Annotated in this window: 53 protein-coding genes, 1 pseudogene and 1 other annotated feature (2 of these 55 only partly in view); of the genes and pseudogenes, 38 read left to right on the top strand and 16 right to left on the bottom strand. The window is 54.4% G+C overall.

All coding sequences use genetic code 11. The features are described 5' to 3' along the window. Nucleotides 1-873 carry the 5' portion of a lipoate--protein ligase gene (gene lplA, locus MUU46_RS08735; RefSeq protein ID WP_258965317.1) on the bottom strand. 144 nt of this gene lie to the left of the window's left edge, so the window shows 873 of its 1,017 coding nt (coding positions 1-873); the start codon lies at nt 871-873; the stop codon falls past the left edge of the window. Nucleotides 874-909: 36 nt separating this feature from the next. After that, entirely contained in the window at nt 910-1,557 is a 648-nt protein-coding gene (locus MUU46_RS08730; protein ID WP_159761778.1) for a YtjB family periplasmic protein, read from the bottom strand. 103 nt (nt 1,558-1,660) lie between these two features. Here MUU46_RS08730 and serB point away from each other — a divergent pair, with 103 nt between their 5' ends. The 3 genes from serB to nadR all read left to right on the top strand — a co-directional run bounded on the left by serB (nt 1,661) and on the right by nadR (nt 5,435). Continuing rightward, the gene (gene serB, locus MUU46_RS08725) at nt 1,661-2,632 is read left to right on the top strand and encodes a phosphoserine phosphatase (RefSeq protein ID WP_159760868.1); all 972 of its coding nucleotides are present in this window, start codon (nt 1,661-1,663) and stop codon (nt 2,630-2,632) included. 9 nt (nt 2,633-2,641) lie between these two features. After that, complete coding sequence (gene radA / locus MUU46_RS08720; RefSeq protein ID WP_110510686.1) at nt 2,642-4,024, top strand: DNA repair protein RadA; 1,383 nt, start codon at nt 2,642-2,644, stop codon at nt 4,022-4,024. Between the two features lie 178 nt (nt 4,025-4,202). After that, on the top strand, nt 4,203-5,435 hold the full coding sequence (gene nadR / locus MUU46_RS08715; RefSeq protein WP_159760870.1) for a multifunctional transcriptional regulator/nicotinamide-nucleotide adenylyltransferase/ribosylnicotinamide kinase NadR: 1,233 nt from the start codon (nt 4,203-4,205) through the stop codon (nt 5,433-5,435). An 81-nt stretch (nt 5,436-5,516) separates the two neighbouring features. On the opposite strand, the gene ettA is transcribed toward nadR, so the two are convergent. Beyond that, nucleotides 5,517-7,184 carry an energy-dependent translational throttle protein EttA gene (gene ettA, locus MUU46_RS08710; protein WP_159760872.1) on the bottom strand — a complete coding sequence of 556 codons (1,668 nt, stop codon included), beginning with the start codon at nt 7,182-7,184 and terminating at the stop codon, nt 5,517-5,519. 241 nt (nt 7,185-7,425) lie between these two features. On the opposite strand from ettA, the gene sltY reads away from it, so the two are divergent. Both sltY and trpR read left to right on the top strand, forming a co-directional pair. Beyond that, nucleotides 7,426-9,363: a murein transglycosylase gene (sltY, locus tag MUU46_RS08705; protein ID WP_258965316.1), complete on the top strand. Its 1,938-nt coding sequence runs from the start codon at nt 7,426-7,428 to the stop codon at nt 9,361-9,363. Between the two features lie 88 nt (nt 9,364-9,451). Next, nucleotides 9,452-9,781 carry a trp operon repressor gene (trpR, locus tag MUU46_RS08700; protein ID WP_125354026.1) on the top strand — a complete coding sequence of 110 codons (330 nt, stop codon included), beginning with the start codon at nt 9,452-9,454 and terminating at the stop codon, nt 9,779-9,781. Here the strand turns inward: trpR and yjjX are convergent. Continuing rightward, complete coding sequence (gene yjjX, locus MUU46_RS08695; RefSeq protein ID WP_258965315.1) at nt 9,772-10,287, bottom strand: inosine/xanthosine triphosphatase; 516 nt, start codon at nt 10,285-10,287, stop codon at nt 9,772-9,774. The genes trpR and yjjX overlap by 10 nt on opposite strands. A 51-nt stretch (nt 10,288-10,338) precedes the next feature. Between yjjX and gpmB the strand changes: the two genes are divergently transcribed. Beyond that, the gene (gpmB, locus tag MUU46_RS08690) at nt 10,339-10,986 is read left to right on the top strand and encodes a 2,3-diphosphoglycerate-dependent phosphoglycerate mutase GpmB (RefSeq protein WP_159760878.1); all 648 of its coding nucleotides are present in this window, start codon (nt 10,339-10,341) and stop codon (nt 10,984-10,986) included. Here gpmB and robA read toward each other — a convergent pair. After that, a complete protein-coding gene (robA, locus tag MUU46_RS08685; protein WP_159760880.1) occupies nt 10,983-11,852 on the bottom strand; it encodes an MDR efflux pump AcrAB transcriptional activator RobA in 870 nt (289 codons plus the stop codon). The genes gpmB and robA overlap by 4 nt on opposite strands. Before the next feature lie 206 nt (nt 11,853-12,058). Between robA and creA the strand changes: the two genes are divergently transcribed. After that, nucleotides 12,059-12,532, top strand: a complete 474-nt coding sequence (creA, locus tag MUU46_RS08680; RefSeq protein WP_258965314.1) for a protein CreA — start codon at nt 12,059-12,061, stop codon at nt 12,530-12,532. A 52-nt stretch (nt 12,533-12,584) separates the two neighbouring features. Here the strand turns inward: creA and arcA are convergent, their stop codons facing one another. Further along, nucleotides 12,585-13,301, bottom strand: coding sequence for a two-component system response regulator ArcA (arcA, locus tag MUU46_RS08675; protein WP_015966004.1), 717 nt, complete (start codon nt 13,299-13,301; stop codon nt 12,585-12,587). A gap of 96 nt (nt 13,302-13,397) precedes the next feature. On the opposite strand from arcA, the gene yjjY reads away from it, so the two are divergent. The 6 genes from yjjY (at nt 13,398) to MUU46_RS08645 (ending at nt 20,196) form a co-directional block, all read left to right on the top strand. Then, nucleotides 13,398-13,538, top strand: a complete 141-nt coding sequence (gene yjjY, locus MUU46_RS08670; protein ID WP_159760884.1) for a YjjY family protein — start codon at nt 13,398-13,400, stop codon at nt 13,536-13,538. Nucleotides 13,539-13,937: 399 nt separating this feature from the next. Next, entirely contained in the window at nt 13,938-14,624 is a 687-nt protein-coding gene (locus MUU46_RS08665; protein WP_159760886.1) for a tRNA/rRNA methyltransferase, read from the top strand. A gap of 216 nt (nt 14,625-14,840) precedes the next feature. Beyond that, nucleotides 14,841-14,958, top strand: a sequence feature (Thr leader region). 25 nt (nt 14,959-14,983) lie between these two features. Continuing rightward, a complete protein-coding gene (gene thrA / locus MUU46_RS08660) occupies nt 14,984-17,446 on the top strand; it encodes a bifunctional aspartate kinase/homoserine dehydrogenase I (protein ID WP_159760888.1) in 2,463 nt (820 codons plus the stop codon). Between the two features lies 1 nt (nt 17,447). Continuing rightward, complete coding sequence (gene thrB, locus MUU46_RS08655) at nt 17,448-18,377, top strand: homoserine kinase (protein WP_159760890.1); 930 nt, start codon at nt 17,448-17,450, stop codon at nt 18,375-18,377. A gap of 3 nt (nt 18,378-18,380) precedes the next feature. Beyond that, nucleotides 18,381-19,667 (top strand): threonine synthase, encoded by a 1,287-nt coding sequence (gene thrC, locus MUU46_RS08650; RefSeq protein WP_258965313.1) that lies wholly within the window; start codon nt 18,381-18,383, stop codon nt 19,665-19,667. A gap of 223 nt (nt 19,668-19,890) precedes the next feature. Further along, nucleotides 19,891-20,196 carry a DUF2502 domain-containing protein gene (locus tag MUU46_RS08645; protein WP_159760894.1) on the top strand — a complete coding sequence of 102 codons (306 nt, stop codon included), beginning with the start codon at nt 19,891-19,893 and terminating at the stop codon, nt 20,194-20,196. Between the two features lie 39 nt (nt 20,197-20,235). On the opposite strand, the gene yaaA is transcribed toward MUU46_RS08645, so the two are convergent. Next, on the bottom strand, nt 20,236-21,012 hold the full coding sequence (yaaA, locus tag MUU46_RS08640) for a peroxide stress protein YaaA (RefSeq protein ID WP_258965312.1): 777 nt from the start codon (nt 21,010-21,012) through the stop codon (nt 20,236-20,238). A 66-nt stretch (nt 21,013-21,078) separates the two neighbouring features. After that, complete coding sequence (locus tag MUU46_RS08635) at nt 21,079-22,509, bottom strand: alanine/glycine:cation symporter family protein (RefSeq protein ID WP_159760898.1); 1,431 nt, start codon at nt 22,507-22,509, stop codon at nt 21,079-21,081. Nucleotides 22,510-22,712: 203 nt separating this feature from the next. On the opposite strand from MUU46_RS08635, the gene tal reads away from it, so the two are divergent. The 3 genes from tal (at nt 22,713) to MUU46_RS08620 (ending at nt 25,890) form a co-directional block, all read left to right on the top strand. After that, nucleotides 22,713-23,666: a transaldolase gene (gene tal / locus MUU46_RS08630; RefSeq protein WP_125354015.1), complete on the top strand. Its 954-nt coding sequence runs from the start codon at nt 22,713-22,715 to the stop codon at nt 23,664-23,666. 109 nt (nt 23,667-23,775) lie between these two features. Next, complete coding sequence (gene mog, locus MUU46_RS08625; protein WP_258965311.1) at nt 23,776-24,363, top strand: molybdopterin adenylyltransferase; 588 nt, start codon at nt 23,776-23,778, stop codon at nt 24,361-24,363. 228 nt (nt 24,364-24,591) lie between these two features. Further along, nucleotides 24,592-25,890 carry an MFS transporter gene (locus tag MUU46_RS08620; protein ID WP_258965310.1) on the top strand — a complete coding sequence of 433 codons (1,299 nt, stop codon included), beginning with the start codon at nt 24,592-24,594 and terminating at the stop codon, nt 25,888-25,890. Nucleotides 25,891-25,944: 54 nt separating this feature from the next. Here MUU46_RS08620 and satP read toward each other — a convergent pair whose 3' ends face one another. Further along, nucleotides 25,945-26,511, bottom strand: coding sequence for an acetate uptake transporter (satP, locus tag MUU46_RS08615; RefSeq protein WP_159760904.1), 567 nt, complete (start codon nt 26,509-26,511; stop codon nt 25,945-25,947). 295 nt (nt 26,512-26,806) lie between these two features. Here satP and dnaK point away from each other — a divergent pair, with 295 nt between their 5' ends. From dnaK to nhaR, 4 genes are all read left to right on the top strand, one after another. Then, nucleotides 26,807-28,723, top strand: a complete 1,917-nt coding sequence (dnaK, locus tag MUU46_RS08610; protein WP_159760906.1) for a molecular chaperone DnaK — start codon at nt 26,807-26,809, stop codon at nt 28,721-28,723. Between the two features lie 86 nt (nt 28,724-28,809). Continuing rightward, nucleotides 28,810-29,961, top strand: a complete 1,152-nt coding sequence (gene dnaJ / locus MUU46_RS08605) for a molecular chaperone DnaJ (RefSeq protein WP_159760908.1) — start codon at nt 28,810-28,812, stop codon at nt 29,959-29,961. A 301-nt stretch (nt 29,962-30,262) separates the two neighbouring features. After that, on the top strand, nt 30,263-31,441 hold the full coding sequence (gene nhaA, locus MUU46_RS08600) for a Na+/H+ antiporter NhaA (RefSeq protein WP_159761254.1): 1,179 nt from the start codon (nt 30,263-30,265) through the stop codon (nt 31,439-31,441). Nucleotides 31,442-31,502: 61 nt separating this feature from the next. Continuing rightward, entirely contained in the window at nt 31,503-32,399 is an 897-nt protein-coding gene (gene nhaR, locus MUU46_RS08595; RefSeq protein ID WP_258965309.1) for a transcriptional activator NhaR, read from the top strand. A gap of 69 nt (nt 32,400-32,468) precedes the next feature. On the opposite strand, the gene rpsT is transcribed toward nhaR, so the two are convergent. Beyond that, nucleotides 32,469-32,732, bottom strand: a complete 264-nt coding sequence (gene rpsT, locus MUU46_RS08590; RefSeq protein WP_110510708.1) for a 30S ribosomal protein S20 — start codon at nt 32,730-32,732, stop codon at nt 32,469-32,471. A gap of 118 nt (nt 32,733-32,850) precedes the next feature. Here rpsT and MUU46_RS08585 point away from each other — a divergent pair. The 7 genes and pseudogenes from MUU46_RS08585 to rihC form a co-directional block, all read left to right on the top strand. Then, nucleotides 32,851-33,053 (top strand): annotated as a pseudogene (locus tag MUU46_RS08585) (DUF2575 domain-containing protein); the annotation flags it as partial. A 7-nt stretch (nt 33,054-33,060) separates the two neighbouring features. Continuing rightward, nucleotides 33,061-33,999 (top strand): bifunctional riboflavin kinase/FAD synthetase, encoded by a 939-nt coding sequence (gene ribF, locus MUU46_RS08580; RefSeq protein ID WP_159760912.1) that lies wholly within the window; start codon nt 33,061-33,063, stop codon nt 33,997-33,999. 32 nt (nt 34,000-34,031) lie between these two features. Beyond that, entirely contained in the window at nt 34,032-36,848 is a 2,817-nt protein-coding gene (ileS, locus tag MUU46_RS08575; protein ID WP_258965308.1) for an isoleucine--tRNA ligase, read from the top strand. Then, nucleotides 36,848-37,348, top strand: coding sequence for a signal peptidase II (gene lspA / locus MUU46_RS08570; RefSeq protein WP_159760916.1), 501 nt, complete (start codon nt 36,848-36,850; stop codon nt 37,346-37,348). The genes ileS and lspA overlap by 1 nt, the downstream gene beginning before the upstream one ends. Before the next feature lie 105 nt (nt 37,349-37,453). Continuing rightward, the gene (fkpB, locus tag MUU46_RS08565) at nt 37,454-37,903 is read left to right on the top strand and encodes an FKBP-type peptidyl-prolyl cis-trans isomerase (protein WP_110510874.1); all 450 of its coding nucleotides are present in this window, start codon (nt 37,454-37,456) and stop codon (nt 37,901-37,903) included. A gap of 1 nt (nt 37,904) precedes the next feature. Next, nucleotides 37,905-38,855 carry a 4-hydroxy-3-methylbut-2-enyl diphosphate reductase gene (gene ispH, locus MUU46_RS08560; protein WP_258965307.1) on the top strand — a complete coding sequence of 317 codons (951 nt, stop codon included), beginning with the start codon at nt 37,905-37,907 and terminating at the stop codon, nt 38,853-38,855. A 64-nt stretch (nt 38,856-38,919) separates the two neighbouring features. Further along, the gene (gene rihC / locus MUU46_RS08555) at nt 38,920-39,834 is read left to right on the top strand and encodes a ribonucleoside hydrolase RihC (protein ID WP_258965306.1); all 915 of its coding nucleotides are present in this window, start codon (nt 38,920-38,922) and stop codon (nt 39,832-39,834) included. A 6-nt stretch (nt 39,835-39,840) separates the two neighbouring features. Here rihC and MUU46_RS08550 read toward each other — a convergent pair whose 3' ends face one another. Beyond that, nucleotides 39,841-40,734, bottom strand: coding sequence for a LysR family transcriptional regulator (locus tag MUU46_RS08550; RefSeq protein WP_258965305.1), 894 nt, complete (start codon nt 40,732-40,734; stop codon nt 39,841-39,843). Nucleotides 40,735-40,826: 92 nt separating this feature from the next. On the opposite strand from MUU46_RS08550, the gene MUU46_RS08545 reads away from it, so the two are divergent. The 3 genes from MUU46_RS08545 to MUU46_RS08535 all read left to right on the top strand — a co-directional run bounded on the left by MUU46_RS08545 (nt 40,827) and on the right by MUU46_RS08535 (nt 42,883). Then, nucleotides 40,827-41,456, top strand: coding sequence for an alanyl-tRNA editing protein (locus MUU46_RS08545; protein WP_258965304.1), 630 nt, complete (start codon nt 40,827-40,829; stop codon nt 41,454-41,456). An 88-nt stretch (nt 41,457-41,544) separates the two neighbouring features. Next, nucleotides 41,545-42,108: a glucose-6-phosphate isomerase family protein gene (locus tag MUU46_RS08540; protein ID WP_258965303.1), complete on the top strand. Its 564-nt coding sequence runs from the start codon at nt 41,545-41,547 to the stop codon at nt 42,106-42,108. Then, a complete protein-coding gene (locus tag MUU46_RS08535; protein ID WP_159760928.1) occupies nt 42,101-42,883 on the top strand; it encodes a glucose-6-phosphate isomerase family protein in 783 nt (260 codons plus the stop codon). Before MUU46_RS08540 ends, MUU46_RS08535 begins: the two co-directional genes overlap by 8 nt. Nucleotides 42,884-42,947: 64 nt before the next feature. Here the strand turns inward: MUU46_RS08535 and MUU46_RS08530 are convergent, their stop codons facing one another. The 5 genes from MUU46_RS08530 to MUU46_RS08510 are packed head-to-tail and all read right to left on the bottom strand — an operon-like array spanning nt 42,948 to nt 47,254. Further along, nucleotides 42,948-43,763 (bottom strand): PTS system mannose/fructose/sorbose family transporter subunit IID, encoded by an 816-nt coding sequence (locus tag MUU46_RS08530; protein WP_258965302.1) that lies wholly within the window; start codon nt 43,761-43,763, stop codon nt 42,948-42,950. Further along, nucleotides 43,763-44,560, bottom strand: coding sequence for a PTS mannose/fructose/sorbose/N-acetylgalactosamine transporter subunit IIC (locus tag MUU46_RS08525; RefSeq protein ID WP_159760932.1), 798 nt, complete (start codon nt 44,558-44,560; stop codon nt 43,763-43,765). The genes MUU46_RS08530 and MUU46_RS08525 overlap by 1 nt, the downstream gene beginning before the upstream one ends. 11 nt (nt 44,561-44,571) lie before the next feature. After that, nucleotides 44,572-45,066, bottom strand: coding sequence for a PTS sugar transporter subunit IIB (locus MUU46_RS08520; RefSeq protein ID WP_258965301.1), 495 nt, complete (start codon nt 45,064-45,066; stop codon nt 44,572-44,574). 11 nt (nt 45,067-45,077) lie between these two features. Then, nucleotides 45,078-45,506: a PTS sugar transporter subunit IIA gene (locus tag MUU46_RS08515; RefSeq protein ID WP_258965300.1), complete on the bottom strand. Its 429-nt coding sequence runs from the start codon at nt 45,504-45,506 to the stop codon at nt 45,078-45,080. A gap of 2 nt (nt 45,507-45,508) precedes the next feature. Further along, on the bottom strand, nt 45,509-47,254 hold the full coding sequence (locus tag MUU46_RS08510; protein ID WP_258965299.1) for a class I mannose-6-phosphate isomerase: 1,746 nt from the start codon (nt 47,252-47,254) through the stop codon (nt 45,509-45,511). Nucleotides 47,255-47,442: 188 nt separating this feature from the next. On the opposite strand from MUU46_RS08510, the gene MUU46_RS08505 reads away from it, so the two are divergent. From MUU46_RS08505 to kefC, 8 genes are all read left to right on the top strand, one after another. Beyond that, nucleotides 47,443-48,450 (top strand): LacI family DNA-binding transcriptional regulator, encoded by a 1,008-nt coding sequence (locus MUU46_RS08505; RefSeq protein WP_159760940.1) that lies wholly within the window; start codon nt 47,443-47,445, stop codon nt 48,448-48,450. Between the two features lie 128 nt (nt 48,451-48,578). Continuing rightward, nucleotides 48,579-49,400, top strand: a complete 822-nt coding sequence (dapB, locus tag MUU46_RS08500; protein ID WP_258965298.1) for a 4-hydroxy-tetrahydrodipicolinate reductase — start codon at nt 48,579-48,581, stop codon at nt 49,398-49,400. 280 nt (nt 49,401-49,680) lie between these two features. Next, entirely contained in the window at nt 49,681-50,088 is a 408-nt protein-coding gene (locus MUU46_RS08495; RefSeq protein WP_159760944.1) for a hypothetical protein, read from the top strand. 484 nt (nt 50,089-50,572) lie between these two features. Next, on the top strand, nt 50,573-51,721 hold the full coding sequence (carA, locus tag MUU46_RS08490) for a glutamine-hydrolyzing carbamoyl-phosphate synthase small subunit (protein ID WP_258965297.1): 1,149 nt from the start codon (nt 50,573-50,575) through the stop codon (nt 51,719-51,721). An 18-nt stretch (nt 51,722-51,739) separates the two neighbouring features. Continuing rightward, a complete protein-coding gene (carB, locus tag MUU46_RS08485) occupies nt 51,740-54,964 on the top strand; it encodes a carbamoyl-phosphate synthase large subunit (RefSeq protein WP_159760967.1) in 3,225 nt (1,074 codons plus the stop codon). A 227-nt stretch (nt 54,965-55,191) separates the two neighbouring features. Beyond that, nucleotides 55,192-55,425, top strand: a complete 234-nt coding sequence (locus MUU46_RS08480) for a YgdI/YgdR family lipoprotein (RefSeq protein ID WP_159760969.1) — start codon at nt 55,192-55,194, stop codon at nt 55,423-55,425. Nucleotides 55,426-55,507: 82 nt separating this feature from the next. Further along, the gene (kefF, locus tag MUU46_RS08475) at nt 55,508-56,038 is read left to right on the top strand and encodes a glutathione-regulated potassium-efflux system oxidoreductase KefF (protein ID WP_159760971.1); all 531 of its coding nucleotides are present in this window, start codon (nt 55,508-55,510) and stop codon (nt 56,036-56,038) included. Further along, nucleotides 56,031-57,671 carry the 5' portion of a glutathione-regulated potassium-efflux system protein KefC gene (gene kefC / locus MUU46_RS08470; RefSeq protein ID WP_258965296.1) on the top strand. The gene runs 225 nt beyond the window's last position, so 1,641 of the gene's 1,866 nt are visible here — the first part of the coding sequence; it begins with the start codon at nt 56,031-56,033; its stop codon lies off the right edge, out of view. Before kefF ends, kefC begins: the two co-directional genes overlap by 8 nt.

Raw genomic sequence — 57,671 nt, 5'->3', positions numbered from 1 at the left:
GAGCGGGGCCGGATTCAGGCTGTCGGTAAAGACCTGTGCACGCGTGATGTGGCCTTTCGTTACGTCAAAATGCAGCTCGACTCCACCCCAGGTAAAGCGTTCATCCAGCAGATGCGAGAACGCCGGTGCCTGACCGAAATTCCATTCCCAACTGCTTTGACGGGCAAAGGTTTCCGCGAAATTAGGCAAGTCCGGCGTTTTGTCCGGGGAAATTACTTCGGCTTCAACGCGCTCGCCGTAGTGGTCGAAGAATGCCTCCTGCACCGCATCGCAAATCTGCTGATGAGTGATGCCTGGCAGCAGTTCGGTCAGGTTAGCCACCCGACCGCGCACGGAAGTGATGCCTTTTGCCTGCAGCTTTTTCTTATCCGGGTTCAGGTAATTGGCCAGACGGCTGAGGTCGGCATTCAGCAGCAGAGTACCGTGATGAAAACCGCGATCCATCGTTTCGCGATAGGCAGAGCCAGAGACTTTGCGATCGCCATCCTCGGTTTTGACGACGAGATCGTTACGTCCGGAAGCTTCAGCTTCCACGTCCAATGAATTCAGCGCGTTAAGGACGATGTTGGTCGAGATGGTTTTATCGTATTCCGGCTTGCCGGCCATAAAGGTAAAGCAGGTATTACCGAGGTCGTGAAACACCGCGCCACCGCCGCTACTGCGACGCGCAAGGCGCACGTTGTCCTCCTCCATGCGCCGTGTATTGCACTCTTTCCATGGGTTTTGCGCCCGACCAATCACCACGGTATCCGCGTTGCGCCACAGGAACAGGACGCGTTGGGTGGCTGGCATCTGGCGGAAAATACACTCTTCCACCGCCAGATTGAACCAGGGATCGTATGAATCAGAGATGAGCAAACGTAGCGTCGACATAGCAGATTTCCTTTCTTTAATGATTCATATAATTTATCACTTATCCTTCGCCTCGCCCTCATCCTCTTCCGGCACGGACTTGCTGGCCGTCAGCAGGAATGGGGATTGCTGCCAGCGGGTGCGTTTGCCTTGCAGCAACGTACGGGTCAATACCACGCCGATCGCCAGCGAAAGCAGCAACATCAGGCGTAAAATGTTGGTGGTGTTATCCACCTGCTTGGCTTCCGTCGCCAGCGTATGGGTGTCGAGCGTCAGCCGCAGGTAGCCGAGTGGTTCATTCTTCCCTTGAATGGGTTCGACGATCTGCTGATTGAAATATCCCCCGGCTTTTTTTCCGTCGAGCGCCAGTCTGTCGCGAACGTTCACGCTTTCTCCGGCGTGAGTGACCAAATCGCCTTGTTCGTCATAGACGCTGGCATCTAACAGGCGGCTGCTCGTGGTCAGCTGCGTCAGCAACTGATTGATTTTCTTCTCATCAGGCGTTTCTGAACGCATTAGCGGCGTCAGGTTCAGCGTGACCTGATGGGCGAGTGTGCGGGCCAGTTCTTCCATCTGCGGATTACGCTGCCGCTGGTGGCTTTGACTGAACCACGACGCCCCTTGCATCAGGGCAACCAGCAGGGCGAGACAGATAAGGACGATCACGGCGCGATGCAGCCGAAATTTCAGTTTTGCGCGAACCATATTCCACCTTTGAAAATTTACAGCTTAATGTTGCCAGAAGCGCTGGATACAAGGTAGCCTCATGCGTTATTTTCCTGCTCAAATCTCGATTACTGGAGCTGTAATGCCGAACAGTCTGACCTGGTGCGACCTGCCCGAGGATGTCTCCTTCTGGCCTGGGCTGCCGCTGTCTTTAAGCGGTGATGAAGTCATGCCGCTGGATTACCATGCCGGACGCAGCGGCTGGCTGCTGTATGGCCGTCGTCTCGATAAGCAGCGCCTGACCGATTATCAGCACAAATTGGGTGCGGCGATGGTGATTGTTGCCGCATGGTGTGTTGAAGATTATCAGGTCATTCGCCTGGCGGGTTCACTGACGCCGCGCGCAACGCGCCTGGCGCATGATGCCGGGCTGGACGTGGCACCGCTGGGGAAAATCCCGCATCTGCGCACGCCGGGTCTGCTGGTTATGGATATGGATTCCACAGCAATCCAGATCGAATGTATTGATGAAATTGCTAAACTGGCGGGCACCGGTGAGCTGGTGTCCGAAGTGACCGAGCGCGCCATGCGCGGTGAGCTGGATTTCACCGCCAGTCTTCGCCAGCGCGTCGCCACGCTGAAAGGTGCAGATGCGAACATTCTGCGTCAGGTTCGCGATACGCTTCCGCTGATGCCGGGTCTGACCCAGCTGGTGTTGAAGCTGGAAACGCTGGGCTGGAAAGTGGCTATTGCCTCCGGCGGTTTTACGTTCTTTGCAGATTATCTGAAGGACAAACTGCGTCTGACGGCGGCGGTGGCCAATGAACTGGAGATTCGTGACGGTGTGCTGACCGGTAATGTTACCGGCGACATCGTGGATGCGAAGTATAAAGCCACCACCCTCATAAGCCTGGCCGAAACGTACGAAATCCCGACCGCGCAGACCGTAGCGATTGGCGACGGTGCCAATGATCTGCCGATGATCAAAGCGGCGGGGCTGGGCATCGCCTATCATGCCAAACCGAAAGTTAACGAGCAGACGGAAATTACCATCCGTCACGCTGACCTGATGGGCGTGTTCTGCATTCTCTCCGGCAGCATGAATCAAAAGTAAGAGGTTATTGTGGCGAAAGCACCCAAACGCGCGTTTGTCTGTAACGAGTGTGGCGCGGATTATCCGCGCTGGCAGGGACAATGCAGCGCCTGTCATGCCTGGAACACCATTACCGAGATGCGCATTGCCGCTTCGCCAACCGTGGCACGCAATGAGCGTCTGAGTGGATACGCGGGGGCTTCTGGCGTATCGAAAGTACAGAAGCTGTCAGAAATCAGTCTTGAAGAGCTACCGCGTTTTTCTACCGGTTTTAAAGAATTCGACCGCGTTCTTGGCGGCGGCGTGGTGCCTGGCAGTGCGATCCTGATTGGCGGTAATCCTGGTGCGGGTAAATCCACGCTGTTGCTGCAAACGCTATGTCTGCTCAGTGAAAACATGAAAACCCTGTACGTGACCGGTGAAGAGTCCTTACAGCAGGTTGCAATGCGCGCGCACCGCCTCGGTTTACCGGCGTCGAATCTCAATATGCTGTCTGAAACCAGCATTGAGCAGATTTGCCAGATTGCTGAGGAAGAAAAGCCGAAACTGATGGTTATCGACTCCATCCAGGTGATGCACATGGCGGACGTTCAGTCGTCGCCGGGCAGCGTGGCGCAGGTGCGTGAGAGCGCGGCCTATTTAACGCGCTTTGCCAAAACCCGCGGCGTGGCGATCATCATGGTCGGTCACGTCACTAAAGATGGCTCGCTGGCCGGTCCAAAAGTGCTGGAGCACTGTATTGACTGTTCTGTGCTGCTGGATGGCGATGCGGATTCCCGTTTTCGCACTCTGCGCAGCCATAAAAACCGCTTCGGGGCAGTGAACGAACTCGGCGTGTTCGCCATGACCGAACAAGGCTTGCGCGAAGTCAGCAATCCGTCGGCCATTTTCTTAAGTCGCGGCGATGAAGTGACGTCCGGAAGCTCGGTGATGGTGGTCTGGGAAGGCACGCGCCCGCTGCTGGTAGAAATTCAGGCGCTGGTCGATCAGTCTATGATGGGCAATCCGCGCCGTGTTGCAGTAGGTCTGGAGCAGAACCGCCTCTCTATTCTGCTGGCAGTGCTGCATCGCCACGGCGGTCTGCAGATGTTCGATCAGGACGTGTTCGTCAACGTGGTGGGGGGCGTAAAGGTCACTGAAACCAGTGCCGATCTGGCGTTGCTGATGGCGATGGTTTCCAGCCTTCGCGATCGCCCGCTGCCGCAGGATCTGGTGGTGTTTGGCGAAGTCGGGCTTTCAGGTGAGATTCGCCCGGTGCCGAGCGGCCAGGAGCGTATTTCCGAAGCGGCTAAACACGGCTTCCGTCGTGCTATTGTCCCAGCCGCCAACGTGCCGAAAAAAGTACCAGAAGGGATGAAGGTTTTTGGCGTGAAAAAGCTTTCCGATGCATTGAACGTCTTTGACGACTTATAATTAAATACCCGTCGTTTTCCGGCGGCAGGTGTGTTGGCTACGTTCTCTCACCCGAATCACTTAGTTTTCTAAGTTCATCGGGCCTCGTTCACTTGCCGCCTTCCTGCCACCAGAAATCGATAGGGGATTTCTACATGTGCCCGGCTAATCCGGGAGAGATCATCAGCAGGAGGCTCCTTTGTCATCGTTCGATTACATTAAAACCGCGATTCGCCAGAAAGGCTGCACGCTACAGCAGGTGGCGGACGCCAGCGGGATGACCAAGGGCTACCTTAGCCAGTTGCTGAACGCCAAAATCAAAAGCCCGAGCGCGCAGAAACTTGAAGCGCTACACCGCTTTTTGGCGCTTGAGTTTCCACGCCAGCAGAAAAATGTCGGCGTCGTGTTCGGCAAATTCTATCCGCTGCATACCGGTCATATTTATCTGCTCCAGCGAGCTGGAAGCCAGGTCGATGAACTACACGTCATCATGGGCTACGACGAAAAGCGCGACCGGGCGCTGTTCGAAGACAGCGCGATGTCGCAGCAGCCGACGGTATCTGACCGTCTGCGCTGGCTGCTACAAACCTTCAAATACCAAAAAAATATCCGCATTCACGCCTTTAATGAAGAAGGCATGGAGCCGTATCCGCACGGCTGGGACGTCTGGAGTAATGGTATCAAGGCCTTCATGGAAGAGAAGGGGATTGAGCCGAACTGGATTTACACTTCCGAAGAAGCCGATGCCCCGCAGTTCCGCGAGCACCTTGGAATCGAAACCGTGCTTATCGATCCGCAGCGCACGTTCATGAACATCAGCGGGGCGCAAATTCGTGAGAACCCGTCGCGCTATTGGGAATACATTCCAACCGAAGTAAAACCGTTCTTTGTGCGTACAGTGGCGATTTTGGGCGGCGAATCAAGCGGTAAGTCGATGATGGTGAATAAGCTCGCCAACATCTTCAACACCACCAGTGCCTGGGAATATGGCCGTGATTACGTCTTTTCTCATCTGGGCGGTGACGAGATGGCGTTGCAGTATTCCGATTACGATAAAATCGCGCTGGGTCATGCGCAGTACATTGATTTCGCGGTAAAATATGCCAATAAAGTGGCGTTTATTGATACCGACTTTGTAACCACTCAGGCTTTCTGTAAGAAATACGAAGGCCGCGAGCATCCGTTCGTGCAGGCACTGATCGACGAATACCGTTTCGACCTGGTTATCGTGCTGGAAAATAATACCCCGTGGGTCGCCGATGGTCTGCGAAGCCTGGGCAGTTCGGTGGACAGAAAAGAGTTTCAGACCATGCTGGTCGATATGCTCAAAGAGAACAACATTGAGTACGTTCACGTTGAAGAGTCAGATTACGACGCCCGCTTCCTGCGGTGTGTTGAGCTGGTGAAGCAGATGATGGGTGAGCAGGGCTAAACAAAAAACCGGGCGCTGTGAAAGCTGCCCGGTTTTGTCATTTCAGCCTTTCCCACCAGGAAAAGGCATCAGACCGCAAAATTACTTCGAAATACGCTTGTACTTAATACGCTTCGGCTCCAGCGCATCTGCGCCGAGGGTGCGTTTCTTGTACTCTTCGTACTCGGTAAAGTTACCTTCGAAGAATTCCACTTTACCTTCATCCTGGTAATCCAGAATGTGGGTGGCGATACGGTCAAGGAACCAACGGTCGTGGGAAATAACCATTGCGCAGCCCGGGAACTCCAGCAGGGCGTTTTCCAGCGCGCGCAGGGTTTCGATATCCAGGTCGTTGGTTGGTTCATCGAGCAGCAGCACGTTCCCGCCTACCTGCAGCAGTTTTGCCAGATGCAGACGACCACGCTCACCACCGGACAGTTCGCCAACGCGTTTGCCCTGGTCGGTGCCCTTGAAGTTAAAGCGTCCCACGTATGCTCGGCTTGGCATTTCGGTGTTACCGACCTTCATGATATCCAGGCCGCCAGACACTTCTTCCCACACGGTTTTGCTGTTATCCATGGCGTCACGGAACTGATCAACGGAAGCCAGTTTGACCGTTTCACCCAGGGTGATGCTGCCGCTGTCTGGCTGTTCCTGGCCTGACATCATACGGAACAGGGTAGATTTACCCGCGCCGTTCGGACCGATGATGCCGACAATCGCGCCTTTCGGCACGGAGAAGGTCAGATCATCAATCAGCAGACGCTCGCCGTAGGATTTGCGCAGATTGCTGACTTCAACCACTTTATCCCCCAGACGTGCACCTGGTGGAATAAACAGTTCGTTGGTTTCGTTGCGTTTCTGGTATTCGGTATTGTTGAGCTCTTCAAAGCGTGCCAGACGGGCTTTGCCCTTAGACTGACGGCCTTTCGCGCCCTGACGTACCCACTCCAGCTCTTTTTCGATAGATTTACGACGAGCGGCTTCTGAAGAGGCCTCCTGCGCCAGACGCTGATCTTTCTGCTCAAGCCAGGAAGAGTAGTTGCCTTCCCACGGAATGCCTTCGCCGCGGTCCAGTTCGAGGATCCAGCCCGCCACGTTATCGAGGAAGTAACGGTCGTGGGTGATAGCCACCACGGTGCCTTCGAAGTCGTGCAGGAAGCGTTCCAGCCAGGCCACAGACTCAGCATCCAGGTGGTTGGTTGGTTCGTCGAGCAGCAGCATGTCTGGTTTTTCCAGCAGCAGGCGACACAGTGCCACACGGCGACGCTCACCACCGGACAGATTTTCGATTTTCGCATCCCACTCCGGCAGACGCAGCGCATCTGCGGCGCGCTCAAGCTGCACGTTCAGGTTGTGACCGTCGTGCGCCTGAATGATTTCTTCGAACTTGCCCTGCTGAGCTGCCAGTTTGTCGAAATCGGCATCCGGTTCGGCATACTTCGCATAGACTTCGTCGAGGCCTTTCAGGGCGTTAACCACTTCAGCAACGGCTTCTTCAACGGATTCGCGAACCGTTTGTTCCGGGTTGAGTTTCGGCTCCTGCGGCAGGTAACCAATTTTGGTACCTGGCTGCGGACGCGCTTCACCTTCAATGTCGGTATCGATACCGGCCATGATGCGCAGCAGGGTGGATTTACCAGCACCGTTCAGGCCCAGTACACCGATTTTTGCGCCAGGGAAGAAACTCAGTGAGATGTTTTTCAGAATATGACGCTTCGGCGGGACCACTTTACCGACGCGATGCATGGTATAAACGAATTGAGCCACGTTGGACTTCGCCTCTTTTATTTTGATGATAAGGAGTCAAAGGCGAAGTGTAGCCTTTTTCCCACGCTAATCCCAGCCAGGCGATCGTGATAACAGTAAAGGTAAAAAAGTGTTCATAACGTGGCGCAATCCCCGTTGTCTGGTTAGCATAAAGAGAGGATCCGAAACACAAGGATAATGACCGGACACGGCTTTTTTACGCGGCATGATGCTGCATTGACACAATTTTTAAGGAGCGCATGTGGAAAAAGCTACACCCATGACGTGGCGTCTTCTGGCTGCTGGCGTCTGTCTGCTTACGGTCAGCAATGCGGTTCACGCTGATTCACTGGATGAACAACGCAGTCGCTATTCCCAGATTAGGCAGGCGTGGGATAACCGTCAGATGGATGTTGTTGATCAACTGATGCCGACCCTGAAAGACTATCCACTCTATCCCTATCTCGAATATCGTCAGCTGACTGACGATCTAATGAATGAACCGGCGCTCAGTGTGACCCAGTTCGTGCAGGCCAATCCGACGCTGCCGTCCGCGCGGACCCTGAAAAACCGCTTTGTGAATGAACTGGCGCGCCGTGAAGACTGGCGTGGCTTGCTGGCGTTCAGCCCTGATAAACCCAGTACCACCGAAGCGCAATGTAACTACTACTATGCAAAATATAACGTGGGCCAGACTCAGGATGCCTGGGACGGTGCAAAAACACTGTGGCTGACGGGTAAGAGCCAACCTAACGCCTGCGATCCTTTATTCAGCGCCTGGCGTGCGTCCGGGACTCAAGATCCGCTGGCGTATCTGGAACGTATTCGTCTGGCGATGCAGGCCGGGAATACCCGTCTGGTTATCTCGCTTGCCAATCAAATGCCGACAGATTACCAGACTATTTCTGCCGCGGTGATAAGCCTGGCGAACGACCCAAACAGCGTGCTGAGCTTCGCGCAAAGCACCGGTGCGACTGATTTCACCCGTAAGATGGCGGCGGTAGCGTTCACCAGTGTCGCGCGTCAGGACGTGGAAAATGCGCGCCTGTTGATCCCATCCCTGGTGCAGGCGCAGCAGCTGAATGAAGATCAAACACAGGATCTGCGCGATACCGTCGCCTGGCGTTTGATGGGTACTGATGTGACCGATGAGCAGGCGCGCTGGCGCGATGATGCAATCATGCGTTCGCAGTCGACGTCGCTGGTGGAACGTCGCGTGCGGATGGCCATCGGCAACGGCGATCGCTCTAGGTTGAACACCTGGCTGGCGCGTTTGCCAATGGAAGCCAAAGATAAAGACGAATGGCGCTACTGGCAGGCCGATCTGCTGATGGATCGCGGTCGTGATCAGGAAGCGAAAGATATTCTGCATTCCCTGATGCAACAGCGCGGCTTCTATCCGATGGTGGCCGCGCAGCGTTTGGGTGAGGACTATTCGATTCGCGTCGAAAAACCAGAAGGCACGGTGGCTCCAGTATTGGTCAATGGCCCTGAAATGGCCCGCGTACGGGAGTTGATGTACTGGAATCTGGATAATACCGCGCGCAGCGAGTGGGCGAATCTGGTGAGCAGTCGCACACGCAACGAACAGGGACAATTGGCGAAATACGCCTTCGACCAGGACTGGTGGGATCTCAGCGTGCAGGCGACGATTGCCGGGAAGCTGTGGGATAACCTCGAAGAACGTTTCCCGCTGGCGTACAAAGATTTGTTCGTGCGCTATACCGGCGATAAAGGCATCTCCCAAAGTTATGCGATGGCGATTGCTCGTCAGGAAAGTGCCTGGAACCCGAAAGTCCGTTCACCGGTTGGCGCTACTGGGCTGATGCAAATCATGCCGGGTACCGCAACGCATACGGTGAAGATGTTCTCGATTCCGGGCTACAACAGCGCCAGTCAGCTGTTAGACCCGGAGACTAACATCAACATCGGTACTCACTATCTGCAATACGTTTATCAGCAGTTTGGCAACAACCGGATCTATGCGTCGGCGGCGTATAATGCGGGCCCTGGCCGGGTCAGAACCTGGCAGGGCAACAGCGCAGGGCGCATCAACGCGGCGGCGTTTGTCGAGAGCATTCCGTTCTCTGAAACGCGCGGCTATGTGAAGAACGTGCTGGCGTATGATGCCTACTACCGCTATTTCATGGGCGATAAACCACAGATCCTCACCGATGACGAATGGAAGCAGCGCTACTGATTCGCTGAGAGTATGTTATGCTTGTACTCGCTAAAGAGTACATTCGGCGGGTGGCCTTATGCCATCCGCCCCAACATGGTGGCGTAACATGACCCAACAATCCCCTTACTCAGCCGCAAACGCGGAACAGCGCCACCAGGAGTGGCTGCGCTTTGTGGAACTGATGCGTCAGGCTTTTGCCGCTGACCTGGATCTGCCGCTTTTGAATTTGATGATGACGCCGGACGAGCGCGAAGCGCTGGGTACGCGGGTGCGAATTATCGAAGAATTACTGCGCGGTGAGATGAGTCAACGTGAGCTGAAAAGCGAGCTGGGTGCGGGCATCGCAACCATTACCCGTGGCTCAAACAGCCTGAAATCAGCGCCTGCTGAACTGCGCCAGTGGCTGGAACAGACGCTGCCGGAAACTCACCGATAAACGGCGTTGTGAAAAGGACTGAGTGCCAGGATCACTGCCTGATGATAGACACAGCTGCGGGTCAGTTTGCCCGCAGTGAACACGCCAATCGCCCCTTCTTTACGGCCAATCTCATCGATACCGGTATAGTGTGACATCACCGGTCCGAGGGCATCGCCTGCACGAATGCGTTCGAGGATAACTGCTGGCAGTGGCAGTGTGGCCGAACGTGCTTCACCGTGCTGCTCACGCGTTTCAATTACGACCCAACTGAAGGTGCTATCTTCGTCGATGCCCGCTTCAATCGCCACCCAAAAGTCAGCATCTGGTCGGACAAGTCGGGCATTTTCCACGCGATTTCGTGCGCCAGCACGCGTTTCCTCATTTCCGAGGGGTTGTTCTGGCACGCCGCTCTCGACGGAAACGGCGTCAATATGGCAGGATCCTTCGCCGAAGATCTCGTTAAAAGCCTGCAGAATAGCCTTAATTTTGGCGGGATTGGTGGTAGCAGAGACAACCTTGTGCATAATCAGTACACTTACGAAAAAAACATCATCGCAGTATAACGGAAAATTAGCATGTTACAGGTATACCTTGTTCGCCACGGTGAAACGCAGTGGAACGCCGAGCGACGTATTCAGGGTCAGTCCGACAGCCCGCTCACCGAAAAAGGTGAACAGCAGGCCCGACAGGTAGGTGAGCGCGTCAAAATGCTCGGCATCACGCATATCATCTCCAGCGATTTGGGCCGCACGCGCCGTACCGCTGAGTTAATCGCGGAAGCCTGCGGTTGCAGCGTCACCTACGATCCACGGTTACGTGAACTCGATATGGGCGTGCTCGAACGCCGTCTGATCGACTCGCTGACTGAGGATGAAGAAGGCTGGCGTCGGACGCTGGTTAATGGCACTGCCAACGGACGTATCCCGGAAGGGGAGTCAATGCAGGAGCTGGGCGATCGTATGAATGCGGCGCTGCAGGATTGCCTTGAACTACCCAATGGCAGTCGCCCGCTATTGGTGAGTCATGGCATGGCGCTTGGGTGTCTGGTGAGTACGATTCTCGGATTGCCGGCCTACGCCGAACGCCGTCTGCGTTTGCGGAACTGCTCAATCTCACGTGTGGATTACCAGCAAAGCCCTTGGCTGGCACCTGGCTGGATTGTTGAAACAGCAGGCGACGTCACACATCTGGACGCCCCTGCGTTGGATGAACTGCAGCGCTAGCGGCGGATCGGAATCAGGTACTCGCAGCGTAGCTGAATAGGCGGTTCCTGATTCCTCGCATCTTTCTGCGGGAAGAATCGTTCGATGTCCTGGCCCTTACGACGGGTCAGGCCGAGCATCGGCATGCAGGTGCCATAAACGGTCAGCACAAATTCCTGCAATCCGGTTCCCAGCCCTTCGTAGGTGAACATCACGTATTCACCTCTTTCCAGTTTCACCGGGTGCGCATCCTGCAGATGGCCGTTGGCCATTTCAGGCGTCAGTGCCGTGGTGTATAGCACTTCCTGCTCATCGTCTCGTTCAAGGCTCGGACGCGGTTCATGCAGACCGTAAAGCATCGGCGGGATCGACGGCGAATTGCCGAGGAAATCGCGCCAGAACTGGCCACGCATCTGCTGGCGGAATTCAGAAATCTCTTCCAGCTTACAGGTATAGCTCTGGGTGATACCGACCAGTTGCGTGTCCGGCATAGTGATGAATTCATACTTCGGCATCGTGAATTCACCCAGGCGCAGCGGCGGACGCATACCGAACGAATTCCAGTCCGGCGAGCGGCGATAAAGCGCTGGCGTCAGGCTAAACTGTTTCTTGAATGCGCGGGTAAAGGTCTGCTGAGAATCGAAACGGTACTGCAGGGCAATATCCAGAATCGGGCGCGCGGTCAGGCGCAAAGCCACAGCAGATTTTGACAGGCGACGAGCACGTATATAGGCGCCGATAGCATGGCCGGTGACATCCTTGAACATCCTTTGTAGATGCCATTTGGAGTAGCCCGCTTTGGCTGCAACGTTATCCAGCGACAAAGGTTGGTCGAGATGCCCTTCAAGCCAGCTAAGAAGATCGCGTATTATCCCAGCTTGATCCATATAATGTCCTCATCCTTTCGCAGGTGCCTGTAACTAGGGTAGCGGATAATAGCATTTTTTGATGTTTTAGCATTCAGTGTTTTTTTTGCTCTAAAGTGCGATAAAAGGTACTAAATAGGCATGATTTTTGTAAGGCTGTGATCTATAAATATTTTCTTCTGCACAATGGCATAAAAACGAATGACTTTTTCAGAAATGGTAACAATATGAAATACAAGCAGTTAATTACAGGCTGTCTGCTGGCGTTGACCTGCAGCACAGTGCACGCGGAACAAGTGGGCTCCGTTGATACCGTCTTCAAGATGTTTGGCCCGGACCATAAGATTGTCGTTGAGGCCTTTGATGACCCAGATGTGAAGAACGTGACCTGCTATATCAGCCGCGCCAAAACCGGTGGTATCAAAGGCGGGCTGGGGCTTGCGGAAGATACCTCCGACGCGGCGATCTCCTGCCAGCAGGTTGGGCCAATTGAAGTCAGCGACAAGATTAAAAAGGGCAAAACGGAAGGAGAGGTCGTGTTCCAGAAGCGGACTTCTCTGGTCTTCAAGAAACTACAGGTCGTGCGTTTCTACGATGCTAAACGTAATACGCTGGTGTATCTGACCTATTCCGACAAAGTGGTCGATGGCTCACCGAAAAACGCGATAAGCGCGGTGCCGATCATGCCCTGGAAGGAATAACTGGCGAAAAAAAACGGCGCTAAGGCGCCGTTTTTATGCACTGAAAAACCGATTATTCCTGCAGTTCGCCGCAGAAACGGTAACCTTCGCCGTGGATAGTTGCGATGATTTCCGGGGTATCAGGCGTAGATTCAAAGTGTTTACGGATGCGACGGATTGTCACGTCAACCGTACGGTCGTGTGGCTTCAGCTCACGGCCGGTCATCTTTTTCAGCAGTTCTGCACGGGATTGGATCTTGCCCGGGTTTTCGCAGAAGTGCAGCATCGCGCGGAATTCACTGCGCGGCAGCTTATACTGTTCACCGTTCGGGCTGACCAGTGAGCGGCTGTTGATGTCCAGTTCCCATCCGTTGAACTTGTAGCTTTCCACGCTGCGGCGTTCTTCGCTCACGGTACCCAGATTCATGGTACGGGAGAGCAGGTTGCGCGCACGGATAGTCAGTTCACGAGGGTTGAACGGTTTAGTGATGTAATCATCAGCGCCGATTTCCAGGCCGAGGATTTTATCCACTTCGTTGTCACGTCCGGTCAGGAACATCAGAGCGACGTTAGCTTGCTCGCGCAGCTCACGTGCCAACAGCAGGCCATTTTTGCCTGGCAGGTTGATATCCATGATGACAAGGTTGATATCATTTTCAGATAGGATCTGATGCATTTCCGCGCCATCGGTGGCTTCGAACACATCGTAACCTTCTGCTTCGAAAATACTTTTTAACGTGTTGCGTGTTACCAACTCGTCTTCAACGATAAGAATGTGCGGGGTCTGCATGTTTGCTACCTAAATTGCCAACTAAAATCGAAACAGGAAGTACAAAAGTCCCTGGCCCGCCTGATGCATGTCGAAAATTAACATGACCGGCATAACATGACTCAAGTACGTAATTGCGTTCTTGATGCACTTTCCATCAACGTCAACAACATCATTAGCTTGGTCGTGGGTACTTTCCCTCTGGACCCGACAGTGTCAAAAACGGCTGTCATCCTAACCATTTTAACAGCAACATAACAGGCTCAGAGATGGCTGACACCCAATAAAACTACGCTTCGTTGACATATATCAAGTTCAATTGTAGCACGTTAACAGTCTTGTGAAATCCTTGCATCTAAATGCTAGCTTTTGTCACAATTTATCAACAATTAATGTAATTGCAAGAATGAACTGATTAGCAAAATGAATCCAAAAGATGAGCCTTAATCCTGTTTGGAATACCTTAGTATAACATAAGGATATAGCGGTTCTGTTAACATATATTATGCGGTGATTCTTGGGTAATAGTTTAGCCTTATTGATGTGTTAAGAAACACCCTTTCAGCGTTTTTTGTTGCAATTAAGTAAATTCGCGACGCGCAATATGATGATGCGCATCACATTGTGGTTGTGAAAAAGCAAAAAAGAGAAGATGACATGCGCTTATCAATAGTGCTGGTTGCACCAGCAAGAGCCGAAAATATCGGCGCTGCGGCCCGGGCGATGAAGACCATGGGATTCACAGGAATGCGAATTGTCGACAGTCAGGCGCACCTGGAGCCTGCGGCAAAGTGGGTCGCACACGGGTCAGGTGAAATACTTGAAAATATTCAAACCTTTCCGACACTTGCTGACGCACTCCACGATGTTGATTTTACCATTGCGACCACCGCCCGCAGTCGCGCTCGCTTCCACTATTACGCCACGCCTCAAGAACTGGTGCCTATCCTCCAGGAAAAATCACAGTGGATGGGCCATGCGGCGCTGGTGTTTGGTCGCGAAGATTCCGGGCTGACCAACGATGAACTGGCGCTGGCTGATATCCTCACTGGCGTGCCGATGGTTGCAGATTATCCGTCGTTGAATCTCGGCCAGGCGGTTATGGTGTTCTGCTATCAGCTTTCAGCGTTAACACAAATGCCGACACCTCCTGTTGCTGAAGATAACGAAAACCAACTTCAGGCATTACGCGCACGTGCAATGTCATTATTGACTAAATTACAGGTCGCGGATGACGTCAAACTGGCCGACTGGCTTCAGCAGCGAATTGGCCTTCTTGGGCAGCGAGACACCGCAATGTTGCATCGATTACTGCATGATATCGAAAAAAATATTGCCGATTAAACTGCTGCTGTAAGTTTTTGTTATGGGTTAATGCTCTGTCATAGGCTTTTTTACCAGGGGATGCGTGACGAAGATCAATATTTTTCTGGCGCAGGCTATTGGTATGACAAATAGAGGCAAATGTGAAAATTTGTTGACATAACAGGGCCAATCCTTTAACCAATAGAGGCAGACGACAGACAATTAATATGACAGAGCACACAACATCCATGATTCGCATCAGCCGCATGACAACAATTATTACCACCACCATTACCACAGGTATCGGTGCGGGCTGACGCGTACAGGAAAAACAGAAAAAAGCCCGCACCTGAACAGTGCGGGCTTTTTTTTCGACCAAAGATCAAGAGGTAAAAACCATGCGAGTCTTGAAGTTCGGCGGTACATCAGTGGCAAATGCAGAACGTTTTCTGCGTGTTGCCGATATTCTGGAAAGCAATGCCAGGCAGGGGCAGGTAGCAACCGTGCTCTCTGCCCCGGCCAAAATCACTAACCATCTGGTTGCGATGATTGAGAAAACCATCGGCGGTCAGGATGCACTTCCAAATATTGCCGATGCCGAACGTATTTTTGGCGAACTGCTTCAGGGCCTTGCCGATATCCAGCCTGGTTTTCCCTTCTCTCAGCTTAACGCGTTTATTGAACAAGAATTCGCCAATATTAAGCATGTCCTGCATGGCGTCAGCCTGCTTGGTCAATGCCCGGACGGCGTCAACGCGTCCCTGATTTGCCGTGGCGAAAAACTGTCGATTGCGATCATGGCGGGCCTGCTCGAAGCGCGAGGTCACAAGGTCAGCGTCATCGATCCGGTCGAAAAATTACTGGCCGTTGGTCACTATCTTGAGTCCACCGTCGATATCGCCGAATCCACCCGCCGCATTGCCGCAAGTCAAATTCCGGCAGATCATATGGTGCTGATGGCGGGCTTTACCGCGGGCAATGACAAAGGCGAATTGGTGGTGCTGGGCCGTAACGGCTCCGATTACTCCGCCGCAGTACTGGCCGCATGCCTGCGCGCCGACTGCTGTGAAATCTGGACCGACGTCGACGGGGTTTACACCTGCGATCCGCGTCAGGTACCGGACGCTCGTCTGCTGAAATCGATGTCGTATCAGGAAGCGATGGAGCTTTCCTATTTCGGTGCCAAAGTGCTGCACCCGCGTACCATAGCGCCGATCGCACAGTTTCAAATCCCTTGCCTGATTAAAAATACCGGTAACCCACAGGCGCCGGGTACGTTAATCGGTGCCTGTCATAACGAAGATGGCATGGCAGTGAAGGGGATTTCCAACCTCAACAACATGGCGATGTTTAACGTCTCCGGCCCCGGCATGAAAGGCATGGTCGGCATGGCGGCGCGCGTGTTCGCCACCATGTCCCGCGCCGGTATTTCCGTCGTACTGATAACCCAGTCGTCTTCTGAATACAGCATCAGCTTCTGCGTACCACAAATTGACTGCGGCCGCGCGAAGCGGGCGATGGAAGATGAGTTCTATCTGGAGCTGAAAGAGGGCTTACTGGAGCCGCTGTCGATCATGGAGCGTTTGGCGATCATCTCCGTCGTCGGCGACGGGATGCGTACTCTGCGCGGTATCTCGGCCAAATTCTTTGCGGCTCTGGCCCGCGCCAATATCAACATCGTGGCGATTGCCCAGGGCTCGTCCGAACGTTCAATTTCCGTCGTGGTGAATAACGACGATGCCACCACAGGTGTGCGCGTCACGCATCAGATGCTGTTCAATACCGATCAGGTCATTGAAGTGTTTGTGATTGGCGTGGGCGGCGTGGGCGGTGCCTTGCTGGAGCAGCTCAAACGTCAGCAGACCTGGCTCAAGAACAAGCACATTGACCTGCGCGTGTGCGGCGTGGCGAACTCCCGCGCACTGTTGACCAACGTGCATGGCCTGAGTCTGGAAGACTGGAAAGGTGAACTGGCTGAGGCTAAAGAACCCTTCAATCTTGCTCGCTTGATCCGTCTGGCGAAAGAGTATCACCTATTGAACCCGGTGATTGTGGACTGTACTTCCAACCAGGCGGTTGCAGATCAGTACGCCGACTTCCTGCGCGAAGGCTTCCACGTCGTAACGCCGAATAAGAAGGCGAACACCTCGTCGATGAACTACTATCACGAGCTGCGTCAGGCGGCCGCGGGTTCTCGTCGAAAATTCCTTTACGACACCAACGTTGGCGCGGGTTTACCGGTCATCGAGAACCTGCAAAATCTGTTGAATGCTGGCGATGAGCTGCAAAAATTCTCGGGTATTCTGTCGGGTTCACTGTCGTTCATTTTCGGGAAGCTTGACGAAGGTATGAGCCTGTCACAGGCGACCACCATCGCCCGCGAAATGGGCTACACCGAACCTGATCCGCGTGACGACCTCTCCGGAATGGACGTGGCGCGTAAGCTGCTGATCCTCGCTCGTGAAACCGGACGCCATCTGGAACTGAGTGATATTGTGGTTGAATCCGTATTGCCGGATCACTTCGATGACAGTGGCGACACCGAGAGCTTTATGGCGCGACTGCCGCAGCTCGATGACGAGTTCGCGGCGCGTATCGCACAAGCCCGGGATGAAGGCAAAGTGCTGCGCTACGTCGGTAACATTGAAGACGACGGTGTGTGTCGCGTGAAAATTGCTGAAGTGGACGGAAACGATCCGTTGTATAAAGTGAAAAACGGCGAGAATGCGCTGGCTTTCTACAGCCACTATTATCAGCCGCTGCCGCTGGTCCTGCGTGGTTATGGCGCGGGCAACGACGTTACTGCGGCCGGGGTGTTTGCTGACTTACTGCGCACCTTGTCCTGGAAGTTAGGAGTTTAAGATGGTTAAGGTCTATGCCCCGGCGTCCAGCGCCAATATGAGCGTCGGATTTGATGTGCTTGGCGCGGCGGTCGCGCCGGTTGATGGCACGCTGTTGGGCGATAACGTGGAAGTCGTCGCGGCTGAGACTTTCAGCCTGAAAAATGTCGGCCACTTCGCCAGCAAGCTGCCGCCGGAACCGCGGGAAAATATCGTTTATCAGTGCTGGGAGCGCTTCTGCCAGGAAATTGGCAAAACCGTTCCCGTCGCGATGACCCTTGAAAAGAATATGCCGATTGGTTCTGGCCTTGGCTCCAGTGCCTGCTCTGTGGTTGCCGCCCTGGTGGCGATGAATGAATTCTGCGGCAAGCCACTCAACGACGGCAAAATGCTGGCGTTGATGGGCGAGCTGGAAGGACGCATCTCCGGCAGCGTGCATTACGATAACGTCGCACCGTGTTTTCTTGGCGGCATCCAGCTGATGCTCGAAGAAAACGGCATCATCAGCCAGCAAATCCCGGCCTTCGACGAATGGCTGTGGGTGCTGGCGTATCCGGGCATTAAGGTGTCAACCGCCGAAGCGCGAGCGATTTTACCGGCGCAGTATCGCCGTCAGGATTGTATCGCGCACGGCCGCCATTTGGCGGGCTTTATTCACGCCTGTTACAGTCGTCAGCCCGAGCTTGCGGCGAAACTGATGAAAGACGTCATTGCGGAACCGTATCGCACCAGGCTGCTGCCAGGCTTTGGCGAAGCGCGTCAGGCGGTGGCGGAGATTGGCGCCCTGGCCAGCGGAATTTCAGGTTCCGGACCGACGATGTTCGCCCTGTGCGATAACCCGGAAACCGCACAACGAGTCGCAGACTGGCTCAGTAAACACTATCTGCAAAATCAGGAAGGCTTCGTTCATATTTGCCGGCTGGACACGGCGGGCGCTCGCGTAGTGGGATAACCGATGAAACTGTATAACTTAAAAGATCATAATGAGCAGGTCAGCTTCGCGCAGGCCGTGACGCAAGGGTTGGGCAAAAATCAGGGGCTGTTTTTTCCGCACGACCTGCCGGAATTCAGTCTGACCGAAATTGACGAAATGCTGACGATGGATTTCGTTACCCGTAGCGCCAAAATTCTGTCGGCGTTTATCGGCGATGAAATTGCGCCTCAGGAGCTGGAATCTCGCATTCGCGCGGCGTTTGCCTTCCCGGCACCGGTGAAACAGGTGCAGGAAGATGTTGGCTGTCTGGAGTTGTTCCACGGACCGACCCTGGCGTTTAAAGATTTTGGCGGCCGCTTTATGGCGCAAATGCTGACGCACATCAGCGGCGATAAGCCCGTCACCATTCTGACCGCGACTTCCGGTGATACCGGCGCGGCGGTTGCGCATGCGTTTTACGGTCTGAAAAATGTGCGCGTGGTCATCCTCTATCCGAATGGAAAAATCAGTCCGCTGCAGGAAAAACTGTTCTGTACGCTCGGCGGTAACATTGAAACTGTGGCTATCGACGGTGACTTCGACGCCTGCCAGGCGCTGGTGAAACAGGCCTTCGATGACGAAGAACTGAAGGTGGCGATCGGTCTGAACTCGGCGAACTCGATTAACATCAGCCGCCTGTTGGCGCAGATTTGCTACTACTTCGAAGCGGTAGCGCAGCTGCCGCAGGAAGCCCGCAATCAGCTGGTGATTTCCGTTCCAAGCGGTAACTTTGGCGATTTGACTGCGGGTCTGCTGGCGAGATCGCTGGGCCTGCCGGTGAAACGCTTTATCGCCGCGACCAACGCTAACGACACCGTGCCGCGCTTCCTGCAGGATGGCAGCTGGGCACCTAAGCCAACACAGGCGACGCTGTCTAACGCGATGGATGTCAGCCAGCCGAATAACTGGCCGCGCGTGGAAGAGCTGTTCCGTCGCAAAGAGTGGCGTCTGAACGAGCTGGGTTATGCGGCTATCGACGATGAGACCACCAAAGGGACCATGCGTGAGCTGCAGACTTTGGGTTACACCTCTGAGCCGCACGCGGCGGTGGCCTACCGTGCGCTGCGCGATCGTCTCAATCCAGGTGAGTATGGCCTGTTCCTTGGCACCGCACATCCGGCGAAATTCAAGGAAAGCGTAGAAGCGATCCTTGAAACTGAGCTGCCGTTGCCCAAAGAGTTGGCGGATCGCGCTGACCTGCCTCTGCTGTCGCATCATCTGCCTGCTGACTTCGCAGAATTACGTAAGTTGATGATGGCAAAGGCATAACTTCAGTCTGAACTTACATACAGCCGGGTCGGCGTTTCGAGACCCGGTTTTTTTATGGGCAAATGTGGAGAAAATAGGGAGACAATAAGTAGGGATTAAGGATGAATTCCCAATAAATGCGGGTACTTAGAGATTAGGATTGCGGAGAATAACAAGTCCGCTTCTGGAGAGGTAATCTCATTCCATCGACCCGAAACGGGCAATGATATGAATGGAGTAACCTATGTCTAAGATAAAACCTATAATCCTGGCACTTTCTATGATGCTGGTGGCTCCGGCGGTAGTACATGCTTCTGAAATCACGCTGGTTCCTGCGGTGAAACTGCAGATTGGCGATCAGGATAATCATGGTAACTACTGGGATGGCGGCGGCTGGCGCGACCATGACTGGTGGAACCATCATTACGAGCGTCACGACAATCACTGGCGCGCACGTTATGAGCCGCATCATGATGATCACCGCGACGATCATCACGACCACCATGACAATCACCATGACAATCATGATAACCATGGTCATCACCATTGATGTGATTTCCCTCGCCCCAAAAGGGGTGAGGGGAGAGCCTTACTTCTGTTCGTGCCGTTTAAACACCAGTTCGCCGTCACCCGACGCGGCTTCGTCAAAGAAATACCCTTCGCTATCAAATTCTTTAAGCTGTGCTGGCTTCGTCAGGCGGTTTTCAATGATGTAACGGCTCATCAATCCGCGCGCTTTTTTGGCGTAGAAGCTGATGACTTTAAATTTGCCGTTTTTCTCATCAAGGAACACCGGCTTGATAATCTTGCCCTGCAACACCTTCGGCTTCACCGCTCTGAAGTATTCGTCTGAGGCCAGATTGATAACGGTGTCGTCACCCTGAGCCTTCAGCGCTTCATTGAGTTTGTGGGTGATTATCTCACCCCAGAAATGGTACAGGTCTTTGCCTTTGGCGTTTTCGAGGCGAATGCCCATTTCCAGACGATATGGCTGCATCAAATCCAGTGGACGCAGCACGCCGTACAGACCGGAAAGCATCCGCAGATGCTGCTGGGCGAAATCAAAATCGGCTTCGCTGAACTCTTCCGCCTGCAGGCCGGTGTATACGTCGCCTTTAAACGCGAGGATAGCCGGGCGCGCATTTTGCGGGGTGAAATCCGGGTGCCAGTCGTGAAAACGTGTGGCGTTGAGATCGGCGAGCTTGTCGCTGATGCTCATCAGTTTTCCAATCTGCGGTGCAGACAGCTTGCGTGCCACGCTAATCAGCTGCTGGGAATAGTCCAGCAGTTCCGGATGGGTGTAGCGCGCTGTTGGCAGGTCGCTCTGGTAATCGAGCGTTTTAGCAGGTGAAATCAGAATCAGCATAATAAGTCCTTGCGGGCATTTTTCCGTGACTTTAGCAAAAAACGCCCGGGAAAGGATCGATAGCTGCTATTGGCGAGGCACATCATCCCAGCTTCCGGGCGAAAGCTGTTGTTCAATATCCGGATAACGCGCCGGGTCGAACACCGGTTTCACACCCATTTTACGCTGGCGCAGATAATCGCTGGCGATAATCTTCACTACCGGGGAGAGCAGCATAATAGCGGTCAGGTTGGTGATAGCCATCAATGCCATGATGATATCGGCGAGCTGCCAGACAACGGGCAGGCTCAGTATCGTACCCAGCATTACCATTATTAGGGTGATTCCGCGTAGCAGCCAGACGTTCAGCGGACTGTTCATCTTCAGGTAAATCAGATTATTTTCAGCGTAGATATAGTTGGCCACAATCGAGCTGAAGGAGAACAGCAGCACGATCCCCGCCACAAACCCAGTGCCCCAGCTACCGGCGAAAGAGGCCACCGCGTTTTGCACCAGCTGGATACCATCGAGTGAGTTTTGGTGGGTGGTATTCCCGGCAAGTAGCACAATCATTGCCGTGGCGGTACAAATCACCAGCGTATCAACCAGTACGCCAATCATTTGAACGATGCCTTGCGCCGCAGGGTGCGGAGGCCATGAAGCGGCTGCCGCAGCGGCATTGGGCGTGGAGCCCATTCCGGCTTCGTTAGAGAACATCCCGCGCTGGAAGCCGCTGGTTATTGCCTGGCTGATGGTATAACCCACCGCACCGGCGGCAGCTTCCTGCCAGCCGAATGCGCTGCGGATGATGGTTTCAAAGACTTTTGGAATTTCAGTGAAGTGCCAGAGGCTGATGAGTATGCTGGTAGCGACCCATATCAACGCCATCACCGGCACCAGCCACTGCATCAATTTCGCTACGCCGCGCAGGCCGCGCATCACCGTCACCAGGGTGCAAACCATCAGTATCAGACCGGTCATAAATTCCGGCAAATGAAACGCATAATGCATGGCATTAGCGACGGAGTTCGCCTGGACGGTATTGAAAATCAGGCCATATGCCAGCAGCAGAAACACCGAGAACATGACGCCCATCCAGCGCATACCAAGCCCGCGAGACATATACCATGCCGGGCCGCCGCGAAATTGTCCTTCGGCATCACGCTCTTTGTAAAGCTGCGCAAGAGAACATTCAGCGAAGCTGCTCGCCATGCCGATGATGGCCGAAACCCACATCCAGAACACTGCACCGGGGCCGCCTGCGGTCAGCGCAATGGCGACCCCAGCGAGGTTGCCGCTGCCGACGCGAGCCGCAAGGCTGGTGCACAGTGCCTGGAATGGCGTCAGGCCACCCGACTGAGGGGTGATGCTGCTTTTAAGACTTTTGCCAAACTGGCGAAGATAGCGAAACTGGATATAACCCGTCCGCCATGTGAACCACACTCCGGCGCCGAGCAGCAGGTAAATCATTACCGAGCCCCAGAGTATTTCGTTGATAAATGAAAGGAATTCAGGCATTTAACATCCCTTGGTCGATGCCGAAGACAACTGTAAGCGCTACCATTTTCAGATAATCCATTATCGGATAGGCCATGAATATAGTGAGTTTATCATACTCTGCGCTCATGGACCGTCTGCGGTTGCGCTGAAAATGGGGCGTGATATTATCGAGTCAGAACGGTTACATCCCCCTAACAGTTGTTTAATAGAGAAACACTATCATGACGGATAAATTGACCTCCCTGCGTCAGTACACAACCGTAGTGGCTGACACTGGAGACATCGCGGCAATGAAGCTGTATCAGCCTCAGGATGCGACAACCAACCCTTCTCTGATCCTCGGCGCTGCCCAAATCCCGGAATACCGCAAGCTGATTGACGAAGCGATTGCCTGGGCGAAAAGCCAGAGCAGCAACCGCGAGCAGCAGGTTGTTGACGCGACCGATAAACTGGCAGTGAACATCGGTCTGGAGATCCTGAAACTGATCCCTGGCCGTATCTCTACCGAAGTGGATGCGCGTCTGTCCTACGACACCGAAGGCTCCATCGCCAAAGCGAAACACCTGATCAAGCTGTACAACGATGCTGGCATCAGCAACGACCGTATCCTTATCAAACTCGCGTCCACCTGGCAGGGCATCCGTGCCGCTGAGCAGCTGGAAAAAGAAGGCATCAACTGTAACCTGACCCTGCTGTTCTCCTTTGCTCAGGCGCGTGCTTGTGCAGAAGCGGGCGTGTTCCTGATTTCTCCGTTTGTTGGCCGTATCCTCGACTGGTACAAATCCAACACCGATAAGAAAGAGTACGCACCGGCAGAAGATCCAGGCGTAGTTTCTGTGTCTGAAATCTACAGCTACTACAAACAACACGGCTACGAGACTGTCGTGATGGGTGCAAGCTTCCGTAACGTGGGCGAAATCCTGGAACTGGCTGGCTGCGACCGCCTGACCATCGCTCCGCCACTGCTGAAAGAGCTGGCTGAAGCGGAAGGCGCAATCGAACGTAAACTGGTTTACACCGGTGAAGTGAAAGCGCGTCCAGAACGTATTACTGAATCCCAGTTCCTGTGGCAGCACAACCAGGATCCAATGGCAGTAGACAAACTGGCGGACGGTATCCGTAAGTTTGCTATCGACCAGGAAAAACTGGAAAAAATGATCGGCGACCTGCTGTAATCATTTCAGATGTGACCGGGCTTCCGGTCACATCTTCCTCGCGTTATTTGTCTCAGTTTCCCTTCCGCGTGTATCATTCCGCTTAACCGCATTTTTTAACGGAATTGATATGAACACTCTTCGCATTGGCCTTGTCTCCATCTCCGATCGCGCTTCAAGCGGCGTTTATCAGGATAAAGGCATTCCGGCATTGGAAGTCTGGCTGGCTCGCGCCCTGACAACCCCTTTCGAACTGCAAACCCGTCTGATCCCAGACGAACAGGTCATCATCGAGCAGACGCTGTGCGAGCTGGTGGATGAAATGAGCTGCCATCTGGTGTTGACCACCGGTGGAACCGGCCCTGCGCGCCGCGACGTCACGCCGGACGCGACGCTGGCGATTGCTGACCGTGAAATGCCGGGTTTTGGCGAACAGATGCGCCAGATAAGCTTGCATTTTGTGCCGACGGCTATCCTGTCGCGTCAGGTCGGTGTTATCCGCAAACAGGCGTTAATCCTTAATCTGCCCGGCCAGCCGAAATCCATCCAGGAAACGCTGGAAGGCGTGAAAGATGACGCAGGAAAGGTGCTGGTACACGGTATTTTTGCAAGTGTACCGTATTGTGTACAGTTACTGGAGGGGCCGTATGTGGAAACGGATCCACAGGTCGTCGCCGCATTTCGTCCTAAAAGTGCGCGGCGCGATACAACTTCCTGAAGATAAATCGTTCCCAGTATAACTTTTGTGGGCCATCGATTGACCGCGGGTTTACGGTGTAGTAATTTTTTCTTTACAACATCTGTATGCCCTAAATAGTTCGAGTTGCAGGAAGGCGATAAGTCTGGGAATCCCCAGGAGCTTACTTCAGTAAGTGACTGGGGTGAGCAGACGCAACCAACGCACCTGCAGCTTGAAGTATGACGGGTATAAAACAAATGGCCCGCTATGTCACAACATGCAAGACCTCTGAACCGACAGGATTATAAAACGCTATCGCTGGCTGCTCTCGGTGGCGCGCTGGAGTTTTACGATTTCATCATTTTCGTCTTCTTTGCCGCCGTGGTCGGCGAACTCTTCTTCCCTGCAGATATTCCTGAATGGCTGCGCCAGGTGCAGACCTTCGGCATTTTTGCCGCGGGCTATCTGGCACGTCCGCTGGGCGGCATTGTCATGGCGCACTTTGGCGATCTGGTCGGGCGTAAGAAAATGTTCACCCTCAGTATTCTTCTGATGGCGGTGCCGACGCTGCTTATCGGCCTGCTGCCGACTTACGCCTCGGTAGGCATTGCCGCGCCGCTGTTACTGTTGCTGATGCGTGTGCTTCAGGGCGCAGCCATTGGCGGTGAGGTGCCGGGCGCCTGGGTTTTCGTTGCTGAACACGTTCCTTCGCAGCGAATCGGCATTGCCTGCGGCACGCTGACCGCCGGGCTGACGGTGGGCATTCTTTTGGGCTCGGTGGTGGCGACGCTGATAAACACCAGCATGACGGCGCAGGTGATTCATGATGGCGGTTGGCGTATTCCGTTCCTGCTCGGCGGAGCGTTTGGCCTGGTGGCGATGTACTTGCGCCGCTGGTTACAGGAGACGCCAATTTTTCTCGAAATGCAGCAGCATAAGCAGCTGGCGCAAGAGCTGCCGGTGAAATCGGTGGTGATGAAACATCAGAAAGCGGTGGTCATTTCGATGCTGCTGACCTGGCTGTTGTCGGCGGGAATTGTGGTGGTGATTCTGATGTCACCTGTGTGGCTGCAAAAGCATTACGGTTTCGCCCCCGCGTTGACCCTACAAGCCAACAGTATTGCCACCATTATGCTGTGCGTGGGCTGCCTGCTGGCGGGTTTATCCGCCGATAAGTTTGGTGCCAGTCGGACCTTTATCGTCGGCAGCCTGCTGCTGGCGGCGTCGAGCTGGGCGTTCTATCACTTAGCGGGCACATCGGTGGAGCATCTGTTTACGCTGTATGGACTGGTGGGGTTGTGCGTAGGTGTGGTCGGTGCGGTACCGTATGTGATGGTCCGGGCATTTCCGCCTGAAGTGCGCTTCACCGGGATTTCTTTCTCATACAACGTGTCCTACGCGGTCTTTGGCGGACTGACACCGATTGCGGTCACGCTGCTGATGAGCGTTTCGCCGCTGGCTCCGGCCTGGTATGTGCTGGCACTTTCGCTGGTTGGGTTAGGATTAGGGCTCTGGCTGCGGCAGACGTACAGCGCACCTGAAAAGGCGTCGTTGGCGCCTCATTAAAAAAGAAGCCGGGCGATGCCCGGCTTCTTAACGATAAACCTTTAGCACAACAACTTAGTGTTTTTCACCGATTGGCAGCACGGTGCGACCGAATTGTTCATTCAGTACTTCACCCATTGCCAGCCAGATAGCGCTTGCGCCGCAAACCAGACCGACGTAACCCGCGATTTTCACGATGCCTTCGTTGTCCGCCAGGTGACCGATAGCCAGCAGAGCAAACAGCACGGTCAGGCTCAGGAACACGAACTGCTGCATGCGTGGACCGTTCAGGGTGCCGAAGAACATGAACAGGGTGAACACACCCCACAGACCCAGGTACATCCCCAGGAAGTGCGCATTAGCGGGTTCAGCCAGACCCATTTTCGGCATGATCAGAATGGCGACCAGGGTCAGCCAGAAAGAACCGTAAGAGGTGAATGCAGTCAGACCGAAGGTATTGCCTTTCTTAAACTCCAGCAGGCCTGCGAAAATCTGCGCCAGTCCGCCGTAAAAAATGCCCATCGCCAAAATGGCAGTATCAAACTGGAAAAGACCGCTGTTTGCCAGGTTCAGCAGAATGGTGGTCATGCCGAAGCCCATCAGGCCCAGCGGTGCTGGGTTAGCCAACTTAGTGTTAACCATATTTCCTCAAAAACTCATCAATAAAGGGGGAATCGTCGTAATCCCACGCCGATCCTCTGGCTGCGGGGCGCGGCATAATAATCAGAGCCGTGTCCTGCGTCTATGATCTGAGCAGGGTGAATTTAAATTTTTTTTTGCATCTCCCCCTTGATGCCCGATGTTACGACCCCATCTTGTATGCAACCGCAGTGGTGAGCCTGGAAAAAAAAGCATGAAGGCGCTTGAAACGACACGTTTCGCCCTTATTACAGGTTCATAATCACATGTTGATCGAATTTTTAGTGGAGATGTTTAGATGGGTAAAATTATTGGTATCGACCTGGGTACTACCAACTCTTGTGTAGCAATTATGGATGGCAACACCCCGCGTGTGCTGGAAAACGCTGAAGGCGATCGCACCACGCCTTCGATCATTGCTTATACCCAGGATGGTGAAACTCTGGTTGGACAGCCGGCTAAACGTCAGGCAGTGACTAACCCGCAGAACACTCTGTTCGCGATCAAACGCCTGATTGGTCGTCGTTTCCAGGACGAAGAAGTACAACGTGATGAAGCCATCATGCCGTACAAAATCGTTGCTGCTGATAACGGCGATGCGTGGTTGGACGTGAAAGGCACCAAAACTGCACCGCCGCAGATTTCTGCTGAAGTGCTGAAAAAAATGAAGAAAACCGCTGAAGATTACCTGGGTGAGCCGGTAACTGAAGCTGTTATCACCGTACCTGCATACTTCAACGATGCTCAGCGTCAGGCAACCAAAGACGCTGGCCGTATCGCGGGTCTGGAAGTAAAACGTATCATCAACGAACCAACCGCAGCTGCACTGGCTTACGGTCTGGATAAAGAAATCGGTAACCGCACCATCGCTGTATACGACCTGGGCGGCGGTACTTTCGATATCTCTATCATCGAAATCGACGAAGTTGATGGCGAAAAAACCTTCGAAGTATTGGCAACCAACGGTGATACCCACCTCGGTGGTGAAGACTTCGATAGCCGTTTGATCAACTACCTCGTTGAAGAGTTCAAGAAAGATCAGGGCATTGACCTGCGTAACGACCCGCTGGCAATGCAGCGTCTGAAAGAAGCGGCAGAAAAAGCGAAAATCGAACTTTCTTCTGCTCAGCAGACCGACGTAAACCTGCCGTACATCACTGCAGATGCGACCGGTCCGAAACACATGAACATCAAAGTGACTCGCGCGAAACTGGAAAGCCTGGTAGAAGACCTGGTTAACCGTTCAATCGAGCCGCTGAAAGTTGCACTGCAGGACGCTGGCCTGTCCGTTTCCGACATCCAGGACGTTCTTCTGGTCGGCGGTCAGACCCGTATGCCAATGGTGCAGAAAAAAGTTGCTGAGTTCTTCGGTAAAGAACCGCGTAAAGACGTTAACCCGGACGAAGCAGTTGCCGTTGGTGCTGCGGTTCAGGGCGGCGTGTTGACCGGTGAGGTGAAAGACGTTCTGCTGCTGGACGTTACCCCGCTGTCGCTGGGTATCGAAACCATGGGCGGTGTGATGACTGCGCTCATCAACAAAAACACCACTATCCCAACCAAGCACAGCCAGGTGTTCTCTACCGCTGAAGACAACCAGTCTGCGGTAACCATCCATGTGCTGCAGGGTGAACGTAAACGTGCAGGCGATAACAAATCTTTGGGTCAGTTCAACCTGGATGGTATCAGCCCGGCACAGCGCGGAATGCCGCAGATCGAAGTGACCTTCGATATCGATGCCGATGGTATCCTGCACGTTTCCGCGAAAGATAAAAACAGCGGTAAAGAGCAGAAGATCACCATCAAAGCGTCTTCCGGTCTGAACGAAGAAGAAATCCAGAAAATGGTGCGTGAAGCAGAAGCTAACGCCGAGTCTGACCGTAAGTTCGAAGAGCTGGTTCAGACCCGTAACCAGGGCGACCATCTGCTGCACAGCACGCGTAAGCAGGTTGAAGAAGCCGGCGAACAGCTGCCAGCTGACGACAAAACCGCTATCGAGTCAGCACTGACTGCGCTGGAAGGATCTCTGAAAGGCGAAGACAAAGCTGACATTGAAGCGAAAATGCAGGCGGTTGCCGAAGCTTCTCAGAAGCTGATGGAAATTGCGCAGCAGCAGCACGCACAGCAGCAGGCTGGTGGCGCTGACGCTTCCGCGAACAACGCGAAAGATGACGATGTTGTCGACGCAGAGTTCGAAGAAGTTAAAGATAAAAAATAATCGCCCTGATGCAGGGTAATTAACTGGCACGGGCGTCGGAGTTTACTCCACGCCCGTGCTCGCATGTTAAGGGCAGAAAAACAGAAATGGCGAAGAGAGACTATTACGAGGTTTTAGGCGTTTCCAAAACAGCGGAAGAGCGTGAAATCAAAAAGGCTTACAAACGCCTGGCGATGAAGTTTCACCCGGACCGTAATCAGGGTGACAAAGAAGCCGAAGCCAAATTCAAAGAAATCAAAGAAGCCTATGAGATCCTGACCGACGCGCAGAAGCGTTCGGCGTACGATCAGTACGGTCATGCAGCCTTTGAACAGGGCGGCATGGGCGGCGGTGGATTCGGGGGCGGCGGCTTTGGCGGCGGCGGCGGGGCTGACTTCGGCGACATCTTCGGCGATGTGTTTGGTGATATCTTCGGCGGCAGCCGTGGTCGCCAACGTGCATCCCGTGGCTCAGACCTGCGATACAACATGGATCTGACGCTGGAAGAAGCCGTTCGCGGCGTGACCAAAGAGATCCGCATTCCGACGCTGGAAGAGTGTGAAGTTTGCCACGGCAGCGGCGCGAAATCGGGTTCCAAACCGCAGACCTGTCCGACTTGTCATGGGCAGGGCCAGGTGCAAATGCGTCAGGGCTTCTTTGCCGTTCAGCAGACCTGTCCGCACTGTCAGGGCCGCGGCACGCTGATTAAAGATCCGTGCAACAGCTGCCATGGTCACGGTCGCGTTGAGAAGACCAAAACCCTGTCAGTTAAAATCCCGGCGGGTGTCGATACCGGTGACCGTATTCGTCTGACAGGCGAAGGCGAAGCGGGGGAGCATGGCGCACCAGCAGGTGATCTGTACGTTCAGGTTCAGGTGAAACAGCACCCAATCTTCGAACGCGAAGGTAATAACCTGTACTGCGAAGTGCCGATCAACTTTGCTATGGCGGCGCTCGGCGGTGAAATCGAAGTTCCGACACTCGACGGTCGTGTGAACCTGAAAGTGCCTGGCGAAACCCAGACCGGTAAGCTGTTCCGCATGCGCGGTAAAGGTGTGAAATCCGTTCGCGGTGGCGCTCAGGGCGACTTGCTGTGCCGCGTGGTGGTAGAAACTCCGGTCAGCTTGAACGAAAAACAGAAGCAGTTGCTAAAAGATCTGCAGGACAGTTTTGGTGGCCCAACGGGTGAGCAAAACAGCCCGCGCTCCAAAAGCTTCTTTGACGGCGTGAAAAAATTCTTTGATGATTTGACTCGCTAATCCTTAGCGTGACGTCGTAAAAACCGGTGCAGGTAGGTAACTGCGCCGGTTTTTTTATGCCTGCAAGTCAGCGCATTGGCGTATATCCCTTGGCGGCCGGGGGAAGTTTACCGAAATATCCTATCATTGACCTGCTACGGTAAATCTAAGAGGCCCGGACGTACCGGTAGTCTGCTTAATCGTGCTATCTGGTATTGCTCGGAAAAAGCGATAATTTTCTCACATATAATCTACTTTTAACGAGCTATTGGATCACCTACTATAGTCACTATTAATGGATAAAAACGGTCAGAGTGGAATGATGAAACAGCTAAAAAGATTCTTTAACAATGAGGCGTCCGGGGGCGTGATCCTGATTATCGCCGCCGCGCTGGCGATGATCCTCGCCAACTCTGGAGCGACCAGCCACCTCTACGAGGCATTTCTTGCCACGCCGGTGCAGCTCAAAGTCGGCGCGCTGGAAATCAACAAGAATATGCTGCTGTGGATTAACGACGCGCTGATGGCGGTGTTCTTCCTGCTCATTGGCCTTGAGGTCAAACGTGAGCTGATTGTCGGCTCGCTGGCCAGTCGTCGACAGGCTATTTTCCCAGTCATTGCGGCTCTGGGCGGCATGGTGGTCCCGGCGCTGGTGTACCTTGCCTTTAACTTCCAGGACCCGATTACGCGTGAAGGCTGGGCTATCCCGGCTGCGACCGATATCGCCTTTGCGCTCGGTGTGCTGGCGCTGCTCGGCAGCCGTGTTCCGGCGTCGCTGAAAATTTTCCTGATGGCGCTGGCGATCATTGATGACCTGGGCGCTATCGTCATTATCGCGCTGTTTTATACCAGCGACCTTTCGCTCCTGTCGCTTGGCGTGGCTGCGGCGGCCATTGCGGCGCTGGCAATTCTGAATTTGACGGGCGTACGCCGTACCGGGATATATATTCTGGTCGGGGTCATCTTGTGGACGGCGGTACTGAAATCAGGCGTGCATGCCACTCTGGCGGGCGTGATTGTCGGTTTCTTCATTCCGCTGAAAGAGCAGAATGGTAAATCGCCGGCAGTGCAGCTTGAACACGTGCTGCATCCGTGGGTCGCGTACCTGATCCTGCCGTTGTTTGCGTTTGCCAACGCCGGTGTGTCGCTGCAGGGCGTGACGATTGAAGGGCTGACCTCGCTGCTGCCGTTGGGCATCATTGCCGGTCTGTTTATTGGTAAGCCGCTGGGTATTAGCCTGTTCTGCTGGCTGGCGCTGAAAATGAAATGGGCGACGCTGCCTGCGGGCACCACCTGCAAGCAAATTATGGCGGTCGGCGTGCTGTGCGGTATCGGCTTCACCATGTCGATATTCATTGCGTCGCTGGCTTTCGGGGACGTTGACCCGGCGCTGATTAACTGGGCGAAGCTCGGTATTCTGATTGGTTCGGTGCTGTCGGCCGTGGTCGGTTATACCTTACTCAGAATGCGCACATCCTCAGATCAGGGACAGACGGCCTGACATCACATCACAAGAGAGCCCTGAGCGGCTCTCTTTTTGACATTCATCAGGGAGTGAAAACATGTCGCACATTAACTACAACCACCTGTACTACTTCTGGCACGTCTATAAAGAAGGCTCAGTGGTGGGCGCAGCGGAAGCGCTGTACCTGACGCCGCAGACCATCACCGGACAGATTAAAGCGCTGGAAGAGCGTCTGCAGGGCAAACTGTTTAAACGTAAGGGCAGGGGACTCGAGCCGAGTGAGCTGGGCGAGCTGGTTTTTCGCTACGCCGATAAAATGTTTACTCTGAGCCAGGAGATGCTCGACATCATCAACTACCGCAAAGAGTCGAACCTGTTGTTCGATGTCGGTGTGGCGGATGCGCTGTCGAAACGGCTGGTCAGCGGTGTGCTGGATGCCGCTGTGGTTGAGGATGAGCAAATTCATCTGCGCTGCTATGAATCGACGCACGAGATGCTGCTGGAGCAGCTCAGTCAGCACAAGCTGGACATGATTATTTCCGATTGCCCAATTGATTCGACGCAGCAGGAAGGGTTGTTCTCGGTGAAAATCGGCGAATGCAGCGTCAGCTTTTGGTGTATGCACCCGCTGCCGGTAAAACCCTTCCCGGCCTGCCTGGAAGAGCGTCGTTTGCTGATCCCAGGGCGTCGTTCGATGCTCGGACGCAAGCTGCTTAACTGGATTAACACTCAGGGGCTGAAAGTGGAAGTGCTGGGGGAGTTTGACGATGCCGCTCTGATGAAAGCCTTTGGGGCTGCACATAATGCGATTTTCGTCGCCCCGACGCTCTACGCACATGATCTGTATGCGGATGAAAACATTGTTGAAATCGGGCGAGTGGAAAACGTCATGGAGGAGTATCACGCGATATTTGCCGAACGCATGATTCAACACCCGGCGGTACAGCGTATCTGTAATCGTGACTACTCGGCGCTGTTTGCATTGCCGCGCTAGGCAAAACGCAGATATAAAAAAACCCGCCGAGGCGGGCTTTTCTTCAACAAAGACTCAGCGAGTTGGCAATTAAGCCAGTTTGCTGATCTGCGCAGCCAGGTTGGCTTTATGACGCGCAGCTTTGTTTTTGTGGATCAGACCTTTAGCAGCCTGGCGGTCCACGATTGGTTGCATTTCGTTAAATGCTTTCTGTGCAGCAGCTTTATCGCCTGCTTCTACAGCTGCGTATACTTTCTTGATGAAAGTACGCATCATAGAACGACGGCTAGCGTTGTGCTTGCGGGCCTTTTCAGACTGAACGGCGCGCTTCTTAGCTGATTTGATATTAGCCAAGGTCCAACTCCCAAATATGATCTATATAGACAATTCAAAGGCCGAGGAATATGCCCTCTTAGCCTTCTTTTGTCAATGGATTTGTGCAAATAAGCGCCGTTAGTAATACAACGCTTGGTTACGTAGTGATGGCGCAGGATTCTACCAGCTTGCGCCCACCGAATACAGCCTTTCTGCGATAAAAATCGCCAGTGACGCCAGATTTGAGTGGTGTTTACATCAAGGTAGATGAAATCGTTGCATCTTTCGTAAACGAGGTGCAATCGGCGGTTAACGTCGCCTGCTCTACAAGGTATACTTTCACGATTTTCACTGTATTGAGCCAGACATGAAGCTGATACGCGGCATACATAATCAAGGCCAGGCACCGCATGGGTGCGTGTTAACCATTGGCAATTTCGACGGCGTGCACCGTGGGCATCAGGCGCTATTAGAGCGTTTGCGTGCAGAAGGACGTGAGCGCGGCCTGCCAGTTGTGGTGGTGATTTTTGAGCCGCAGCCGCTGGAGCTTTTCGCGACGGATAAAGCCCCGGCGCGTCTGACGCGTTTGCGCGATAAGGTCCGTTATCTGGACGAAAGCGGCGTGGACTACGTTCTTTGCATCCGCTTTGACCGCCGTTTCGCGGCCCTGACGGCGCAGGAGTTTATCAGTGAGCTGCTGGTGAAACGCCTTGGCGTACGGTATCTGGCGGTTGGTGATGATTTCCGCTTCGGCGCTGGTCGCGAAGGGGATTTCTTGTTATTACAGAAGGCAGGCGCGGAATTCGGTTTCGACGTCACCAGTACCCAAACGTTTTGTGAAGGTGGTTTGCGCATCAGTAGCACTGCGGTGCGTCAGGCACTGGCTGAGGATGACCTCGAGCTTGCGCAAACGCTGCTGGGTCATCCTTTCAGCATTTCTGGGCGCGTGGTTCACGGTGATGAACTCGGGCGCACCATTGGTTTCCCGACGGCGAATATACCGCTACGCCGTCAGGTTTCCCCGGTTAAAGGGGTTTATGCGGTGGAAGTGGCGGGGCTTGGCGACAGATTGCTGCCAGGCGTGGCCAATATCGGCACCCGCCCAACAGTCGCTGGCGTGCGCCAGCAACTGGAAGTACATCTGTTAGACGTTGTAATGGACCTCTATGGTCGCCATATAGACGTCATACTGCGTAAAAAAATACGCAACGAGCAGCGATTTTCATCGCTGGACGAATTAAAAGCGCAAATTGCGCGTGATGAATTAACGGCTCGCGAGTTGTTCGGGCTATCAAACCCGGCGTAATGCCAACGTAAATATACGGAAACGAGAATCTGATGAGTGACTATAAATCAACCCTGAATTTGCCGGAAACAGGGTTCCCGATGCGTGGCGACCTCGCCAAACGCGAACCGGGAATGCTGGCCCGTTGGACCGATGATGACCTTTACGGCGTCATCCGTGCAGCGAAAAAAGGCAAAAAGACGTTCATTCTGCATGATGGCCCTCCATATGCGAATGGCAGCATTCATATTGGTCACTCCGTCAACAAGATTCTGAAAGACATTATCGTTAAGTCCAAAGGCCTGACGGGCTTTGACTCGCCGTACGTGCCGGGTTGGGACTGCCACGGTTTGCCAATCGAACTGAAAGTTGAGCAGGAATTCGGTAAGCCTGGTGAGAAATTCACCGCGGCAGAATTCCGCGCGAAATGCCGTGAATATGCGGCCACTCAGGTTAACGGCCAGCGTGAAGACTTCATCCGTCTGGGCGTGCTGGGCGACTGGTCCCGTCCGTACCTGACCATGGACTTCAACACCGAAGCCAACATCATTCGTGCGCTGGGTAAAATCATCGGCAACGGCCACCTGCATAAAGGCGCGAAGCCTGTGCACTGGTGTGTAGACTGCCGTTCTGCGCTGGCTGAAGCGGAAGTTGAATACTATGACAAAACCTCTCCGTCCATTGACGTGGCGTTCAACGCTGTCGATCAGGATGCGGTGAAGGCGAAATTTGGTGTGGCTTCCGTCAATGGCCCAATTTCTCTGGTTATCTGGACCACCACTCCGTGGACGCTGCCCGCTAACCGCGCAATCTCTCTGTCAGCAGAGTTTGAATATGCGCTGGTGCAGGTAGAAGGTCAGGCAATCATCCTGGCGAAAGACCTGGTTGAGAGCGTGCTGAAACGCACGAACATTACCGATTACACCGTGCTCGGTGTCGTGAAAGGTGATGAGCTGGAACTGATGCGCTTCAAGCATCCATTCCTCGATTTCGACGTTCCGGCGATCCTTGGCGATCACGTTACCCTGGACGCGGGTACCGGTGCGGTACACACCGCCGGTGGCCACGGCCCTGACGACTACACCATCAGCCAGAAATACGGTCTGGAAATCGCGAACCCGGTTGGACCGGACGGCGCGTATATGGCGGGCACTTATCCTCTGCTTGACGGTGTGAACGTCTTTAAAGCTAACGACGTTATCGTCAACATGCTGCGTGAAAGCGGCGCGCTGCTGCACGTTGAGAAGCTGGTTCACAGCTATCCGTGCTGCTGGCGTCACAAAACGCCGATCATCTTCCGTGCGACCCCACAGTGGTTCATCAGCATGGATCAGAAAGGCCTGCGTGAGCAGTCGCTGAAAGAGATCAAAGACGTGCAGTGGATCCCGGACTGGGGCCAGGCGCGCATCGAATCAATGGTCGCGAACCGTCCTGACTGGTGCATCTCCCGTCAGCGTACGTGGGGTGTGCCAATGTCACTGTTCGTTCACAAAGAGACGCAGGAACTGCACCCGCGCACGCTTGAGCTGATGGAAGAAGTGGCTAAGCGTGTTGAACAGGACGGCATTCAGGCGTGGTGGGATCTTGACCCGCGCGACATCATGGGTGACGACGCTGACACCTACGAGAAAGTGCCAGATACCCTCGACGTGTGGTTCGATTCCGGTTCTACCCACTCGTCTGTGGTTGACGTGCGTCCGGAGTTCTCCGGTCACGCGGCGGATATGTATCTGGAAGGTTCTGACCAGCATCGCGGTTGGTTCATGTCTTCCCTGATGATTTCTACGGCGATGAAAGGCAAAGCGCCTTACCGTCAGGTACTGACCCACGGTTTCACCGTTGATGGTCAGGGCCGAAAAATGTCCAAGTCGATCGGAAATACCGTATCGCCGCAGGACGTCATGAACAAACTGGGCGCGGATATCCTGCGTCTGTGGGTGGCTTCCACCGACTACACCGGTGAAATGGCGGTCTCAGATGAGATCCTCAAACGTGCTGCCGACAGCTATCGTCGTATCCGTAACACCGCGCGCTTCTTGCTGGCGAACCTCAACGGTTTCGATCCGCTAAAAGACATGGTGAAACCGGAAGAGATGGTAGTACTGGATCGCTGGGCAGTGGGCTGTGCGCAGGCCGCACAGGAAGACATCCTGAAAGCGTATGAGACTTACGATTTCCACGAAGTGGTGCAGCGCCTGATGCGCTTCTGCTCCATCGAAATGGGCTCGTTCTATCTCGACATCATCAAAGACCGTCAGTACACCGCGAAACCCGACAGCGTTGCACGTCGTAGCTGCCAGACCGCGCTGTATCATATCGCGGAAGCACTGGTTCGTTGGATGGCACCCATCATGTCCTTCACCGCCGATGAAATCTGGGGCTACCTGCCAGGCTCGCGCGAGAAGTACGTCTTCACCGGCGAGTGGTATACCGGCCTGTTTGGCCTGGCAGACACCGAAGCGATGAACGATGGTTTCTGGGACGAACTGCTGAAAGTGCGCAGCGAAGTGAACAAAGTCATCGAGCAGGCGCGTGCCGATAAGAAAGTTGGCGGTTCTCTGGAAGCGGCGGTCACGCTGTATGCCGAGCCAGAACTGGCGGCAAAACTGACAGCGCTGGGTGATGAATTGCGATTTGTCCTGTTGACCTCCGGGGCCTCCGTTGCGGATTATGCTGCGGCAACTGCCGAAGCGCAGCAGAGCGAATTGCTGAAAGGTTTGAAGGTGGCGTTGCAAAAAGCCGAAGGTGATAAGTGCCCGCGCTGCTGGCATTACACCACCGATATCGGTCAGGTGGCGGAACACGCAGACATCTGCGGCCGCTGTGTCAGCAATATCGCCGGTGCCGGCGAAAAACGTAAGTTTGCCTGATGAGTCAATCACTCTGTAAAAGCGGACTGCGCTGGCTGTGGCTGGTCGTGGTTGTGCTGATTATCGATCTTGGCAGCAAGTTCCTGATCCTCCAGCATTTCATGCTGGGGGAAACGGTCTCTCTGTTCCCATCGTTGAACCTGCACTACGCCCGCAATTATGGCGCGGCGTTTAGCTTCCTCGCCGACAGCGGTGGCTGGCAGCGTTGGTTCTTTGCTGGCATCGCCATCGGCATCTGTGTGATTTTGGCGGTACTGATGTACCGCTCGAAAGCCACCCAGAAGCTGAACAACATCGCTTATGCGCTGATTATTGGCGGCGCGTTGGGTAACCTGTTTGACCGGTTGTGGCACGGTTTCGTGGTCGACATGATCGACTTCTACGTCGGCAACTGGCACTTCGCGACCTTCAACCTTGCCGATTCTGCAATTTGTATCGGCGCGGCATTGGTCGTGCTAGAAGGCTTCTTGCCTAACGCGGCGAAGAGCAAACAGGCATAACAAAACTGCCGGGCGGCGCTGTGCTTGCTCCGGCAGTCGAACTCTGCAGGCCCGGTAAGCGTTATCGCTGCCGGGCAAATAGCCTAAACTTTAGAGCAAATTTGCATGTCTAAATCTGTACAGAGCAATAGCGCGGTGCTGGTGCACTTCACGCTGAAACTCGAAGATGGCTCCACGGCTGAATCCACCCGTAACAACGGCAAACCCGCGCTGTTTCGTTTGGGTGATGCCTCGCTGTCAGAAGGGCTGGAGCAACATCTGCTGGGCTTGAAAGAGGGTGATAAGACCACCTTTTCCCTGGAGCCTGATGCGGCCTTTGGCGTACCGAGTCCGGATCTGGTTCAGTACTTCTCGCGTCGCGAGTTTTTAGATGCAGGTGAGCCAGATATTGGCGCGATCATGCTCTTTACCGCAATGGATGGCAGCGAAATGCCAGGGGTTATTCGTGAAGTTAACGGCGACTCGATCACCGTCGATTTCAACCACCCGCTGGCGGGGCGTACCGTTCATTTTGATATTGAAGTGCTGGAGATAGACCCGGCACTGGAGGCATAAAATGCAGATCCTGTTGGCCAACCCGCGCGGTTTCTGCGCCGGTGTAGACCGCGCTATCAGCATTGTTGAAAACGCGTTGGAGATCTTCGGCGCGCCGATTTACGTCCGTCATGAAGTGGTGCACAACCGCTACGTGGTCGACAGCCTGCGTCAGCGCGGCGCTATCTTTATCGAACAAATCAGCGAAGTGCCGGACGGCACTATCCTGATTTTCTCCGCGCACGGCGTTTCTCAGGCGGTACGCAACGAAGCCAAAAGCCGCGACCTGACGGTCTTCGACGCCACGTGTCCACTGGTGACCAAAGTACACATGGAAGTCGCCCGCGCCAGCCGTCGTGGTGAAGAGTCGATTCTGATTGGCCACGCTGGTCACCCGGAAGTTGAAGGCACTATGGGCCAGTACAGCAACCCGGCCGGAGGCATGTATCTGGTCGAGTCGCCGGAAGACGTCTGGAAGCTGAATGTTAAGAACGAAGTCCGTCTGTCATTCATGACTCAAACGACGCTTTCCGTCGACGATACGTCAGATGTGATTGATGCCCTGCGCCAACGTTTCCCGAAAATCGTTGGGCCGCGTAAGGACGACATTTGTTACGCGACGACCAACCGTCAGGAAGCCGTGCGCGACCTCGCACAGCGCGCAGATGTAGTGCTGGTCGTGGGGTCGAAAAACTCTTCTAACTCCAACCGTCTGGCCGAGCTTGCTCAACGTATGGGCAAAGCGGCATTCCTGATTGATGATTCCACCGATATCCAGGAAGCGTGGGTGAAAACCGCTGGCTGCGTCGGCGTCACCGCCGGAGCCTCCGCGCCGGACGTTCTGGTGCAGAACGTGATTTCACGCCTGCAGGAACTCGGCGGCGGTGATGCCATCCCGCTTGAAGGCCGCGAAGAAAACATCGTGTTTGAAGTGCCGAAAGAACTTCGACTCGACATTCGCGAAGTGGAATAAGTTTTTTATCCGCGCTATATGAAAAAATGCCAGGCTAACACCTGGCTTTTTTTATGGAGGAATCATGCCCTTATCATTTATTCTCGACACCGACCCTGGCATCGACGACGCCGCCGCCATTGCCGCGGCGCTGTTTTCCCCTGAACTCAAACTCCAGCTGATTACTACCGTCGCCGGGAACGTCTCCGTAGAGAAAACAACGCGTAACGCCCTGCAATTGCTGCATTTCTGGCAGGCAGATGTGCCGGTCGCCCAGGGGGCAGCCACGCCGTTGTTGCGACCGCTGCGCGATGCCGCCTATGTGCATGGCGAATCAGGAATGGAAGGCTACGACTTTGTCGATCACCAGCGTCAACCGCTGGCAAAACCCGCTTTCATTGCTATTCGTGATGCGCTGATGAGCGCCCCGGAGCCGTTGACGCTGGTGGCGATTGGCCCGCTGACCAACATTGCTCTGCTGCTGACACAGTATCCGGAGTGCAAATTCAATATCCGCCGCTTGGTGATTATGGGCGGTTCGGCTGGACGCGGTAACTTTACGCCGAATGCAGAATTCAATATTGCCATCGACCCGGAAGCCGCTGAGCGCGTGTTCCAGAGCGGAATTGAGATTGTGATGTGCGGCCTCGATGTCACCAATCAGGCGTTGTTAACCCCGGAATATCTGGCGACGCTGCCTGAAGTGAACCAGACCGGGAAAATGCTACATTCGCTATTTAGTCACTATCGCAGCGGCAGCATGGGCAGCGGCCTACGGATGCATGACCTCTGCGCCATCGCCTGGCTGGTGCGCCCGGAATTATTCACCCTCAGGCCGTGTTTTGTGGCGGTGGAAACCCAGGGAACCTGGACTGCCGGCACCACGGTGGTCGATATCGAAAACCGCTACGAGCGTCCGGAAAACGCGCAGGTGGCGTTGGATCTGGACGTCGACGGCTTCCGTCAGTGGGTGGCAGAAGTGATCGCGCTGGCGCCGTAAGCGCAGCTAAATCTTCTCGCTGAGATAATCGATCATCGCCCGCATTCTGGCGGGCATGTGTTTATTGCCCGACCACAGCAGCCAAAGCTGGCCAGAGTAGCGGCTGATAAATTCCCATTCCGGCAGCACCTGCACAATGTCGCCGTTTTCCAACGCTTCTCGGGCGGTAAACAGCGGCAGGCTGCCAATTCCCAGATGCTGTTTGACGGCGTCCAGACGCACCGCGGTATGGTTGGCGGCATAACGGCCCTGAGTCTGAATAGTCTCCGTTTTTCCCTCGCGTCGAAATTTCCAGCGTGCGTCCGCAGGCATTTCACCGAGGCTAATACAGCTATGCGCGGCCAACTCCTGTGGGGTTTTGGGCGTACCGTGCTGCTGCAAATACGCGGGTGTGGCGCAGATGATATGCGTGACCGGCATCAGCGGCTTGCCGTGCAGCCCGGGAGACGGGGCATGGGTAATGCGTAGCGCCAGATCGATCCCGTCATCGATGAAATCCAGATAGCGATCCTCCAGCCGCAGACAAACGTCCACCTGCGGATAGCGCGTCAGAAATTCCATCATCAGAGGATGAACCACAAACCGCCCGACGGCTTTCGGCACGCTGAGCGTCAGTTTTCCCTGCGCGATGACCTGCTCACGGTTGGCGCCGTCCATCGCTTGGCGCGCGGCCTCAAGCATCTGCTGCGCATGTTGATAAACGGTCTTCCCGCTGTCGCTCAGACGCAGTTTTCGTGTTGTCCGGTGCAGCAATTTGCTGCCAATTTCATGTTCCAGTCGAGAAATGCTGCGACTAATGGCTGAAGGCGTCGCTCCACATTTTCGGGCTACGGCGGAGAAACTGCCCTGGTCGACAACCTGGACGAACAGCGCAAGATCGGGAAGTAAGCTCAGATTCATTTGTGCCTGTTGCGCAAAAGTGCATTGAGAATGAATGGGATTATCGTCACGGATGATATCAATATACTGTCCATAACCAGAGGAGAACAACCATGACAGAACGCCTTTATTACACCAGCGACGCCACGGAAGGGCGGGCACAAATACTGCGTTGCGAGCCCGACGCGGAAGGGCGCTACGCCGTGGAACTGGACCGAACGTTGTTTCATCCGCAGGGGGGCGGCCAGCCCGCAGACAGCGGCTTGATTGCGGGCGTAGCGGTTGAAAGCGTAATGACGCGCGGCGACAACGTCGTGCATTTATTGTCGCAGCCGCTGTTGCCTGGCGAAGTGTCGATTGAGGTGGATGCGGCGACGAGGTTGCTGCATTCCCGGTTGCATTCTGCCGGACATATGATTGGTCAGGCAGGCGAGCAACTTGGCTGGCAGCCCGTCAAAGCGCATCACTGGCCTGGGGAAGGGCGGATTGCATTTGTGGCCCGAGAGACTTCTGCGTTACCGGAAGCCAGTGCATTACAGGCAAAAATTGACGGTTGGGTATCAGAGAATCTGCCGCGACGCCTTTCCATTGAAAAGGGCTTACGCCAAGTCGGATTCGGCGAGCAGTCCGCTTATCCCTGCGGCGGCACTCACGTTGCCAGCTTGTCAGCGCTTGGTGATGTCGTGATAACCCAACTGAAGCTTAAAAAAGGCCAGATGGTGGTCAGCTATACTCTGGCGTGATCCTGCGGCAAAGTGAGCCATCTCACAGTCGGTTAATCGATTAATCTGCTAGTCTTATTCAGTTGTTCTCCTCGGGCCGGAGAAACTGATGAATCCTTCAATAACAATGCCGCCGCAGGTGGCATGGGCGAGCGGTGCCCTTTCTGGCGCGCCGCTCATCCAAAAAACGACGCACCTCGGTGATTTAAATAACGTCTTTGCCGACGATGACGCATGGCGCTGCTGTAACCCTACGCTCGCCGTCTATCGTGTTGAAATGTTTGATACCCCATCGGGGGAGGGCGAACTGTATACCGGCGTGACCCATCTCAACCCAGGCCGCGTAGGCAATGAATTCTTTATGACCCGTGGTCATTTCCATGCCCGTCGCGAGCAGGGTGAAATCTATTTTGGCCTGCGTCGCGAAGGACTGCTGCTGTTGCAGGACGAGCAAGGACAAACCCGGCTGGAGCAGGTCAGGCCAGGTTCTGTGCATCACATCGCCGGTTTCACGGCGCATCGACTGATTAATATCGGCAGCGATATTCTTTCGGCGCTGGCCGTGTGGCCCAGCGTCGCCGGGCATGATTACGCTGCGCTGAGTGGTAGTTTTGCTCTGCGGGTAACGGCTGACACGCTGAAGATGATGGCGAAAGAGGTGCAGAATGGCTGACCGCGCGGTACGTTTTGGCCTGGATATGACTATCCAGCGCCAGCCGATGGGTTTTACCTACGGCGACGATGTCACTGGGCCGATGCCGGAGATCCGAACCCTGGCGCAAATCCAGCCTTCGCTGCGGGATCCGACGTGCGACGGGCCGGAAGAAGTGTATGCGATAGCCATGGACGTCGCGCGACTTCAGGATCGTGAAGAGCTGAAAAAGCGCATGCTGCTGTTTGGCGTTGTTACCTATGCGGCTGGAAAACTAGGGGAGGAGCCTGTTCGCAGCCAGGGGCATATTCATCGCATCAGCCAGCACAGTGGCTGGTCCCCGCCGGAGCTGTATGAAATCTGGCAGGGCAAAGCGATTATTTATATGCAGGAGTTTGTGGCTGACGACCCGGGGCGCTGCTTTGCGGTGATTGCCGGGCCTGGCGAAAAAGTGCTGGTACCGCCGGGCTGGGGGCATGCCACCATCTCCGCCGATCCGGATCAGCCGCTAACGTTTGGTGCCTGGTGTGACAGGGAATATGGCTTTGAATATGACGCGGTGCGCGCGCATAAGGGGCTGGCATGGTATCCGTTGTTGCAGGATAAACAGATTATCTGGCAGCATAATTCTCACTACGCTCCCGCCCGCTTGCAGGTGATCCCGCCACGCGTGTATAGGGAATTTAGTCTTACCGCTGCCCCCATTTATCAGCAGTTTATCGATGATCCCGCTCGCTTCCAGTTTATCTCACGCCCGGACAAAACCGCCGCGCTGTGGCAGAACTTTCATCCATGACTATATCCGGCGGCGCTACGCTTAGCCTAATGTATGCCCGGCAAGCGTAGCGCCGCCGGTCGTGTCAGGCAAACAGCCCCGTAGCAACACCGACCGCCGCCAGCACTAGCAGCAGGAGCATCGCTTTGACCGGCGATACGCCGCGCTTGGCCATCAGGTACCAGGTGCCGAGCACCACAATCAGCGGCAGTAGCTGCGGGAAAATCCCGTCCAGCATCTGTTGCAGATGAATGTTCACGCCGTCTTTGGTCACAAACTCCATACCGGAACCGAGTTTAACGTAGCTGGCCGCCACGCCGCCCATCACAAACACCCCGAGCAGCGACAGTGCTTCACGCAGGCGGGTAGATTTGCTGCTGACCAGCATTTCAACCGAACCGGAGCCCATCTGGTAGCCCTTCAAAAACAGGAACCACGATCCGGGTAGAATGATCGCCAGCCACGCGATGGTGTAAAACAGCGGGCCAAGAATATTGCCGCCTGCCGCTAGCGCCATCCCGATACTCAACAGAATCGGGATCAGCATACCGGGGATCATTGAATCACCGATCCCGGCGATCGGCCCCATCAGCCCGACTTTCAGAGTGTTAATAGTTTCCCCGTCGATCGGCTCACCGTTCGCTTTTTTCTCCTCCAGGCCCAGCGCCATGCCGTTAACGATCGCGCCAATCTGCGGTTCCGTATTGTAGAACGAAGCGTGGCGACGCAGCATTTCGGTGCGCTGTGCGACATCCGGGTACAGCTTTTTCGCCACCGGCAACATGCTCAGGCAGAAACCGAACGATTCCAGACGTTCGAAGCTCATTGAAGACAGATTATGCATCATCCACGCGCGCCAGCAGCGGCGCAGATCGGTGCGAGTCAGTTTACGTTCTCCCATCAGAATTCATCCTCATCATCGACAGTCGGCTTCGCGGTGGCAGTCTGCGGCACTTCTGGCTTGTAGTTGTAGTGGATAAGCGCCAGCAGCGCGCCAACAATGACCAGGGCCACCATGTTCAGTTTCAGGAACACGATGCAGATAAAACCGACGAGGAAATAGATAATCATGGTGTAGTTTTTAATGATTTGTTTCAGCAGGATAGCGATACCGACCGCCGGTAAAATACCGCCCAGTACGCTCATGGTGGAAATGACAATCGCTGGCAGGCTGTCCATAAAGCCGCTGATGTACTGCGCACCAAAGTAAACGGCAATAAACGTCGGCACGAAGCGCAGCACAAAATTTGTGGCCTGAGGCCAGATAGCGCTGTTGAGGTAAATGCCGCGCTCATCGCCGCGCTCAAGGGCGGTATCGGCGCGGTGGTTCCAGAAGGAGTTGAGAACCATCATCGTGTTGAACAAAATGGTGCCCGCAATACCGATAGTGGCAGCCAGAGCAACGGCGACTTCCGGTCCTTTTCCGGACAAAAGCCCCAACGCGATGGCGGGATACGCGACAAAGTTCAGGTCTGCAGGCATCGAACCGCCCGGCGTGACCATCGCGATATACACCGCCTGCACCGCAACGCCTATCATTATCCCGGTTTTCACATCGCCGAGGATCAGACCGACCAACATCCCGGAGACTAAAGGGCGGGACAGGAGATACCAGCCGCCAGTCAGGCCAAACAACCAAGGGCTGCTGAGTGCGCCGAGGTAACAGAGCAGGCCAATCAGTGTGGCTTCGAATACCATTTTTCAGCTCCTTATTTCAGTTTCTGACGCGCGTCCTGCCAGCTGTAACAGCTGGCATCGGGCACCAGGCGAAACTCGACGTGATGGCCCTGAGCGCAAAGCCATTCAAACGCGGTAGCCTCCTCGGCGGTGACTGACTGGTTTGGACCGATGGTGGTGGTGTTAGCGCGCGCGCTCATCGGCCCAACGTTAATTTTTCCGTTGCTGTTTTTCAGGCTGATCCCGGCCTGCTCAATGCGTTGCAGCGTGAGAGGGGATTTGCCAATCACGAAATAGCGCTTCTCGCTGGCAATGACTTTGGGCAGCTTTTCAATGGCGGTGGCGGTATCATACAGCCAGACTTTGGTGTCAGAGACCGCGCCTTTCATTACCGACGAGAGCAGCGGGTCGGCCGCAACGGCATCGTCAATCGCCACGATACCGTCACAGGGCAGCTCTTTGGCCCAGCGTGTGACGAGCTGCCCATGAATGACGCGGTCATCAATACGTACAAAAGAAAGACTCATAGAACACCTCGTTAAAAATCATCAGATTGGGTGAACGCGACCGGTACCGCGATGACCAGCGTGGGCTGAGTGATTGCCAGCAGCTGTGCTGCAGCGGCATGAACATCGGTCAGAAGATGGATGTCGTCGGTTTGCAGCAGCATCGGCAAATTTACCCCTGCCAGTACCGACATTGGCGGCGTCATAGCGGCTGAAAAGGCGTGCTGGCAGGCGACGTTCCACGGCGTGCCGCTTTGCATATCGCACAGCACCAGTACGCCATCGGCGTTGTGCTGGGCCTTCACCAGGGTGGTGGCGAAATCGTCTCTGAAACCGGCTATTCCGGCGGTTTCGTTGAGCGAGACGGGAAAGATATACGGCAACTCGCCGTACACCAGCGTCGCGCTGTCCAGCAGTGCGCTCGCCAGCGGGCCATGAGAAGCAACAATCACGTTAATCATTTTTACCCCCTGACCCAGGCTTTCATGGTCGCCAGCTGTTGGCCGACACCTTTGCCCCACGGTGTGATGCGGTATTCACCCACTCCGGCGGGCACAATAAAGGTTTCGGCGTAGTGCACCACGAAAGGCTCAAATGCGCCTGTCGGGCTATCGACTCGCGCTTCGTCTCCGGCCACCAGGTTCAGCACGTTGACGCCGCCCCGGGTATGGTGCGTGACCGATTTCGTGAACCAGTGGCGGCGGGTTTCAATAAATTCACGTTCGTGCAGCCCGGTGCGCTCCTCGCGCCAGCCGTCACCTTCGCCAATGGGCTCAATGCAGTTCACCAGATGTTCATGCACCCATTGGGTATCGCGCTGCCAGTCGATTACCTTTTCACCGTGTTCCAGATGCACCGGTCTTGGCAGGCCGTCCATTCCCAGTCGACCCCAGTCCCAGAGCTTGAAAGTGAAAATATACGGTGTGGCGCTTATCTCCAGCACCATCGTGCCCGAACCGGAACAGTGAACGGTGCCTGACGGGATCAGGAAATGATCGTGCTTGCGCGCCGGGATCTGATTGACGAAATGCTCATCGTCAAAATCGGTTTGGCCATGCGCTGCCTGATGTAAATTGTCCAGCATCGCCTGCGGATCGATCCCGGTTTTCGTCCCGAGATACACCACTGCATCAGGCTCTGCATCCAGGATGTAGTAGCTCTCATCTTGGGTGTAGTGCATGCCGAACTGCTGCTGGATATATTCGGTCAGCGGATGCACCTGGAAACTGAGGTTCTGCCCGCCGATGGTGTCGAGAAAATCGAAGCGAATCGGAAACTCTGCCCCAAAACGCGCATGGACTTTTTCGCCCAATAATTCGCGCGGGTGAATCAACACCACATCCAGAGAAGGGATCTCGATCCGCACGTCGCCAAACCGTAGCAACAGGCTGTTTTCCTCGGGCACGCAGTCAAAACACCAGGCGTAGTTAGGTTTCGAGGGATCGAGATCGAACTGGTTTTTCATCCACTGACCGCCCCAGACGCCGGGATCAAAAAACGGTACGACGCGAAACGGGCGCTGGACGGTGTGCGCCAGACCGCCGCGGAGCGCTTCGCCGCTGACCATCGCGGGATGGTCCGCCACGGTAGTATCCAGCAGGAAATCGGCGCGTTGTAATAAAGGCGTTTTATGGCGATCGAACACCCGCCATTCGATAAAAAAGGCTCTCTTGTAGCGACGCAAAATATCTTCATCATTATTTTCCGCGCCCCAGTTTCCCAGTTCACCACTGCGCATCCGCTGCTGAATTTCCCAGCGTGGTAAATCGGCATACACCAGTATGTCGCCGTTGTGGACCAAGGCTGCCCCGGGGCCGTAGACAATCACCAGCCCGCTGGCGTCCGCCACCTGCTGGCGCAGAGCGGCAAGCTGGTGCGGGTCAAAAAATTCAGTGAGCTGATGGCAGGAAAGCACGCCAAACACGCGATCGTCAGTCAGATTTCGGGCCAGTAAGGTGTGCAGAGATTCTTCATTTCTGCGAGCAGCTTCGACATTCAACAGGTAACTACCCGCGAACTGTGCCTTCAACGCCTGCTCCAGTTCCATAAGACGCACGCCGGGATAGCAGTCGATCACCAGCACGGTTTTTTTGGCGACAGAAAGTCGGTCATTGAGTGCAACAAGTAATGCAGGCCAGCCTTGCCAGGCCTGCTCGTCGTAACCCTGAACCTGGACTTCAGGGGATTTATCGTAGGTCGTCGATTTCATTCTTCTCTCCCAACGTTCATGGATTAAGATTAATCGATTAACCGAGGGAGGGAAGGGTGGTTAATGGGATTAACCCGGCAAAAATCCGCGCCGGGTGGTTTTTATCTATCAGGTTGTGAAGCGTCTCACAGGGAATAATGCAAAATTGAGGTTACTCGATTAATCTGTGGGAAACACGAGGAGGAATCATGACCACTGTTACGCTGGCGCAGGTCGCCGCGAAAGCCGGAGTGTCGACCGCCACGGTATCGATGGTGCTGCGAAACCGCGGGCGTATCTCACAGGCAACCCGGGAAAGAGTGCTCCTGGCGCTGGATGAGTCCGGCTATGTTTATAACCAGACCGCCGCGAATCTGCGCAACCGCAGCAGCAACCAGGTCGGGCTGCTGTTGCACGATATTACCAACCCGTTTTACGGTGAGATGACTGCCGGGCTGAGTCATGAAATGGAACGTCATGAGATGCTGCTATTTCTGGCTAACAGCGAAGAGTCGGAAGAGCGGCAGCAGAAGTTTGTCGATTCGCTAATGCGAAATAGCGCCTGTGGAATGGTGCTTTGCGCGGCGAGAGGCACGCCGCAGGCTTTTTTTGATGGTCTGAAGCGGCGCAACATTCCGGCGATTATGGTGGTACGCCCGCTGGATGACCCAGATTTTGATTTCGTCGGCACCGATAACTTTCTCGGTTCGCGGATGGCGACCACGCATTTGCTGAAACTGGGTCATCGCCATATTGCGTTTATTGGCGGGAGCCTGAATTCGGGGACTCGTGCTGAGCGTATCGGCGGATTTACCAGTAAGCTGCTGGAATATGGCGTGGCGCCGAAGCCGGAGTGGATTATCGCCTCGCAGGCAAGTCAAAGTGATGGTGCGCGGGTGGCGGAAGCGCTTTTTCGTCAATTTCCGCAGATTACCGCCGCCGTGTGCTATCAGGATATTGTCGCGCTGGGGGTCATGCTGGCGCTGCGCAAAGCGGGCCGCGAGCCGGGACGAGATTTTGCGCTGGTCGGCTTTGACGATATCACCGAAGCGGCACTGGTACAGCCCGCATTGACCACGGTTTCCGTTGCTGCGAAAGAGATAGGGCGTAAGGCCGGAGAGCTGTTATTCAGTCGGATTCAGGGCAATAGCGAACCACCGAAACGGATAATTCTGCCCCCAGCGCTGGTGGTCAGGGAATCCTGTGGTTTTCGCTGATCATGTCTTTTACTGATACTGGCTGCAGTTTCACGTTAAATTCTAATTATCGCCGTTTTTAGTGGCAGGGTGCTTAGGCGCTGGTTACTCTGAAAACGATTTACATTGTATTAACGAAGAGAATAGATATGCAAGATGGACACATCCGCGTTGCTATTGCAGGCGCGGGCGGCCGTATGGGACGGCAACTGATTCAGGCGGCGACACAGCTGGCAGGCATTAAGCTGGGTGCGGCGCTGGAGCGTGAGGGTTCTTCTCTGCTGGGTGCAGACGCTGGTGAACTCGCAGGCGTTGGTGCGACGGGTGTTAAGGTTCAAAGCAGCCTTGATGCAGTGAAGGATGATTTCGATGTCTTCATCGATTTCACCCGTCCGGAAGGCACGCTGCAGCATCTGACTTTTTGTCGCCAGCACGGTAAAGGCATGGTAATCGGCACCACCGGGTTTGATGATGCGGGCAAACAGGCGATCCGTGATGCGGCAGAAAGCATTGCGATTGTGTTTGCCGCGAACTTCAGCGTCGGCGTGAACGTGATGCTGAAACTGCTGGAAAAGGCCGCGAAGGTAATGGGCGATTATACCGACATCGAAATCATCGAAGCGCATCATCGTCACAAAGTGGATGCACCATCAGGCACGGCACTGGCGATGGGCGAAGCGATTGCTCATGCCATGGATAAAGATTTGAAAGAGTGCGCCGTGTACAGCCGTGAAGGCTATACCGGTGAGCGGGTACCTGGCACTATCGGTTTTGCGACCGTGCGTGCGGGGGACATTGTCGGGGAACATACCGCGATGTTCGCCGATATTGGTGAACGCGTTGAAATCACGCATAAAGCCTCAAGCCGCATGACCTTCGCCAATGGCGCCGTTCGCTCGGCGTTGTGGCTTAAAGAGAAGCGTAACGGTCTTTTTGATATGCGTGATGTGCTTGATCTGAACAATTTATAACGATTTTACCCATCGTGATGTGGTTGTGGCAGTCAAAGTTTATTGATTGCAGAGGGCAATAATTTATTGCCCTTATGTTTTTTCTTAATGAATTCACGAGATTAATACCCTTTCCTCAGTTGCTTTCCTTTCCCCTGAATAAATGAGTGGTCTTTCACATTTATACATTCTGAAGATACCCGAAAAAAATTTAATAAATATGATTGTTGGCGCAGGACATATTTCATCTATTTTTCTGCATAATATTTTTTGATCGGGTTTCCGTATTAAGGATAATACAATGCCATATGAGAATGATGCACAAGGGTTGACTCGTCGGGCGCATCTTGCCGGGCAAATCATGGGGATGAGCCAGTTTTCCATCTATGCCCAGGCCGTTTATTGTGTAAACCAAATGTTACGTGTTCATCGAGTAGGAATATCAGAACAAGCCTATCAAAGTATTTCGCGCAATTTGACGTCAGTCTCAACAGGACGACTGTATGAAACATCCGCCTCACTTGCAGAGTCACGAGTCTTTGCGCGGGATACGGTAACGGCTTTAAAAAGCGGTGATATAACCTCTGCATTGATTACGGCCAGTGGAGTGGCAATCAATGGCTTGGGTGGGGGATTGTTCTTTGGTCATTACGATCGCAATAAACTGATGGGTATAGAGCGTTATTTGTACGATAACTTTCACATGTGATTATTTCAAAGTCCACGATGGTTTTTTGTCCTGCTTTCGTGGCTTTTTTGTGTTCTTTTGTGATTTTTAATCTGCTGTTTTATATGTGTTTTTTATTTGTTTTTGTTTTTATTTGTGTTTTATGGTTATTTTTGTTTTAGAGCGTTGTTATTGGTTGTTTTCTCTGTTTTTTACTCTACTGAAAGTGAAATTTGACCATCCGGTCCACTTTTTTACTTTCACTTGGCTGGTTTAACAATTATCCTGGTGTTCAGGCTTGTCTTGAAAGGCCATTAGCTGATCTTTTTGCCTGCTTTACAGCGTCATATCCCCCAGTGGCGCAAAATGACATAAAAAAACCCCTCGTTTACGTTGACTTTCTCCCCGTAAATATCCAGAATGCCGCCGTTTGCACGAATTTCGCGCGCAGCAGATTTGCATTGATTCGTCATTGTGAGTGAATTAATATGCAGATAAACTGAGTGAATATTCTCTGGAGGATGTTTTGATTAAGTCAGCGCTTTTGGTTCTGGAAGACGGAACCCAGTTTCACGGTCGGGCCATAGGGGCAACGGGCACGGCGGTTGGGGAAGTCGTTTTCAATACTTCAATGACCGGTTATCAAGAAATCCTCACTGATCCCTCCTATTCTCGCCAAATCGTCACTCTCACTTATCCCCATATCGGTAATGTCGGCACCAATGCTGCTGACGAAGAATCTTCCCAGGTACACGCTCAAGGCCTCATCATTCGCGACCTGCCACTGATTGCCAGCAACTACCGCAACACCGAAGACCTCTCTTCTTACCTGAAACGTCACAATATCGTGGCGATTGCCGATATTGATACCCGCAAGCTGACCCGCCTGCTGCGTGAAAAAGGCGCTCAGAACGGCTGCATCATTGCCGGTGATAATCTGGACGCCACCCTGGCGCTGGAAAAAGCCCAGGCCTTCCCAGGTCTGAACGGTATGGATTTGGCGAAAGAAGTGACGACCACCGAGTGCTACAGCTGGACTCAGGGTAGCTGGACGCTGGCAGATGAATTGCCTGAAGCGAAGAAAGAAGAAGAGCTGCCGTTCCACGTGGTGGCCTACGACTACGGCGCGAAGCGTAACATCCTGCGCATGCTGGTTGACCGCGGCTGCCGACTGACGGTCGTGCCGGCACAAACCTCTGCCGAGGACGTGCTGAAAATGAATCCGGACGGGATTTTCCTCTCCAACGGTCCAGGCGACCCGGCCCCATGTGATTACGCGATTACCGCGATTGAGACATTCCTCGAAACCGATATTCCGGTATTTGGCATCTGCCTCGGCCATCAGCTTTTGGCGCTGGCGAGCGGTGCGAAAACCATCAAGATGAAGTTCGGCCACCACGGCGGCAACCATCCGGTGAAAGATATCGACAACGACACGGTGATGATCACCGCCCAGAACCATGGTTTTGCGGTGGACGAAGCGTCGATGCCTGCCAACCTGCGCGTCACGCACAAGTCACTGTTCGACGGTACCTTGCAGGGTATTCATCGTACCGATAAGCCCGCGTTCAGTTTCCAGGGTCATCCGGAAGCGAGCCCAGGCCCGCACGATGCTGCGCCGCTGTTCGATCACTTCATCGAACTTATCGAGCAATACCGTAAGACCGCTAAATAATCAGGAGCTGAGAAAACCATGCCAAAACGTACAGACATAAAAAGCATCCTGATCCTTGGCGCTGGCCCGATCGTTATCGGTCAGGCCTGTGAGTTCGACTACTCCGGTGCCCAGGCGTGTAAAGCGCTGCGTGAAGAAGGTTACCGTGTCATCCTGGTGAACTCCAACCCGGCGACAATCATGACCGACCCGGAAATGGCCGATGCGACCTACATCGAGCCGATTCACTGGGAAGTGGTTCGCAAGATTATTGAAAAAGAGCGCCCGGACGCGGTGCTGCCAACCATGGGCGGCCAGACAGCACTGAACTGTGCGCTGGAGCTGGAACGTCAGGGCGTGCTCGAAGAGTTCGGCGTGACCATGATTGGCGCCACGGCTGACGCGATTGATAAAGCAGAAGACCGCCGTCGTTTCGACGTAGCGATGAAAAAAATCGGCCTCGACACCGCGCGTTCTGGCATTGCACACAATATGGAAGAAGCGCTTGCGGTAGCCGCAGACGTCGGTTATCCGTGTATCATCCGTCCGTCCTTCACCATGGGCGGCACCGGTGGCGGTATCGCGTACAACCGTGAAGAGTTCGAAGAGATTTGCGAACGCGGTCTGGATCTTTCCCCAACCAAAGAGCTGCTGATTGATGAGTCGCTGATTGGCTGGAAAGAGTACGAGATGGAAGTGGTCCGTGATAAAAACGACAACTGCATCATCGTCTGCTCTATCGAAAACTTCGATGCGATGGGTATCCACACCGGTGACTCCATCACTGTGGCCCCGGCGCAGACCCTTACCGACAAAGAATACCAAATCATGCGTAACGCCTCGATGGCGGTGCTGCGTGAAATCGGCGTGGAAACCGGCGGCTCTAACGTCCAGTTTTCTGTGAACCCGAAAAATGGTCGTCTGATTGTTATTGAAATGAACCCGCGCGTGTCCCGCTCTTCCGCGCTGGCGTCCAAAGCGACGGGTTTCCCGATTGCTAAAGTGGCCGCGAAACTGGCTGTGGGTTACACCCTCGATGAACTGATGAATGACATCACCGGCGGTCGCACTCCGGCGTCCTTCGAACCGTCCATCGACTACGTTGTGACCAAAATCCCTCGCTTTAACTTCGAGAAATTTGTGGGCGCTAACGACCGCCTGACCACGCAGATGAAATCCGTCGGCGAAGTCATGGCGATTGGCCGCACTCAGCAGGAATCCTTGCAGAAAGCGCTGCGCGGCCTGGAAGTGGGCGCGACCGGTTTCGACCCGAAAGTGAGCCTGGATGACCCGGAAGCGCTGACCAAGATTCGCCGCGAGCTGAAAGATGCGGGTGCAGAGCGTATCTGGTACATCGCTGATGCCTTCCGTGCGGGCCTGTCAGTCGACGGCGTCTTCAACCTGACCAACATCGACCGCTGGTTCCTGGTACAGATTGAAGAGCTGGTGCGCCTTGAGGAAAACGTGGCGGAAGTCGGTATTACTGGCCTGAACGCTGATTTCCTGCGTACGCTGAAGCGCAAAGGTTTCGCCGATGCGCGTCTGGCAAAACTGGCGGGCGTTCGCGAGTCAGAAATCCGCAAGCTGCGTGAGCAATACAACCTGCACCCGGTCTACAAGCGCGTGGACACCTGTGCGGCAGAATTCTCCACCGATACCGCGTACATGTACTCCACATACGAAGACGAGTGTGAAGCGAACCCGTCCGTAGACCGCGATAAAATCATGGTTCTCGGCGGCGGCCCTAACCGTATCGGTCAGGGTATCGAATTCGATTACTGCTGTGTTCACGCCTCTCTGGCGCTGCGTGAAGACGGTTACGAGACCATCATGGTCAACTGTAACCCAGAGACTGTTTCCACCGATTACGACACCTCAGACCGTCTGTACTTCGAACCCGTGACCTTTGAAGACGTGCTCGAAATCGTACGCATCGAGAAGCCTAAGGGCGTTATCGTGCAGTACGGTGGCCAGACTCCACTGAAACTGGCTCGTGCCCTGGAAGCCGCAGGTGTGCCTATTATCGGTACCAGCCCGGATGCTATCGACCGTGCAGAAGACCGCGAGCGTTTCCAGCAGGCGGTTGACCGTCTGAAGTTAAAACAGCCTGCGAACGCTACGGTTTCGACCATTGAAATGGCAGTAGAGAAGGCGAAAGAGATTGGCTACCCACTGGTGGTGCGCCCGTCCTATGTGCTCGGTGGTCGTGCGATGGAAATCGTGTATGACGAAGCTGACCTCCGTCGCTACTTCCAGACCGCGGTAAGCGTCTCTAACGATGCGCCAGTGCTGCTGGACCGTTTCCTCGACGATGCAGTTGAAGTGGACGTGGATGCCATCTGCGACGGCGAAAGCGTGCTGATTGGCGGCATTATGGAACACATCGAACAGGCTGGTGTTCACTCCGGTGACTCTGCATGTTCTCTGCCAGCGTATACCCTGAGCAAAGAAATCCAGGACGTGATGCGCCAACAGGTGCAAAAACTGGCTTTCGAACTGCAAGTTCGCGGTTTGATGAACGTCCAGTTTGCTGTGAAAGACAACGAAGTGTATCTGATTGAAGTCAACCCGCGTGCGGCGCGTACCGTACCGTTCGTCTCCAAAGCCACCGGCCTGCCGCTGGCGAAAGTGGCGGCGCGCGTGATGGTCGGTCAGACGCTGGTACAGCAGGGCCATACTCAGGAAATCATCCCGCCATATTACTCGGTGAAAGAAGTGGTGCTGCCGTTCAACAAATTCCCGGGCGTTGACCCACTGTTAGGGCCAGAAATGCGCTCGACCGGTGAAGTGATGGGCGTTGGCCGTACCTTCGCAGAAGCATTTGCTAAAGCGCAGCTCGGTAGCAACTCCACCATGAAGAAGCAGGGCCGTGCGCTGCTCTCCGTGCGTGAAGGTGACAAAGAGCGTGTGGTAGATCTGGCGGCAAAACTGCTGAAACAGGGCTTCGAACTGGATGCGACCCACGGGACTGCAGTTGTTCTGGGCGAAGCAGGTATTAACCCGCGTCTGGTGAACAAGGTGCATGAAGGTCGTCCGCACATTCAGGACCGTATCAAGAATGGCGAATATACCTACATCATCAACACCACCGAAGGTCGTCAGGCGATTGAAGACTCCAAGCTGATTCGCCGCAGCGCGCTGCAGTACAAAGTGCATTACGACACGACCCTGAACGGTGGTTTCGCGACAGCCATGGCGCTGAATGCGGATGCGACCGAGAAAGTGATTTCGGTGCAGGAAATGCACGCGCAGATTAATAAGTAAGCCTCGCTGTATGGAGTGTGCGGCCTGATGCCCTCACTCCAGCTCTCTTTCACAGAGAGAGGGCGCAAATACGAATAACGGCAACCTCTGGGTTGCCGTTTTGCTTTTACCTTTCCCCGCATTTTCCTCATCTTCAGAGTGTTCTGGTTTTCCATCTGTGTTCAGTCAGTTAGCCTAAAATGGTTAATCAGATAACCTTTCATAACGTAAGAGCACGGGAGAACACCATGCGTAATAACCTTCTCATTTCTTCTATTTTTGCCGCAGCTGCCCTGTTTACCGTCGCGGGTTGTTCCTCAAACCAGACGCTGAAAACGACCGACGGTAAAACCATCGTCACCGACGGTAAGCCAGAAGTGGATAGCGACACCGGTCTGGTTTCCTACAAAAATGCCGAAACCGGTAAGACCGAGCAAATTAACCGCGACCAGGTTAAATCGATGGGCGAACTGGACAACTAGTTCAGCAATCTTCGCTGTTAGCCTGTCTGTTGAATGACTACACTTTGCTGATAAAGCAGTGAAATAGACAACAGGCTAACCGATGATTCTGATTATTTATGCGCATCCTTATCCGCAGCATTCTCATGCGAATAAGCGGATGCTTGAGCAGGCAAGGGAAATTGACGGCGTAGAAATTCGCTCTCTGTATCACCTCTATCCCGATTTCAATATCGATATTGCCGCTGAGCAAGAGGCGCTTTCCCGCGCCGACTTGGTCATCTGGCAACATCCCATGCAGTGGTACAGCGTGCCGCCGCTCCTCAAACTCTGGATTGATAAAGTCCTGTCTCATGGCTGGGCCTACGGGCACGGCGGAAAAGCGCTGCACGGTAAAAGCCTGTTGTGGGCGGTGACTACCGGTGGCGGAGATGATCATTTCGCGATTGGCAGTTTCCCCGGTTTTGACGTGCTGGCGCAGCCATTACAGGCGACGGCGTTATATTGTGGCCTGAACTGGCTGCCTCCGTTCGCCATGCATTGCACCTTTATCTGCGATGATGAAACGCTTGTCGCCGAGGCCCGGCATTACAAACAGCGTCTGCTCGAGTGGCAGGAGGTGCATCATGGATAGCCATACGCTGATTCAGGCCCTGATTTACCTCGGTTCGGCGGCGCTTATCGTGCCGATTGCGGTGCGTCTGGGATTAGGTTCCGTGCTCGGATACCTGATCGCAGGCTGCATCATTGGGCCGTGGGGTTTGCGGCTGGTGACGGATGCCGAGGCTATTCTGCACTTCGCTGAAATCGGCGTGGTGCTGATGTTGTTTGTCATTGGCCTTGAGCTCGATCCGCAGCGTTTATGGAAGCTTCGCGCCTCGGTATTCGGCGGCGGAGCGCTGCAAATGGTGGCGTGTGGCGTACTGATCGGTGGTTTCTGCATGCTGCTCGGTCTTGACTGGAAAGTGGCCGAACTTATCGGCCTGACGCTGGCGCTCTCTTCCACGGCTATCGCCATGCAGGCGATGAGCGAACGTAATCTGACTGTCTCTCAGCTTGGCCGCAGTACGTTTGCGGTGCTGCTGTTTCAGGATATCGCGGCGATTCCGCTCGTGGCGATGATCCCTCTGCTGGCCTCCAGCGGGGCGACTACCACGCTCGCGGTTTTTGGGCTTTCCGCCCTGAAAGTCGCCGGAGTGCTGGTGCTGGTGATTTTACTCGGGCGCTACGTTACGCGACCGGTACTGCGTTTTGTCGCGCGATCAGGCCTGCGCGAAGTATTCAGCGCCGTCGCGCTGTTCCTGGTTTTCGGTTTTGGATTGCTGCTCGAAGAAGTGGGCTTATCGATGGCGATGGGCGCATTTCTGGCCGGCGTGTTGCTGGCGAGTTCGGAATATCGCCATGCGCTGGAAAGTGATATCGAACCGTTTAAAGGCCTGCTGTTGGGGCTGTTCTTCATCGGCGTCGGCATGTCTATCGACTTCGGAACCCTGGTGACCCATCCGCTACGTATTCTGATTTTGCTGGCAGGATTCCTTATCATTAAAGCGGTGATGCTGTGGCTGATCGCGCGCCCGCTTGGCGTGCCGAAAGCCCAGCGCCTTTGGTTTGCAGCGTTATTAGGACAGGGTAGTGAGTTTGCGTTTGTGGTGTTTGGTGCGGCGCAGATGGCGAAAGTGCTGGACCCAGAATGGGCTAAAGCGTTGACCCTGACGGTGGCGTTGTCGATGGCGGCCACGCCGATTTTACTGGTGCTGTTGTCACGCATGGAGAAGGCTAAAGGCGGGGACGATCGCGAGGCGGATGAAATTGATGAAGAGCAGCCGCGGGTGATTATCGCCGGGTTTGGTCGTTTTGGTCAGATAACAGGCCGTCTGCTGTTGTCGAGCGGCGTTAAAATGGTCATTCTCGATCACGATCCGGACCACGTCGATACGCTGCGTAAATTCGATATGAAGGTGTTTTACGGCGACGCGACGCGGGTCGATATGCTTGAGTCAGCCGGTGCGGCCCGGGCGGAAGTGCTGATCAACGGCATTGACGATCCGAAAACTAACCTCGAACTGACGGAACTGGCGAAAGAGCATTTTCCGCATCTGCGGATTATCGCCCGCGCCCGCGATATAGATCACTACATTCAGTTGCGCCAGGCGGGTATCGAAGCGCCGGAGCGTGAAACGTTTGAAGGCGCTTTGAAGTCAGGTCGCATGGCGCTGGAAGCGTTGGGGCTTGGCGCTTATGAAGCCCGCGAGCGCGCGGATGTGTTC

The sequence above is a fragment of the Scandinavium tedordense genome (assembly GCF_024764965.1).
In the GTDB taxonomy this organism is placed as follows: Bacteria; Pseudomonadota; Gammaproteobacteria; order Enterobacterales; family Enterobacteriaceae; genus Scandinavium; species Scandinavium tedordense.
The sequence above is the reverse complement of the archived record's forward strand: the minus strand, read 5'-3'. Positions and strand labels throughout refer to the sequence as shown.

Coding starts and splice junctions, on each gene's coding strand:
- carB (WP_159760967.1), top strand. CDS start 51,740: ATGCCAAAACGTACAGACATAAAAAGCATCCTGATCCTTGGCGCTGGC.
- rihC (WP_258965306.1), top strand. CDS start 38,920: ATGCCCTTATCATTTATTCTCGACACCGACCCTGGCATCGACGACGCC.
- tal (WP_125354015.1), top strand. CDS start 22,713: ATGACGGATAAATTGACCTCCCTGCGTCAGTACACAACCGTAGTGGCT.
- mog (WP_258965311.1), top strand. CDS start 23,776: ATGAACACTCTTCGCATTGGCCTTGTCTCCATCTCCGATCGCGCTTCA.
- MUU46_RS08495 (WP_159760944.1), top strand. CDS start 49,681: ATGCCATATGAGAATGATGCACAAGGGTTGACTCGTCGGGCGCATCTT.
- lspA (WP_159760916.1), top strand. CDS start 36,848: ATGAGTCAATCACTCTGTAAAAGCGGACTGCGCTGGCTGTGGCTGGTC.
- satP (WP_159760904.1), bottom strand. CDS start 26,511: ATGGTTAACACTAAGTTGGCTAACCCAGCACCGCTGGGCCTGATGGGC.
- MUU46_RS08550 (WP_258965305.1), bottom strand. CDS start 40,734: ATGAATCTGAGCTTACTTCCCGATCTTGCGCTGTTCGTCCAGGTTGTC.
- dapB (WP_258965298.1), top strand. CDS start 48,579: ATGCAAGATGGACACATCCGCGTTGCTATTGCAGGCGCGGGCGGCCGT.
- thrC (WP_258965313.1), top strand. CDS start 18,381: ATGAAACTGTATAACTTAAAAGATCATAATGAGCAGGTCAGCTTCGCG.
- MUU46_RS08525 (WP_159760932.1), bottom strand. CDS start 44,560: ATGGTATTCGAAGCCACACTGATTGGCCTGCTCTGTTACCTCGGCGCA.
- MUU46_RS08665 (WP_159760886.1), top strand. CDS start 13,938: ATGCGCTTATCAATAGTGCTGGTTGCACCAGCAAGAGCCGAAAATATC.
- serB (WP_159760868.1), top strand. CDS start 1,661: ATGCCGAACAGTCTGACCTGGTGCGACCTGCCCGAGGATGTCTCCTTC.
- yaaA (WP_258965312.1), bottom strand. CDS start 21,012: ATGCTGATTCTGATTTCACCTGCTAAAACGCTCGATTACCAGAGCGAC.
- thrB (WP_159760890.1), top strand. CDS start 17,448: ATGGTTAAGGTCTATGCCCCGGCGTCCAGCGCCAATATGAGCGTCGGA.
- MUU46_RS08620 (WP_258965310.1), top strand. CDS start 24,592: ATGTCACAACATGCAAGACCTCTGAACCGACAGGATTATAAAACGCTA.
- MUU46_RS08505 (WP_159760940.1), top strand. CDS start 47,443: ATGACCACTGTTACGCTGGCGCAGGTCGCCGCGAAAGCCGGAGTGTCG.
- MUU46_RS08730 (WP_159761778.1), bottom strand. CDS start 1,557: ATGGTTCGCGCAAAACTGAAATTTCGGCTGCATCGCGCCGTGATCGTC.
- robA (WP_159760880.1), bottom strand. CDS start 11,852: ATGGATCAAGCTGGGATAATACGCGATCTTCTTAGCTGGCTTGAAGGG.
- gpmB (WP_159760878.1), top strand. CDS start 10,339: ATGTTACAGGTATACCTTGTTCGCCACGGTGAAACGCAGTGGAACGCC.
- kefF (WP_159760971.1), top strand. CDS start 55,508: ATGATTCTGATTATTTATGCGCATCCTTATCCGCAGCATTCTCATGCG.
- creA (WP_258965314.1), top strand. CDS start 12,059: ATGAAATACAAGCAGTTAATTACAGGCTGTCTGCTGGCGTTGACCTGC.
- ispH (WP_258965307.1), top strand. CDS start 37,905: ATGCAGATCCTGTTGGCCAACCCGCGCGGTTTCTGCGCCGGTGTAGAC.
- MUU46_RS08480 (WP_159760969.1), top strand. CDS start 55,192: ATGCGTAATAACCTTCTCATTTCTTCTATTTTTGCCGCAGCTGCCCTG.
- MUU46_RS08510 (WP_258965299.1), bottom strand. CDS start 47,254: ATGAAATCGACGACCTACGATAAATCCCCTGAAGTCCAGGTTCAGGGT.
- trpR (WP_125354026.1), top strand. CDS start 9,452: ATGACCCAACAATCCCCTTACTCAGCCGCAAACGCGGAACAGCGCCAC.
- nhaR (WP_258965309.1), top strand. CDS start 31,503: ATGTCGCACATTAACTACAACCACCTGTACTACTTCTGGCACGTCTAT.
- yjjY (WP_159760884.1), top strand. CDS start 13,398: ATGACTCAAGTACGTAATTGCGTTCTTGATGCACTTTCCATCAACGTC.
- MUU46_RS08635 (WP_159760898.1), bottom strand. CDS start 22,509: ATGCCTGAATTCCTTTCATTTATCAACGAAATACTCTGGGGCTCGGTA.
- arcA (WP_015966004.1), bottom strand. CDS start 13,301: ATGCAGACCCCGCACATTCTTATCGTTGAAGACGAGTTGGTAACACGC.
- MUU46_RS08540 (WP_258965303.1), top strand. CDS start 41,545: ATGAATCCTTCAATAACAATGCCGCCGCAGGTGGCATGGGCGAGCGGT.
- MUU46_RS08535 (WP_159760928.1), top strand. CDS start 42,101: ATGGCTGACCGCGCGGTACGTTTTGGCCTGGATATGACTATCCAGCGC.
- thrA (WP_159760888.1), top strand. CDS start 14,984: ATGCGAGTCTTGAAGTTCGGCGGTACATCAGTGGCAAATGCAGAACGT.
- nhaA (WP_159761254.1), top strand. CDS start 30,263: ATGAAACAGCTAAAAAGATTCTTTAACAATGAGGCGTCCGGGGGCGTG.
- dnaK (WP_159760906.1), top strand. CDS start 26,807: ATGGGTAAAATTATTGGTATCGACCTGGGTACTACCAACTCTTGTGTA.
- fkpB (WP_110510874.1), top strand. CDS start 37,454: ATGTCTAAATCTGTACAGAGCAATAGCGCGGTGCTGGTGCACTTCACG.
- ileS (WP_258965308.1), top strand. CDS start 34,032: ATGAGTGACTATAAATCAACCCTGAATTTGCCGGAAACAGGGTTCCCG.
- MUU46_RS08530 (WP_258965302.1), bottom strand. CDS start 43,763: ATGGGAGAACGTAAACTGACTCGCACCGATCTGCGCCGCTGCTGGCGC.
- MUU46_RS08520 (WP_258965301.1), bottom strand. CDS start 45,066: ATGAGTCTTTCTTTTGTACGTATTGATGACCGCGTCATTCATGGGCAG.
- MUU46_RS08645 (WP_159760894.1), top strand. CDS start 19,891: ATGTCTAAGATAAAACCTATAATCCTGGCACTTTCTATGATGCTGGTG.
- MUU46_RS08515 (WP_258965300.1), bottom strand. CDS start 45,506: ATGATTAACGTGATTGTTGCTTCTCATGGCCCGCTGGCGAGCGCACTG.
- ribF (WP_159760912.1), top strand. CDS start 33,061: ATGAAGCTGATACGCGGCATACATAATCAAGGCCAGGCACCGCATGGG.
- dnaJ (WP_159760908.1), top strand. CDS start 28,810: ATGGCGAAGAGAGACTATTACGAGGTTTTAGGCGTTTCCAAAACAGCG.
- yjjX (WP_258965315.1), bottom strand. CDS start 10,287: ATGCACAAGGTTGTCTCTGCTACCACCAATCCCGCCAAAATTAAGGCT.
- MUU46_RS08545 (WP_258965304.1), top strand. CDS start 40,827: ATGACAGAACGCCTTTATTACACCAGCGACGCCACGGAAGGGCGGGCA.